This is a genomic window from Corynebacterium sp. HMSC11D10 (assembly GCF_001806995.1).
Lineage (GTDB): Bacteria > Actinomycetota > Actinomycetes > Mycobacteriales > Mycobacteriaceae > Corynebacterium > Corynebacterium coyleae.
Genome location: NZ_KV787039.1, coordinates 212,289 through 267,828, shown reverse-complemented (window position 1 = coordinate 267,828; position 55,540 = coordinate 212,289). Strand labels below are relative to the sequence as shown.

Genomic DNA, 55,540 nt, shown 5'->3' with positions numbered 1-55,540 from the left:
CGTGGTCGAGCGTTGCCGCCACGATCAGACAGCCGCCTGCGGTGTAGGTGCCGTCGATGAAGATTTGGTCGTAGACCCTGCCTGTGTGCTCGATGGTCGGGTCAGGCACGTCAACTAGCCAAAAGGTATCGAATTTGCGTTGCAGCGTACGTGTCGAGCAGCTCATGTTGCCGGCGATCGCAGCAAGACTGGTCCCGGTGGTCAGGTGCTGGATGAACGCACGAAATAGGGCTGCGTTGGTGATATCGCTGCGTTGCTTGGTCAGTGAAGCACCGCAGGTTTTGCACCGCCACCGGGTCGTCCCGTTGCTGGTGGTGCCGTTGCGTTTCATATCGCCGCCGCAGTGGCAGCGTGGTCGGTTCTTTGGCATTGGGCAACCGAACCACTGCTTCATAGCACACCATGGCAGCCACACCGTGGATTTTCGCAGGGGAGGGCCGATATATGCTTTTGGAGCATATATTTTCCGCAAACGCGGAGTTCAGAGCATGAAAATCAACGATTCCGGACACACATTTTGTCGCTTAACCCACGAAACGCCGCTAGCCCCGAACAGAAAGGTTCGGGGCCAGCGGCGTTTAATCGTCGATACGCGCTAGTGGCTTAGCGTGCGTCTTCGATAGTGATCGTCTGGGCAACAGCCTGGACAACACCGGCAATCTTGATGGATTCCCAGACTTGTTCCTTGGTCAGGCCCTCCTCGCGGACGGTGTTGGCGTGGGCGACAGCGCAGTGCTCGCAACCATTGATGGTGGAGACCGCGAGCGACCACAGCTCGAAATCAGCCTTTTCCACGCCCGGCTTGGAGATGATGTTCATGCGAAGACCAAACTTCACATTGGCGTAGTCATCGCCCAACCAGCCCTTCGCGCGGTATGCGACGTTGTTCATCGCCATGACGGTGGCGGCACCGAAGGCTGCGTCGATGGCCTCCTCGGAGAGGTGTTCCTTGGCCTCGTCGGTGATCTCGGAGATGACGGTTGCGTTGCGGGTCGCGGCCGCGGAGGCGACGAGCGTGCCCCACAGTTGCTGCTCATTCAGCTCGGTCGAGCGGGTCAGCGAGCCGAGGTTGAGCTTCTGGTCCTTGGCGTACTCGGGAAGTGCGTTGCGCAGGTTATCGATAGACATACGTTGATCCTTTCGGTTGGTATGGGAACGCCCCGCCACTCCAGCGTTAAGGAGCGCGGGGCGGCACGGAAACTAAAGTTCGGGTGCTACTTCAGGGACTCCTGGACCACAGCCATCTTGTCGATGTTCTTGGTCGGGTCGTTCTTCTGCCAATCGCAGGCGCAGACCTCTTCAGACTGCAGAGCGTCGAGGACACGCAGGACCTCGTCGACGTTACGGCCAACAGCGTCCGGGGTGACGGACACGAACTGGATGATGCCGTCCGGGTCGATGATGAAGGTTGCACGGTCTGCGACACCGTCAGCGTTCTCAACACCGAGGGCGCGGATCAGGTCGTGGCGGATGTCCGAGAACATCGGGAACGGGATGTCCAGCAGTTCCTCGTGGGTTGCACGCCAGTTGAAGTGCGAGAACTCGTTATCGATGGAGCCGCCGAGCACCTGGGTGTCGCGGTCCTCGAACTCCTCGTTGAGCTTGCCGAATGCGGCGATCTCAGTCGGGCAAACGAAGGTGAAGTCCTTCGGGTAGAAGAAGATGACCTTCCACTTGCCCTCGTACTTATCCAGGGAGACGCGCTCGAAGTAGTCGTCCGGGGAAGCAGCGTTAGCTTCCTTCAGGTTGCCACCCTTCAGTGCGAGAAGGTCGAACTCCGGAAAACGCTCTCCAACGGTCATGATCGGCATGATGATCCTCCAAAAGAATCTGGTCAAACGAATGTGTTTCGGACGTAAAACAGTATGACACAGTTCGCAGAAGGTTGCAACCAAAAACCTATTAGCCGGTGTAGGATTCATAAGTATGAGCAATCGAGAATATAAACCGACACTCGCACAGATCCGTACCTTTGTCACGGTTGCAGAACAGAAACACTTTGTGAGCGCAGCAGCGAAACTTGGCATCTCCCAGCCTTCCCTGTCACAGGCTTTGGCGTCGCTTGAAAATGGTCTTGGCCTGCAACTTATCGAGCGTTCCACCCGGCGCGTGATCGTCACCCCCACCGGTGAAGCGCTGTTGCCATATGCGAAGGCAACCCTCGACGCTGCCGATGCTTTTCTTGCCCAGTCGCGCGGAGCGCTCGGCGAGCTCGCCGGCCCACTGAATATTGGCATCATCCCTACAATTGCGCCGTATCTCCTTCCGGGAGTGCTTATTGGGATCGAGGAAAACTACCCGGATTTGGAACCGCGCATCGTAGAAAACCAAACGGATCAACTGTTAAAAATGTTGCGCGACGGGCAACTCGATCTGGCAGTGCTTGCCACTCCGACGCACGCACCAGGTTTGGAGCAATTGCCGCTTTACGACGAGCCGTTTGTGGCAGTGACCAATCCGGACGATCCACTTGCCGGCCGCACCGATCTGGGGCTGGACAGCCTGAAGGACCTCAACCTTTTACTACTGGATGACGGCCACTGTCTCCGGGATCAGATTGTGGAGCTGTGCAAGATCGCTGAGGCAACTCCCGGCGCGCGCAAGCATGCTGTGACACGCGCATCGTCACTGACCACGATCGTCCAGTTGGTCGTGGCAGGGCTGGGGTCAACGTTGATTCCGGCCTCCGCGGTAGGCACTGAGTGCTCTCGCCCCGGAGTCGCTTCCGCAGCGTTTGCAAACGGCGTACAGGCGCAACGCACGGTGAGCTTGGTCTACCGCGCGTCCTCGCAGCGTGTTGCGGAGTTCGAGCAGTTAGGGCAACTCGTGAAGGCTTCGTATGAGCGGGCCCTGGAATCAGGTAAATCCCTGCTTCCGCGCTAAGCTCTGCCTCTGGCTATGACTGATCATTCTTCCTCCTCCCCCGCCCCGCCGAAGCCGCAGCTCTACGATGCGCTCGATGCTATACCGATTGCGGATGTTCGACGGTTCCGTAGGCGACTCAAAAATGCGAGCGCGCCGGATGCGCTGCGGGCGATTGGGAAGGATATTGAGAGGGCACGGGGTGTCGTCGAGAAGCGCGATGCTCTGATCCCTGAAATTACTTACCCGGAAAACCTGCCGGTGTCTGCGCGCCGCGACGACATCATGGAACTGGTGCGCGACAACCAGGTCGTTGTTATCGCCGGCGAGACGGGATCGGGCAAGACCACCCAGATTCCAAAGATGCTGCTGGAGATGGGGCGTGGCCGGCGTGGACTGATTGGACACACGCAGCCGCGCAGACTCGCCGCTCGCACCGTTGCGGAGCGCATCGCCGACGAGCTCGGCCAGGACATCGGTGAATCTGTCGGCTACGCCATTCGTTTCGACGACAAAGTATCCCCGTCTACTGCGGTCAAGCTGATGACGGACGGCATCTTGCTCACAGAGATGCAGCGCGATCGCTTCCTCAACGCGTACGACACGATCATTATCGACGAGGCCCACGAGCGCTCACTCAACATCGACTTCCTGCTGGGCTACCTCAAGCGACTGCTGCCCAAGCGGCCGGACCTCAAAGTGATTGTCACATCTGCGACCATTGACCCGGAGGCATTTGCCAGCCACTTCGCCGACGCCGAGGGCAACCCAGCTCCGATTATCGAGGTCTCCGGGCGTACTTACCCAGTCGAAATCCGCTACCGACCACTGGTTGAGCAGATTCAGAAAAAAGACGGCTCCATCAAGGAGATTGACACCGACTTGATCGACGGTGTCGTCGCCGCCTGCAAAGAACTTATGGGTGAGGGCAACGGCGACATTCTGTGTTTCTTCTCTTCAGAGCGCGACATCCGTGACTGCATGGAGGCGATTGAGAAGCAGCACTGGCGTGGCGTTGAGGTTGTTCCGCTGTTCGGTCGCCTCTCCAACGCGGAGCAGCACCGTGTGTTCTCCCCACACTCGGGTCGTCGCATTGTGTTGTCGACAAACATCGCCGAAACGTCTCTGACCGTGCCGGGCATCCACTATGTGGTGGACACTGGCCTGGCGCGTATCTCGAGGTATTCGACACGCACCAAGGTCCAACGTCTGCCTATCGAGGAAATCTCCCAGGCTTCCGCGAACCAGCGTTCGGGCCGATCGGGCCGTACCGCCGACGGCATTGCCATCCGCCTGTATTCGGAGGAGAACTTCGAAGCGCGCCCAGAGTTCACTGACCCGGAGATTCTGCGCACAAACTTGGCGTCAGTCATCTTGCAGATGATCTCGTTGCGGCTTGGGGATATCAATGAGTTCCCCTTCATCCAGGCGCCTGACCATAAGGCGGTCCGCGACGGACTTATGCTGCTGCACGAATTGGGGGCGATCTCGCAAAAAGAACGTGGTGGCGCACCGACCCTCACCAACGTTGGCCGCGATATTTCCCGCATTCCTGTGGACCCCAAGATGGCCCGCATGCTGGTGGAGGCCAATCGCCTCGGCGTGCTCGATGACGTCACTGTCATCGTCGCAGCCATGACCATCCAGGATGTTCGAGAACGCCCCTTGGAGTACCAGGCCCAGGCCGACCAAGCACACGCCCGCTTCAAGGACAAAGAGTCCGACTTCCTGTCATCGCTGAAACTGTGGGATTACATCGGTGATTCCCGCGACGAGCTGTCCGGCAACGCATTCCGTAAGCGTATGAAGCGCGAGTTCCTCCACTACATGCGCATCCGTGAGTGGCGCGATCTTGTCCGCCAATTGCGCGACGTGGAGCGACAGCTCGGCTGGTCTCCCGCCGATAGTGTCGCGGGTGAGCGCGATGCAGCTGCAGTCCACCAGTCGCTCTTGACTGGTTTGCTCTCCAATATCGGCGCGCGTGACGGCAATTCCAAAGAGTTTAAGGGAGCGCGCGGGACACGGTTTATGGTCTTTCCCGGCTCGTCGCTGGCTAAGCGGCCTCCGGAGTTTCTCATGGCCGCTGAACTCGTCGAAACGTCACGGCTCTGGGCTCGTGACGTAGCCAAGATCGAACCTGCTTGGGTTGAGCGTGCCGCCGGCGACCTGCTCAAACACTCCTATTCGGAACCTGTGTGGTCGCGTAAGCGTTCCGCAGCGATGGTCCACGAAAAATCCATGCTTTACGGCGTGACCATCGTACGTGATCGGCTTGTTCCCTACCACCGGGTGGATCCTGCCGCTGCGCGCACAATGTTCATCCGCCACGCGCTGCTGGAGGGCGATTGGAACCGTCACCATAAGTTCATCGACCACAATGAAGCGTTGCTTGCGGAAGCAGCCGAGGTCGAGGAAAAGGTTCGCCGCCGCGGCCTTGTCGTCGACGAAGATACGTTGTTCGACTTTTACGACGCTCGCCTGCCCGACAATGTCACCACCGCTCGCCACTTTGATTCGTGGTGGAAGAAACAGCGTGCGAAAGACAAGCATTATTTGGACTTCGATCCGAACGCATTGCTTGACGACGACAACGTTGACGCCTCTGCGACCGCCTTTCCCGAGGCCAAGCGCCAGGGCTCCGTGGAATACGCACTGCGCTACAAGTTCGAACCGGGCGACCCGTTTGATGGAGTCACTGTCGAGGTACCCGTGCCACTCCTAGCAAACCTTGACCCTGACGGCTTCGATTGGCTCGTCCCAGGCTTGCGCTCTGAACTCGCTGCCGAGATGATCCGCACCCTACCGAAGGCGTTACGTAAAACCGTCGTCCCCGCCCCCGACTTTGCGCAGCGTGCACTCGAGGTAATGCCCGAGGACGTCAACACGGACATCCCGTTTACTGAAGCGCTCGCCGATGCGCTTCGAAGCGTTGGTGGCCGCGGTATTAACGCCACGGATTTCAACCCCCAGGCGTTGCCACCGCACTTGCAGGTTACCTATGCGGCAATCGACCGCCGCGGCAAGATCGTCGACCACGACAAGGATCTCGCAGCGTTAAAACGCCGTCAGGCGGGCAAGATTAAGTCGTCTGTATCTAAAGCTGGACGCCAATCGGAGTCTGAGTCTGTAAAAAAGTGGACGTCGGACTCGCTCGGCGCTGTACCGGAGACTGTGACCACAACAATCGACGGTAACGAGGTTGATGCTTACCCAGCACTCGAAGCTACAAAAGACGGTGTCAAGGTCACGGTGCACCCGACGAAGGCTGCTGCCGACGCGTCGATGGTCACTGCGACACTGACGCTGCTGTTGCGCGAAATCAGCGTTAATGCGCAGCAGATGACCAAGGGCCTACCGCTGCGCCACAAGGTCGCTGTTGACCGCTATCCCCACGGCGGAGCAAATGGCCTGGTCGAGGATGCTCGTGTAGCAGTGATTCGTGATCTGATGATGTCGCACGGGGGCCCGGTGCGCACTCCGGAGGAGTTCGACGCCCTTCTCGCCGAGATTAAGCCACAGGTCTCGGGTGGTGTAAGGCGTGCTGTGGTCAACACTGCTCCAGCGCTTGCCGCGTACGCCGACATTTCGGTGGAGCTCGATCAGTGGGAGGGGCCTGCGATTGATGACATGCGTTCGCAGCTCGTCTTCTACCTCCCCCGTCACGCAATAACGGTTCATGGGGTGCAGCACTTGCAGCATTTGCCGCGCTATATCGATGCGATGCGGATCCGGCTGGAGGATATGCGTCTGGACCCGGACCGAGATGCTGACCGCCAGGAAGTTGTCGATGGGGTGAAACGCTACCTTGCTGATCATATGAAGCGACTTCCCGCACAACGGTCGAAGACGCGGGCCTACAAGGATATTCTTTGGCTCATTGAGGAGTTGCGGGTCAGTTTGTTCGCGCAGCGACTTGGCACTCCCCGACCGGTCAGCCAGCGCCGGATTGAGAAGAAAATTGATGCGCTGCGCTAGCGATATTCTTCGCGGTCGCGCCGACGCATAAGCCTGATTTCCGACTCGAAATCGTCGGCACTTTCAAACGACTTATACACAGATGCGAAGCGCAGGTATGCAACCTCGTCAAGCGCACGAAGTGGCTCGAGTACTGCCAAACCAATCTCGTGAGCAGGAACCTGCGAGCTGCCCTGCGCACGCACGATTTCTTCGACTTCTTGTGCGAGGCGCTTCAGTGCATCGTCGGAAACGTCCCGACCTTGACATGCACGCCGCACACCAACGATGAGCTTGTCGCGGTCGAACGGCTCGCTTACTCCATTACGTTTGACGACGGTGAGTACCGCGTTTTCAACAGTGGTGAATCGACCACCGCATTCTATACATTCACGGCGACGGCGAATTGCAGAGCCTGCTTCGACAAGTCTGGAGTCAGCGACTCTGGTCTGTTCGTTATGACAGAAGGGGCAATACATAGGGCTCAGAATACCCCTCTAGCGGACCGCCTCAGAGTCTGCGATGAAAACCGGCTGGGACGATCCCGGCACCTGGTCTGCATCACTAAACACTCCACCAAACGCAGAGCCGGCTAAAAGCGCTCCAGTCAGCAACGCTGCTAAGACGAAACCTTCCTTGCCCTCGCGGTGAGATTCGAATGCCTCAGATACATATTCCCGACGTCCATAACCTAGGTTCTCTGTACGCTCACCTTTTCGATCAATAACGTCAAGCGTTCGAACACCGCTATAAACACCGCTACGATCTCGTCCTGGATTAAGGTCCCACACCTCGACCGGCTGCGCTAACCGAGGCGTCCGAGATACACCGCAATCGCTCCCATACCCACTGTTCACTGCTGGATTAATCGTTACCGACATTTCACTCTCCTTCAATCTCGTGCACCACTGTACGAATGCACTCGACATGTTCGAATATGTAATCGTTTGTATGTTCGATTCCGCTTACATGTTCGATTTATAGCAAAGCGAGCAAACACTGTCTAGCCCAAAGTGGAAAATATCGAACAAACTTGCCCTCTCTGGTAGGTTCTATGCCTACAGACCTAGAAACAGAGACACGCGGAAAGAGGAAGAGCGGTGGCAAAGAAAAAATCTGACGCAGGCAATCTCGACATGAGCACACTTTCAGACAGGCAACGTCGAATCCTTCAGGTCATCCAAGACGCCGTTGTGCTCCGCGGCTACCCGCCAAGCATCCGTGAGATCGGCGACGCTACCGGGCTGCAATCAACCTCATCCGTGGCATACCAGCTCAAGGAACTGGAGAAGAAGGGCTTCCTGCGCCGCGACCCCAATAAGCCGCGTGCCGTGGATCTGCGCCACCTGCAACAGACAACCAAACCGAAGCGCAAAACCCCCCAGCAGGACACGCCCGAGGACGCGACTCCCGCGCGTTTCGTTCCAGTTTTGGGACAAATAGCAGCTGGTGCACCTATCCTGGCCGAAGAAAACGTCGACACCTATTACCCACTTCCTAGCGACCTACTCGGTGATGGCGACGTTTTTATGCTTCAGGTTGTTGGAGAGTCCATGCGCGATGCCGGCATCCTCAACGGCGACTGGGTTGTTGTACGTTCGCAGCCTGTTGCCGAGGAAGGCGAGTTCGTCGCTGCATTGCTTGACGGCGAGGCGACAGTCAAAGAGTTCCACCGCGATTCCACCGGTGTGTGGCTCCTTCCCCACAATGATGCGTTTGCCCCAATCAAGGGCGATAACGCAGAGATCATGGGGCGTGTTATTTCCGTTTTCCGCACCCTTTAGCGGGAATTTGCCCTCCTTTAGGGGCAAAACAAACACAATCGCAGACATCCGGGCATGAATGTCTGAAATACTGAGTACTCCGACCAAAACGTTTGAGGAGTGCGATGTACGCCGAGGAGCGCAAACGCCAGATTGCGTCACTTACTGCTGTGGAAGGCAGGGTGAGCGTCGCTGAACTCGCGGAGAAGTTCGATGTCACTGCCGAAACGATCCGCCGCGACCTCACCGCACTTCACGCCGATGGGATTGTGCACCGCGTACATGGTGGTGCTGTTGCAAACCAAGCGTTTCTCACCTCTGAACTCCCGCTCGATGCCCGGTCTCGTGCGGCATCTGATGCGAAAACCGCGATCGCGAAAGCTGCACTGGATTTTCTCCCCCGCCACGACAACGCCGCGATTTTTCTGGATTCCGGCTCTACAACCAGTTACTTTGCACAGTTGCTTTGCGAGGGCACCCGCGCTCAAGACTGCTCTATCGTGACAAATTCGCTGCCAATCGCCCTGGATCTTTCCTCCGCAGGCCTTGATGGCGTACAGCTTCTTGGAGGGTCAGTTCGTGCAATTACGCAAGCGGTAGTTGGTGCGACTGCACTTCGAACGTTGGCATTGCTCCGCGCCGATGTCGCATTCATTGGTACCAATGCTCTGACGATTGACCACGGCCTATCTACCGCCGATTCTCAGGAAGCAGCCGTGAAATCGGCCATGGTCACAAATGCCCAGAAGGTCGTGGTCTTGTGTGATTCATCGAAGATCGGCAACGATTACCTTGTCAGTTTCGCACCCCTCGATGCCATCGACATCGTCATTACCGATAGTGGTGCACCTGAGACATTCCTCGAAGATCTCGAGCGCAATGATATCGAGGTCGTTCTTGCGCCGGTGACATCCAGCACACACTAATTCCGATTGTGTGGGATTCGTTGCAAAAACGGATACAGTCGGACACACTGGTTGTGTGAGCAGCACAAAGAACACGGTGCGGGTAGTCACCCTCACCCCAAACCCCAGCATGGATGTGACCGTAAACGTCCCCGTGCTTAAACGCGGTGAGGTTGCGCGGATTTCCCAGACCCGAAAAGAGGCGGGTGGAAAAGGGGGCAATGTCGCGCACGCGTGTGCCAAAGCGGGCATTCGAACCATCGCGATTGCCCCCTGTGCCCCCTCCGATCCGTTTGCGGACGTCATCCGTGAACTGCCGGTGCAGTTTCACCCCGTTGCTATCGCGGCATCGGTGCGAACCAATACTGCGATTGTTGAAGATGACGCAACAACGACAAAGATCAACGAACCAGGAGCGAGGCTTTGCGACGACGAAAAGGCGGCCGTTGAATCAGCTATAGATTCAGTCGTCGCAGACGCTGAAGCCGTCGTTCTTGCAGGATCGCTTCCCCCTGGTGTCCCAACTGACTGGTACGCAGATCTTGTGGAGCGCATCCGTCGGGTTAATGCTGGCGCGCTGGTCGCAGTGGATACTTCCGATGCACCGCTGCAGGCAATTGGTGAGCGACTCGATACGAGCGCGCCGGACGTGTTGAAGCCAAACGCGTTTGAGCTCGCGCAGCTCACCGGTGGCGACGGCAGCGCATTGGAGCGCAGCGCTTCCGAGGGCGACTACGCCGCCATCGTTTCGGCAGCACAGACACTGATTCACCACGGGGTCAACGAAGTACTGGTCACCTTAGGCGGCGCCGGTGCATGCTTAGTTACTCGCGCTGGCGCGTGGGCGGCGACACCACCTCCAGTCACGGTGCTCTCAACCGTCGGCGCTGGTGATAGTTCGTTGGCTGGCTACCTGATGGCACGGATCGCCGGGGATGAACCAGCCGAGTGCCTCCGCCGTGCAGTGGCGTACGGCTCGGCTGCGGCGTCGCTGCCGGGCACTGGCATCCCCTCTCCTTCCGGTATCGACCTTGAACACACTCACGTGTTCCCCGTATAACTGCATGAAAGAAGACAACGTGAATCAACCTCTCATCACGCCAAAACTTGTCACGCTTGATGCTGACCTTGGCATTTCTCCCTCCGATGTCATTGGCCAGCTCGCTGCACGTATCGCAGATTCTGGCCGTGCGACTGATGCCGCAGCGGTGGCTGAGGCAGCCGTCGCGCGCGAGGCTAAGGCCGGTACCGGCGTGAACGGACGGGTCGCTATCCCGCACTGCCGTAGTGCCGCTGTCACCGAACCCACGCTTGCGTTTGCCCGGCTGTCCAACCCTGTTGACTTCAACGGCCCCGACGGTGACGCCGAGCTGGTGTTTCTCATTGCAGCACCTGAAGGCGGCGGCAAGGCACACTTAAAGATTCTCTCGAAGCTCGCCCGCGCACTGGTCCGCGGCGATTTCGTTGATAACCTCCGCTCCGCCGCGTCCGAGCAGGAGATTGTGGATCTTGTGCACGGCGTGGTCAATGCTGAACCGAAGAAGGCTGAGCCGAAGAAGAAGGCCGATGCGGTGGTGTCGTCGCAAAGCAATGCGCCAATTCGTATTGCAGCGGTCACATCGTGTGCGACCGGCATTGCACACACCTACATGGCAGCGGATGCACTGACGCAAGCAGCTAGCAAGCGCGACAATGTTGATCTTCGTGTCGAGCCGCAAGGCTCCTCCGGTGGGGATCCGCTCGACCAGGCGTTTATCGATTCCGCTGATGTGGTGATTTTCGCCCATGATGTCGCTGTTCGCGGAAAGAGTCGCTTCGCGGGTAAGCCCGTGGTCGACAGTCCAGTCAAGCGTGGTGTCAACGAACCGGACGCGATGATCGATGAGGCGATCGCCGCATCGAAGGACCCAAACGCACCTCGAGTAGCTGCAGCGTCGAAGGCAGATAGTGACGACACCGCGTCTGCCGCGACACAGAGCTGGCCCAAGCGCATCCAACAAGCGATCATGACCGGCGTTTCCTACATGGTGCCGTTCGTCGCCGCCGGTGGCCTGCTGTTGGCCCTCGGATTCCTCTTCGGCGGCGCGGACATGGCGAATGGCTGGCAGGCACTGGTCACCGAGCACTCCCCGACCAACCTGCCGAGCAATCAGATCACTGTGGACGGCGAACTCATTGCGTTCAGCCGCTCCGGCTGGTTGCTCTACCTCGGCGCAGTGCTCTTCGCCACTGGGCAGATGGCTATGCAATTCGTCGTGCCGGCACTGTCCGGCTACATCGGCTACGGACTCGCTGGGCGCCCGGGTATCGCACCTGGCTTCGTCGGCGGCGCAATCTCCGCGATGGTCGGCGCTGGCTTCATCGGTGGCCTGATCACCGGTTTGCTCGCAGGTGTGATCGCCCACTGGATTCAGACCTGGAAGGTTCCGCGCTGGCTGGGTTCGCTCATGCCGGTGGTGATCATCCCGCTGCTGACATCGCTGATCATCGGCGTACTGATGTACCTGCTGCTGGGCCGTCCGCTCGGCGCTGTCATGGAAGGACTCACCGCGTGGCTGGAGTCCATGTCCGGTTCGTCTGCCGTGCTGCTTGGCGTGATTATCGGCTTGATGATGTGCTTCGACCTGGGTGGCCCGGTGAACAAGGCTGCCTACCTGTTCGGCACCGCTGGCTTGTCTGCGGGTACACAAGGTGCGTACGAAATCATGGCCGCGGTAATGATCTCGGGAATGGTGCCGCCGATCGCACTGTCTATCGCCACCTTCCTGCGTTCCTCGCTGTTTACCCCGGCTGAGCAGGAGAACGGCAAATCCGCCTGGCTGTTGGGATTGTCGTTCGTGTCAGAAGGCGCAATTCCGTTCGCAGCTGCAGATCCGTTCCGTGTGATCCCTTCGATGATGCTTGGCGGCGCAACCGCAGGTGCGGTCTCGATGGCCCTTGGCGTGGGTGCGCAGGCACCGCACGGTGGCGTGTTTGTGATCTTCGCCTACCACCCGTGGTGGGGCATGCTCGTGGCGTTGGCTGCCGGTGTCGCGGTGGCAACGCTCGCTGTTGTGGCGCTCAAACAGTGGTGGCCTAACGAAGAGATCCGAAAGGCTGCGAAACGCGAGGAAGAACTCGTGTCGGCTTAAGCCCAAGGGCGTACACTCGACTGCAAAACGCATTCTTGAAAAACCGCATGAAAGGAAAGTTGCATTATGGCTTCGAAGACGGTCAAGGTCGGTTCCACGGTTGGTCTGCACGCTCGTCCGGCGACGGTGATTGCGGACGCTGCTGGTGAGTACGATGACGAGATCCTGCTTACCCTGGTCGGCGGCGACGAGGACGATGAGACTGATGCTGCGTCCTCGCTCATGATCATGGCGATGGGTGCAGAGCACGGCGATGAGGTCATCGTCACCTCTGATAATGCCGAGGCGGTTGAGAAGATCGCCGCACTGATCGCAAAGAATCTCGACGACGAGTAAAAGCTTCTTGCTTAGCGACGACTACGCCCGGGCAACCACAGTGGTTGCCCGGGCGTAGTCTTTTTGATGGGTGAGGTTAGCGGAACTGGCCTTCACCAATATGGTCGTAAGCCCACCGCATCATCGGATAGATAACGATGATGCCAACGGAGCCGAGGGCGATGCCTTCCAGGGTGACCTGCCCGACCTCGAAGGTGAGGTTGCCGATGCCGACAATCAGCGCGACGGCAGCTGCGGTGAGGTTCGCCGGGTCAGTGAAGTCGACCTTGTTGTCCTGCCAGATACGCACGCCAAGCATGCCGATCAGGCCGTAAAGCACCAAGCACGCGCCACCGAGCACGCCGGCGGGAATGGTGAAGATGACGGCGCCGAACTTCGGGATGAACGCGAGGATGATCGCGAAGGTGGCAGCCACCCAGTACGCAGCGGTGGAATACACCTTGGTCGCGGCCATGACTCCAATGTTTTCGGCGTAAGTAGTGGTGCCGGAGCCGCCGAAGCCACCCGCCAGGGTCGTGGCGATGCCATCGCCGATCAGTGCCCGGCCCTGCATGTGGTCCAGGTTGCGGTGGGTCATCTCGGCGACCGCCTTGACGTGTCCGACGTTTTCAGCAATGAGCACAACAAGCACCGGAAGTGTCACTAGCACGGCAGAAAGGTGGAACTCCGGAGTGTGGAACTGCGGCAGGCCAACCCAGGCGGCGTCACCGATTGTGGCCAACGCGTCCTCGCTCAAACCGCCAGTGAGCGCAGCGAAGAGCCAACCCACCAACACACCAATCAGGATGGACAGTCGGGAAAGCATCCCGCGCGTTGCAACCGTGACCACCACGATGGTCAGCAAAGTCACGCCTGCAACAGCAGGCTGGGTTTGTACGTTACTGACCGCAGTCGGTGCGAGGTTAAAGCCGATCAACGCCACAATCGCACCTGTGACTACAGGGGGCATTACGGCGTCAATGACGCGTTTGCCGGCTTTTTGCACGATCACGCCGACAAGGATGAGCGCCACACCCGTCAGCAGCACGCCACCGAGTTGCGATCCAATGCCATACTGCTGAGACGCGGTCAGCGGGGCGATGAAGGCAAAAGAAGAGCCGAGGTAGCTCGGCAACTGGTTCCGGGTGATCAGCAGGAAGATAATCGTGCCAAGTCCGGAAAACAGCAACGTGGTGTTTACTGGGAAGCCAGTGAGCGTGGGCACCAGCAGTGTTGCGCCAAACATAGCCACCACATGCTGCATGCCGATGCCGATGGTGCGCGACCACGACAGTCGTTCGTCGGGAGCGACAACCGCCCCGGGTTTCACATGGCGTCCGTCGCCATGCAGGGTCCAACCAATTGAGTTCGTCACGAGTCTTCATTATGGCCCTCGCGCGCTTTGCATAGCTAATCGCAGCCGCAGCAGTTCGAGCGGGTAAGTTGCTCCTCATGGACATCATCATTCGACGCACCCCCGAGGAAGTCGGCACATACGCCGCCGATTGCATCGAGCCGTTCGCACGCCAAGGCGCCACCATCGGTCTTGCGACCGGATCCTCACCCAACCCAACCTATAAAGAGCTCATCCGCCGACACCGCGAAGAAGGCTTGAGCTTCGCCAACTGCAAGGCCTTCTTGCTGGACGAGTACTACGGCATCCCTCGTGACCACGAGCAGTCTTACTACTCGACGATCCGCCGCGAGTTCACCGGCTCTATCGATATTCCGGATTCGTCCGTTGCGTCTCCCGACGGCGAGGCCGCCAACCCCCAGGCAGCAGCTACCTCCTACGACCACGCCATCCGCCACGCGGGCGGTGTAGATATCCAAATTCTCGGCATTGGCGCAAACGGACACATTGCGTTCAACGAGCCGACGAGTTCGCTGCGCTCCCGTACCCGTCTCATCGACCTGCATCCACGCACGATCGAGGACAATGCACGCTTCTTCGATTCTGCCGACGAGGTCCCGCGCCAAGCCCTGACACAGGGCATCGGCACCATCCTTGAGGCACGCCACCTGGTGCTTATCGCCACTGGCCCGGCGAAGGCTAACGCGGTACAAGCACTCGTCGAGGGGCCTCTGTCCGCATCGTGCCCGGCATCGGCACTGCAGCTGCACAACGCCGCGAAGGTTGTCGTAGACGAAAGCGCCGCCGAGATGCTCACCGGGGCCGAAACCTACAAGGCGTTCGACCCTTACTGGCGCTAACACCGGGGTCAACGCCAACCCGAACCGCCAGGCTTAGGAGACGACGAACTCCGCATACTGGTCGGCGAGGACACGTGGCAGGCGGACGTCGATACGCGTGCCCTCTGCCTCGTACTCCTCGGAGCGCACTGTGCCCTCCTCGTGCACGCGGCTGACCACATCTCCGCGGGTGTAGGGCACGACCATGGTCACGTGCGCATCGATGGAGTTGAGGTGCTGTTCGATGCGCGCCTCCAACTCGTCAATGCCCTCGCCTGTCAGCGCAGAGACGAACACCGCCGTACGGCCCGTCTTTTCAAAGGCGTGGCGAAGTTCGGCAAGAACGATCGGGTCAGCGTCGTCGATCTTGTTCACCACAACGATCTCCGGCGGCATCTCCTCGCCCGAGTCGCGTGTGGCCTCTGCAAGGACCGCATTGACTGCTTCGATCTGCTTCAGTGGGAACGGATCCGAACCGTCCACGACGTGCAGGACAAGGTCGGAGCCGCTGACCTCTTCGAGCGTGGACTTAAACGCCTCAACCAGCTGGGTAGGCAGGTGGCGCACAAACCCGACAGTGTCGGTCAGCACTACGTTGCGCCCGTCTGCCAACTTGGCCTTGCGCGTCGATGGGTCGAGAGTGGCAAACAGCGCGTCCTCCACCAGCACGCCCGCACCCGTCATCGCGTTGATCAACGAGGATTTACCCGCGTTGGTGTAGCCCGCGATCGCGATCTTCGGGATAGTGGAGCGCTGGCGCTGCGCGCGCTTGATCTCTCGGGCAGTCTCCATATCGCGCAGCTGGTGGCGCAGTTTGGCCATCTCGGTGCGCAGGCGGCGACGGTCGGCCTCGATACGCGTCTCACCAGGACCACGCAGGCCCACACCGCCGTTGGAGCCAGCACGACCGCCCGCCTGACGCGACAGGTTGCCACCCCAACCGCGGGTACGGCTGTAGAGGTACTCCATCTGCGCAAGGCTGACCTGTGCTTTGCCCTCTTTACTCTTCGCGTGCTGGGCGAAGATATCGAGAATTAACATCGTGCGGTCGATCACCTTGATCTTGAGGGCTTCCTCCAGCGCGATCATCTGCGACGGCGAAAGCTCACCATCAAAAATCACCGTGTCAACGCCGGTAGACAGCACAATCTCACGCAACTCCGCAACCTTGCCGGAGCCGATGTAAGTACCCGGATCAGGTTTGTCGCGCTTTTGATACAGCATGTCGACGACTTCAGCGCCGGCTGTTTCCGCCAGTGCTGAAAGCTCCCACATGCGAGCCTCAATCTCCGCAAGGGTGCCTTCGGTCCACGCGCCAACGAGCAAGACCTGTTCGATGCGGAGTTTGCGGTACTCCACCTCGGTGATGTCTTTTTGGTCCTGCGAGCGGATCTCGGTCGACCCGGTCACGGAACGAAACGCGTTGCGCTCCTCCAGGTCAAGCGCGCCTACCGTCGGCTCGGATTCGTCAGGGACGGTGTTGTGCCGAAAAGCCTCACGGAGAAGTTCGTCGTGGGCGCGCTGCTCGGGCGTGGTGTCGTCGTCACGCAAAAAGCGCTCACGGTTACCGCCGAAACGGTCAAGGTGGGGTTCAGTCATTACATCCTTTAATGGAGCTTGAAATGTCCTCTTCATATCTACCCCATTAAACGCAGATACGGCCGAGATTCTTCCCCGTGTGCGACTGCGACTATTATCGGGCGCCATGAGCACAGCAATCAGCAACGACCTCGCCGCAATCGGCTTGAACTTTGAGAAGTGGCAGGACGCTGTGGAAGCCGCCATTGCCACCGACCGTCTCGCAGTCACCGGTGAAGTGCGCGGCGGCCAACTGATCCAATACGCCGACCCCTCAGGTGCGCAGCTCAACATTTTGGCAGTTGAGCCGTTTGCCACCTTCGCAGGTTTCGATTCCGTAACCCGCGCATACGCCCACGTCACCCCAATCAACGACGTAGTTGCGCTCGCCGACGTCGTCGACCCGCGCGGCAACGCCATGGCATCGCTGACGGTGAATCTTGCACAGGGGCCATTGCTTGTCGACGAGCCCACCCTCCAATGGCAAGAACTCTCCGTCACCGCCCTCGCACTGTCGGTGGAGAACTACACCTCCACCGACGCATACCTCGCCCTGCACCCGGGAGCCGTGGTGGGCACGGTAACTTCCCCGGGCGCCGAAGCACTGGCATCCGGTGCCGCCTCTACCCCAGACGCACAGGCCGAATTTTCCGGCCGCGTACTCGATGCGGAATACCGTACCTCCGAACTGACCGGCCAGCGCTTCATCCACGTCGCTGTCGATGCTGCGTTCCCGTTCGACGTGTGCCTGCCCGACGGCGATCTGCCGTCCCGCGACTCCGTGATCGCTGGCACCGCAGTGATGGCCGGCTCCATCCCAACTCCGACCGGCGGCGGCTGCGGCGGCTGCGGCGGATCCTGCGGTTGCGGCGGCCACTAATCCTGTAGGGCAGAACCATGAGTTCACCAGACAAGGACCTCTCGCGAGCACTACTCGGCGCGCTCGTACTCGCTGCCGCAGTAGTGCTTGTCTTGACGTTGAAACTACCCGGTCTGCTCGTGTCTGCCCTACTGATTGTCTGTGCATTCTTCATCAGCCGACATCTGCAGCCCGACCCCGAAGTGGCAGCAATGCGCTCGTCACTGCAGTACGCGCGCGACGACATCCTCGAAATTCTCGACGCATACGAGAAGCTCCAAAACGGCGCATCAGCCGCCGACATCGCAGACCGGACGCTGCACTACCCGGCGCTTGCAAACCCAGATAACTCAGTCCCCCAGATCAACGAGTTTCTGCTCCGGGCCTCCTCCGCGCGTCGCTTCATCGAGCGCGTTGACGGTTATCTCGAATCCCCCGGCACCGACAAAACCCAGTTGGAACGCATCCTGATGGTCGCTGACGAGCGCGCCTTCGAACTTCAGGAGGCCTGGGACGACGCACGCCGGGCCGCAAAAGAGATCGGCCCGGCGTAACGGTTTAAAGTTGCGGTTTTAGAACGGCAACTGCGGCAGGTTAAACGGCAGCGCGATGCCAAACTGCGGAGCAAGCGCAACTACGCCCGCAAACAGCAGGCCAACGGCAGCGAGAGTGCCGAGAACGATGCCGACGATTGCCCCAACGTTTTCCTCAGGAGTATTGAAGGGGTTCGAAGCCCAACCCTTCGTTGGGAACGCAACGGTAGCGTTGCCACCCTGAGCGCAGGCAGCCATTGCCTTCTCAACCGCAGGATTGTATTCTTTCTGAACTGCATTGCCGGTCTTAACGTGCGCCGTCTTGTTGGCGGCCTTCTTGAAGGCCTCAATGCGACCCGTCGGAATACCCAGCTGCTCTGCGGCAAACGATGCAACATCGGCAGTCGGCAAAGCCTCATTGCTTGCTACCACTTCAGTGAATGAAAGCGGTGACGTCGCGGGGATATCGCCGTTGTACACGAGTTCCTTTGCAACGCGTGGGTAGCTCTCCATCAGCCGTGCGTAGCCATAAAAGTAGCCGACGTAGTTGTCCTGGTTATAGGACATCAACTTGTCGTAGGCTGCTTCAAAGGCTTCCTCCTCAGCAGCAGTGAGATCGTCCGTGCGCTGGGCCTCAATCTTCTTTAGCGCTGACTGCACTGTTGCGGACTTCAGCGTAGAGTCTGCCCACCCCTTGATTTCCGGGTAGGCGCCTTCAATACCCTTTTCAAAAACTTCGAAAACCTTCTTTTCGGTATAGTTTTTGTTCAGTTTTGCCAGGTAGTCCTTTTCCGCCTGGTCCAACTTGACCGAACACGTGTTGTTGGTGGTGCGAGGTCCGATCTCAGCTGCGTATGCAGCAGGGACGGTGAGCAGGGATGCCGAGAGGCCGAGCGCGACGGCCGAGGCGATTACTTTGCGTTGCATGGGAAACTCCTGTCGGGTGGCTGGGGATACAACGACAGGTGCATTGTAAGGCAGGAAAATCCCCCACACACGTGGTTTACAAAAACTTTCCGCTAAAGTGTGCTGACCAGCTCTCCTCGGAACACGATGGTGGCCGGGCCGGTCATGGTGGCTACACCGTCGTTGAGCTCGACCTTGACGGCGCCACCGGGCACGTTGATGGTGACGGCACCGTTTTCAATTCCGGCGTCTGCAAGCACTGCCTGCGCTGCAGCAACCGTGCCGGTGCCACAGGAGCGGGTCTCACCGACGCCGCGCTCCCAGACACGCATGTGGGCCTCGCCGTCGCGAAGTTCGGTGAGCACCTCGACGTTGACGCCTTCAGGGAAGAACTCCGGGTCGAAGGTCGGGGCAACAAAGTTCATCTCCGCAAGCCCTTCAGGTGTCAGCCCCGGGATCACACAGGCGAGGTGCGGATTGCCCACGTCCACGCCGATACCAGCAAACTGGTTGTCCCCCATCGATGCGGTGGATACACCGGTGACCTGAACTGCCCCCATGCCGACGGAGACGACAGCGTTGGCCTCGTCAGCTTCAAGCACGCGGATGTGCTTCACCCCGGCGCGGGTGTCCACGTCGAACTCGCGGGCATCTTCGAGCCCCTCGGCGACGAGTACGTGGGAGAACGCACGGATGCCGTTGCCGCACATCTCGGCGATGGAACCGTCGGCGTTGCGGTAGTCCATAAACCACATCCCATCGCGACGCACCACGCGCAGCAGGCCGTCTCCGCCGACGCCGGCGCGGCGGTCGCAGAGGAAGGCGACGTGCTCTGGGGTGACGCCAAGTTGGTCGTCGACATCGATCAGGACGACGAAATCGTTTTCGGTGGCATGTGCTTTCAGGAACTTCACGCCAGCGAGTCTAACGCGAGATCCACCACGGTTGAATCGGCGGCGTCGAGCCACTGCGTGCGCGGGTCACGGTTAAACCAGGAGCGCTGCCGGCGCACGTACCGGCGGGTACCAGTGATGGTCTGTTCGAGTGCTTGTTCTTCGGTGAGTTCCCCGTCGAACATGGCGAGGACCTGCGCGTAGCCGATAGCGCGACCGGCGGTGGAATCTCGGACGAGGCCATCTTCGACCAGGGCGCGGGTTTCGTCGATAAGTCCTTGCTCGAACATCATGCGGGTGCGCAGCTCGATGCGGGGGTTGAGCCACTCGGCGTTCGTGCGCAAGCCAAGGATGCGCGTGCCCCAACGCGGCGGTGCGTTCTTCGGTGGCTGGGACGCTTTGAACGGTTTGCCTGTCAATTCGATGACTTCGAGGGCGCGCACGGTGCGGCGCGGGTCTTTGTCCTCGATGATGCTGGCTGCCTCCGGGTCGACCGCCGCAAGTTCGGCGTGCAGCGCGTCAACACCGATCTCCCCCAGACGCGCTTCATAGCGGGCGCGCACGGTGGGGTCGGTGGGTGGAAAAGACCAGGCGTCGATGAGTGATTGCACGTACAGCATCGAGCCACCCACCAGCACCGGCATCTTGTCGCGCGCCATGATCTCCTCAACCGTGGCCACGGCGAGTGCCTGATACTCCGCGACGGAGGCGGTCTTGGTCACATCCCAAATATCCAGCAGGTGGTGCGGTATGCCTTCGCGCTCCTCCACCGGCAACTTCGCTGTGCCGATGTCCATGCCCCGGTAGAGCTGCATCGAATCCACGTTGACCACTTCCCCGCCGAACTCGTGCGCCAACGCAATGCCTAGCGCGGACTTGCCGCTGGCGGTGGGCCCTACAACTGCTATGGGGTTCATACGCTCCACTCCGCTACATACCGTCCGACACCCAGTGTGTCGTCGGCGTCGATCAACCGCGCATCCTTGCGCTCAAGTCCTGCGAGTTCACGCCACAGTTCCGGTTCGAGCACTTGCGTATCGACGAGCACTGCTTCACCACCGTCCAACCACCGCACAATGGCCTCGTGCGTCTCCGGCGCGCCGGGAACCAACGCGAGTGGTGCCCGCGGAGTTAACCCCGCGGGCCCATCGACGACGACAACGGTGACGGCGGCGGGGTCAGGGTCGTCAATGCGCGAACGTACCTCGCGAACCTCCGGATCGCCCAGCGCAAACCTGGCAACCAGCTCACCTAAGTGGTTACCACCACGCACAGTGATGTCAGGGCCTCCCCAGGCACGAAACGAGCCAGTGTGCGCCGTGTACCACCGTTCATCGAGGCAGCAGACGATATCGATCGGACGGCCACCTGCAGTTTCTGCCAACGCACGGGTGACGGCCAGGAGGCGCTGCGAGGCGTCGTCGTGAGGCGAGAGCGCCAACGCAGGCGATCCGGGGATGATCCAAAGGTTTGCTCGCACCCGCCCAACCCTACCTAGCACCCCAATTCGCCCCGCAGTGGTGTGTGTGGCTGTACGATCGCTTGCATTGCGCAAAGGCAGCCGCGACGCGCGGCACAGTGCGGCCCATGCCGCGGAAAGGACGACCATCATGACCGAGTCGAACCCCACCAACACACCAGGCAAGATCCCATCGCCTGCCGCCATGGCGAAAAAGGGCCCGAAGCCTGGGCCACGCCCGTCCACGGCAACGGGCGCCCCGTCGGTAACATCCACTCCTGTACCAGCGCGCACGCCATCGGACCCGTCGAAGTTCGGCCGTGTTGATGCAGACGGAAACGTCTTCCTCACCCGCGGCGGCACCGAGCGCCAGATCGCATCCTGGCAAGCCGGCACCCCTGAGGAGGGGCTCGCACACTACGGGCAGCGTTACGACGACCTGGTTACCGAAGTTGAACTCATCGAGACCCGTCTGCGCGCTCACCCGGAAGACGCAGACGCGATCCGCAAATCCGCCGAAGCGCTGAAAGCCTCGCTTGACGACGCCGCAGTAATCGGCGACCTCGACGCCGTCGAAACCCGCCTCGATGCTGCGATTGCCGCATCCGCCGATGCCCGCGAGCAGGCCAAGGAGCAAAAGGCAGAGCGGCGTAAGGCAGCAATCGCCCGCAAGGAAGCCCTCGCCGCCGAAGCCGAAGACCTGGCAGAAAACTCCACCGAATGGAAGCGCGCCGGCGACCGCATCCGCGACATCCTCGAGGAGTGGCGTGGCATCCGCGGCATCGACCGCGCAACCGACGACGAGCTGTGGAAGCGCTACTCCCGCGCCCGCGACAGCTTCAACCGTCGCCGTGGCGCCCACTTCGCCGAGTTGGACCGCAACCGCGCCCAGGCAAAGAAGATCAAGGAAGAACTCGTCGACCGCGCCGAAGCGCTCAAGGACTCCACGGATTGGGGCAACACCGCCCGCGCCTACCGCGACCTGATGACGGAATGGAAGGCCGCCGGTCGCGCCCCACGCGAGGTAGACGACAAGCTCTGGGAGCGCTTCCGCGCCGCCCAGGACCACTTCTTCGAAGCCCGCAACGCCGTCAACGCGGAACGCGACCGCGAATTCGAGGCCAATGCAGAAGCCAAGGATGCGCTGATCGCCGAATACGACGCGCAGATCGACCCCGCGAAGGGCCTCGGCGCCGCGAAGGCGAAACTGCGCGAACTGCAGGACAAGTGGGACGAGATCGGCTTCGTACCACGCGGTCGCGTCCGCGAGTACGAAAACAAGATCGCCCGCATCGAGCAGCGCGTCTCCGAGGCCGAAGACTCCCGCTGGCGCAAGACCAACCCTGCCCAGCAGGACAAGGTCAACCAGTTCCAAGTCAAGGCTGACGACTTTGAGCGCCAAGCCCAAGAAGCTGAGGCGAAGGGCAACGCCGCAAAGGCAGCGACGCTGCGTGAGCAGGCGAAGCAGTGGCAGGAATTTGCCGACGTTGCCGCGAAGGCTGTGAACGAGGGCTAGTGCTCACACCACAGCAGTACGTCCCCCGGCCCAACTCATCGGAGGCAGTGGTCGGGGGTTACGCATTTTCCGCAACGCTCGCCATCCAAGACATCACCGGTCTTGCCACCTCTGGCGTGTCCGCATCGCACATTGCGAAGCGCCTCGAGCCGTCCGCCGAATCCGAAGCAATCCTCTTCGCGCTCACCTCCCAACAGGCTCCCCGCCCGGTGACCGATCTGGGCTACCGCGAACTCTTCGACGACGACCTCGACCACACCGACGCCTGGCTCTTCATCTCACTTCCCCTGCTCGAAGACCGTCGCGTGATCGAAGCGAACTTCACCTTCGACGCCGAGATCGCGCCCCTGCCCGGCGAAGATGAGCCGTCCGAACCGTGGGCCGCAGCGCTGTCGCTTCTCGACGACCTCTCCCCCCGCCTCGAACGTCCCATCCGCCAACTCTGGGTCACGCATCTGCGCGACGCTCCGGCATCCCCCGCGTTGACCGAAGCCGGCTACACGGCGGCCTTCCGGGAAGACCAGGCCACCTTCAAGATCACCGCACTAGAAGCGCTGCCCGATTCTGGGGCCGCCGAGTTTGCAGTCATCGAAGGCCCGGGATTCTTCTCCAAACGCAAAGCAGGCGCCGACGAGGTAGAGCAGTTCTCCAGTCTGCTCACCGCGGCATCGCGCGACTACCCTCGCGGCGACCTGGTGATGGACACCATCAACTGGGACCTTGAGCGCATCCGCGACGCCGGCGCGAGGCTGCAAGACCGAGGCGGCTCGCAACTGACCGGGCTGGCCTACGTCGACGGCGTCATCGTCGGGCTCTGCGAAGTCGTGCGCTTCCACGCCGACGACCCGAAGGTCTGCGAATTGGGCCTCGTCTACGTCCTCCCCGAACACCGCGGCCGCGGCATCGGCAAAGCGCTGCTACGCGCCTCCCTCGAGCGAGCACACGCAACCTGGGAAGACTTGGAGACGGTCTACTGCTCCTACCCCGCCGACTCCGCGCCAGCAGCCGCCATCATGAAAACGGTCGCCGCGGAAGTAGTATCCGCGACGACCGGTTGGCAAAAGCTCTAAATATTGCGGTGGCGCTCGGCGGCACGGGCGCGGCGGTCGTCCACAAGCAACGGGTTCTCCTCGTGCGCGTTCGCCTGATGCGTCGCCGACTGCTGCAGCAACGCCACGTCGTCGCGCTGCTGCACCTTCGCGCGCTCGTCGGCCACCTTCACCTGTGCCTCAGAGCGAGACAGGATCAGCGGGAACAGCGTGAACACCGCAACGAACACAGCCAACATGGCCAGGTAGTAGCCGATGTCGCGTGAGGTTTCCGGAGCACTTTGGTTGCGCAACCAAATGCCGAGGATGGAAAACACGGCAGAGACCGTTGTGACCATCCAGGCAGGCAGGGTGACGGCGAATCGTCGTAAAGCAACTGCGAGCGATGTCAAAACCCCAACACCGATGAAGGAAAACCACACAAACAAGTACTCCGCCACCGAAGTGCGCGCATCGCGCGACGCCTGGGTCAGCCCCAAAACCTGCCAACCGGCCACCCCACCTGCAAACGGCAACACCAACGCCACGAGGTACACCACCGCACACGCGGCGAGCACCCACCGTTTCGCCCCCATCGTGATCTGCGAAGCGGCGGACTTCTCCGCGCGAGCCAACGTCTGCGAATCCTGCTGCGTCATAGCAGCCACTGTAGCCCCTAGCAGCCGCAGGACGAATCGCCGGTGGGCTGCTTGGGCGGTTGACCGATCGTCGGTAAGCCAAGCCCCACGCCGACAGGTGCAGTCGTCGGCACCTGGCCCGCCGCCGAATTGTCGCCGGCCTTCGTACGACGGTGATCACGCACCCCAGAATCTGCGATAAGGAAGTGCGGCTTGGACTCAGTGATGGTGACAGTGACGTAATCGCCCGGGCGGATCTCGCCATCAATGTCACCCTCAACCGCGAAGTGCACCAGGCGGCCATCGCGAGCGCGACCCGACATGCGGTGCGTGCGATCATTCTTGCGTCCACCACCCGCTTGCACGAGCAACTCCTGCTCCGTGCCAATCAGCTTCTCGTTCTCCTCAGCACTAATACGATCCTGCAAGGCAAGCAGGCGCTCGAAACGATTCTGCACCACAGCCTTCGGGATCTGCTGCTCCATCTCCGCAGCCGGCGTGCCCGGACGCGGCGAATACTGGAACGTAAACGCAGAGGTAAAACGAGCCTTCTCCACCACATCGAGCGTCGCCTGGAAATCCTCCTCAGTCTCACCCGGGAACCCGACAATGATGTCAGTGGTGATGGAAGCGTGCGGAAGCTTCTCACGCACCTCCTCCAAAATCCCAAGGAACTTCCTCGACCGGTAGGAACGGCGCATGTCCTTGAGCACCTTGTCGGAGCCCGACTGCAACGGCATATGCAGCTGCGGGCACACGTTCGGAGTCTCCACCATCGCGTCAATCACATCCGAGGTGAACTCCGCCGGGTGCGGCGACGTAAAACGCACACGCTCCAAGCCCTCGATGTCGCCACAGGCACGCAAGAGCTTGGAGAACGCAGAACGGTCGCGCTCCATGTCCTCGTCGACAAAGTTCACGCCATACGCATTCACATTCTGACCAAGCAGCGTCACCTCGGACACACCCTGATCGACGAGCGCCTGTACCTCGGCCAAAATATCGCCCGGGCGGCGATCCTGCTCCTTACCACGCAACGACGGCACGATGCAGAACGTGCACGTGTTATTGCAGCCCACCGACACAGACACCCAACCGGCGTAGGCAGACTCGCGCTTCGCCGGCAGGACAGACGGAAACACCTCGAGCGACTCAACAATCTCAACCTGGGCTTCGTCCTCCACCCGTGCGCGATCGAGCAACGCCGGCAATGCGGAGATGTTGTGCGTGCCAAAGACGGCGTCGACCCACGGTGCCTTCTCAATCACCGTGTCGCGATCCTTCTGCGCCAAACACCCGCCGACCGCAATCTGCATGCCCGGATGATTCGCCTTCGTGTTCTTCAACTGTCCGAGCGAGCCATACAGGCGCTGATCCGCGTTTTCACGCACCGCACAGGTATTGAAGACCACCAGGTCGGGCTCAGTCCCCTCGTCTGCCGCCACGTACCCAGCATCCTCGAGCAGACCCGAAAGACGCTCAGAATCGTGCACGTTCATCTGGCAGCCGAACGTCCGCACCTCATAGGTGCGCGAAGTGGTGTTTTCAGAGGTATTTGCCGTAGTCACGGCGAGACAGTCTAACCAGGCAAAGCGCCCAAACCTAACCGCAAATGACAAACACTTTCCCAGTTTTGGTCACCCGCATCACAGTTTTGGCCTACTGTGCCTTGTATGACACAGGAGATTGCCGAACCCATGATTCGCATGGTGGGTGTGGAGAAGTACTTCGACGACTTCCACGCACTACAAAACATCAACCTTGAAGTCCCCCGCGGACAAGTAGTCGTAGTGCTGGGACCGTCCGGATCGGGAAAGTCCACCCTGTGTCGGACGATCAACCGCCTCGAAACCATCGAGGAAGGCACGATCGAAATTGACGGCCGTACCCTCCCCGCCGAAGGGAAGGAACTGGCCCACCTCCGTTCAGACGTAGGCATGGTGTTCCAACAGTTCAACCTGTTTCCGCACCTGACCATTCTGGACAACGTCACCCTGGGCCCCATCAAGGTCCGCAAGGTGAAAAAGGCCGACGCCACCGCACGCGCTCGCGAACTGCTCGACCGCGTGGGCATCGGCAACCAGGCAGAAAAATATCCGGCACAGCTCTCCGGCGGCCAGCAGCAGCGCGTCGCAATCGCACGCGCCCTTGCGATGGAGCCGAAAGTCATGCTTTTCGACGAACCCACCTCCGCCCTCGACCCCGAAATGGTCGGCGAGGTCCTCGACGTCATGGCTGAACTCGCCGAAAGCGGCATGACCATGGTCGTGGTCACCCACGAAATGGGATTCGCCCGCAAAGTTGCCGACCGCATCTTGTTCATGGCCGATGGCGAAATCGTCGAAGACACCGACCCCGAATCGTTCTTCACCAACCCGCAGTCCAGCCGTGCACGAGACTTCCTCGGCAAAATCCTGCCTCATTAACCCACCCACGTTTCTTACAAGGAGAATCACCATGAAGCGCACCGCACGTTTCGCATCGACCACTGCCGCAGCCCTGCTCGCGGCCACCACACTCGTCGCCTGCGGCGGCGACTCCGCCGGCGACGCCGAAGGCCTTCTCGCACAGATCGAGGCCGGCAACGTCACCCTCGGCACTAAGTACGACCAGCCGGGCCTAGGCCTGCGCGAAGCCGACGGCTCCATGACCGGCCTCGACGTCGACGTCGCCACCTACGTGGTCAACCACATTGCCGACGAAAACGGCTGGGAGCATCCAGAAATCACCTGGCGCGAAACCCCCTCCGCACAGCGCGAAACCGTGCTGCAAAACGGTGAAGTCGCAGCAATCGCCGCGACCTACTCCATCAACAAATCCCGCTCCGAAGCAGTCGACTTCGGTGGCCCGTACCTCCTGACCCACCAGGCCCTGCTCGTGCGCTCCGACGACGCCGAGATCACCGGCCTCGAATCCCTCGATGGCCGCATCCTCTGCTCTGTAACCGGCTCCACCCCGGCACAGAAGGTCAAGGACACCCTGCCGGGCGTCCAGCTCCAGGAGTACGACACCTACTCCTCCTGCGTCGAAGCACTGCGCAACGGCAACGTCGACGCACTGACCACCGACGCAACCATCCTCGGTGGCTACTCCGCACAGTCCCCGGGCGACTTCAAGGTCGTCGAGCTGAAGAAGGACGGCGAGCAGTTCACCAACGAGCACTACGGCGTCGGCCTGAAGAAGGAAGACCCGGGCGCACTCGAGGCCGTCAACAAGGCACTCAACGCGCTTTACGAAGACGGTTCCTTTGACAAGTTCGTCAACGACAACCTCGACGGCGGCCAGGGTGTTGAAAAGGACAAGGTCGGCGACCTGTCCTTCGTCGAGTAGCACCCGCCGTGTGGCCGGGTGAACCCCACCCGGTCACCGAGCCCCAACCTTTCTTCATCTCCTTCACGTATTGGAAGTTCCCGCCATGGATGCAATGTGGGCTGATCTCGCGCCCAAACTGTGGCCAGCATTCTGGACCACAATCAAGCTGACGTTCTACTCCGCCATCGGATCAATGATCCTGGGCACCCTGCTCACCGCAATGCGGGTCTCCCCCGTTGCCATCCTGCGGAACCTGTCGGCGTTCTACATCAACACCGTCCGCAATACCCCGCTGACGCTGGTGATCCTGTTCTGCTCGTTTGGCCTCTACCAAAACCTTGGCCTTGAGCTCGCGAGCCGCGAATCCAGCACCTACCTTGCAGACCAAAACTTCCGCCTCGCAATCCTCGGCTTCATCCTGTACACCTCGTGCTTCGTCGCCGAATCGCTCCGAAGCGGCATCAACACCGTTCACTTCGGACAAGCCGAAGCCGCACGCTCCCTCGGACTGAGCTTCGGGCAGATCTTCTCGTTGATTATCTTCCCCCAAGCTCTGCGTGCAGCAATCGTTCCGCTGGGCAACACGCTGATCGCTTTGACGAAGAACACCACGATCGCATCGGTCATCGGCGTCGCGGAAGCATCGCTGCTGATGAAATCCACCATCGAATTCCACGCAAACCAGCTCTTCGCCATTTTCGGCATCTTCGCCCTCGGCTTCATCGTGCTCACACTGCCAACAGGGCTCGTCATCGGCTGGCTGTCTAACCGTCTGGCGGTGAAACGCTAATGCCATCCTCACTCCGCGCAACCGTGCTTTACGACGCCCCCGGGCCCAAAGCCGTACGCCGCAACTACATTTACACCGCAATCTCCATCGCTGCGCTTTTGCTCGTCGGCTGGTGGGTACTGAGCAAACTAGCCACACACGGCCAACTCGACGCTGAGCGCTGGACCCCATTCATCCAGGGAAACACCTGGACCACATACATCATCCCTGGCCTCGTCGGCACCATTAAGGCCGCCGTCGTATCGGTGCTGCTCGCAATTGTCTTCGGCGTGTTTTTCGGGCTTGGCCGGCTCGCCCCGAACAAACTCGTACGCGGGTTCTGCGCTGTGGTTGTCGAGTTCTTCCGCGCCATTCCAGTGCTGCTACTCATGATCTTCCTGTACCAGGTCTTCGCGGTATACAAGATCGTTCCACCAGCGTCGCTCGCGTTTTGGGCCGTCGTTGTGGCACTGACGCTCTACAACGGCTCCGTTATCGCCGAGATCCTCCGCGCCGGCATCAAATCGCTACCCCGCGGGCAAACCGAAGCCGCCCAGGCACTTGGCTTAAGCCACTGGCAAACCATGGGCAAGATCTTGCTGCCCCAGTCCGTCGCAGCCATGCTCCCGGCACTGATTTCCCAGATGGTCATTGCGCTGAAGGATTCCGCCCTGGGCTACCAAATTGGCTACGTCGAGGTTGTTCGCTCCGGCACGCAGGTCGCCTCTGCAAACCGGAACTACTTGGCGTCGCTCATCGTGGTGGCCATCATCATGATCCTGATCAACTACGCGCTGACAATGCTCGCTACCCGCGTCGAGCGCCAACTGCGCGCTGGCCGCGCACGCCGCAACCCGTTTGCCAAGGTGCCCACCGCCGGCAAGGAAGTCGGTTTGGACACAAAGGACACCGTGAACCTCGACTGGCAAGCCCCTGGTTACCAGCAGATCGACAATCCTGTGGAGAAACACTAACCCCCCGTGTGCGGGGTCACCACCCCGCGTCACGCGTGGGCTTCGCACTCGGCGATGCGTTCGTCGAGTGCTTCCCTCCCCAAGTGCATTGCCATCCCCTGGTGAAACCCACGGCGGGCAAGTGCCCCAACGATCCGGCGCAAAAACTTGTCGTACTCTGCCCGATCCTCGGGTGCGTGTTTCACCTTGCGTGCTGCCTTTTCGGCGACCCCGCGGGCGATGCGCTCTTCATCGTCGTCAGTAATCTGCTCGAGCGCAGCCGCACGGTCCGCACTCCCCACTCCTTTGTCACGCAGCTCCATATCGAGCGCACGAGCAGACTTTCCGCGACGCGCAGCGCGCTGGCGCACCCACTCGGAAGCAAATGCTGCGTCGTTGAGCAGGCCTGAGCCGGCGAGGTCGTCGAGAACTTCGCCGACAAGCATGGGCTCAAACTCGGCCTTGATCAGCCGACCACGCAGCTCCTCACGCGAGCGTGCCCGCTGATCCAGCAGCCCTAATGCGCGTTTGCGTACCGGCGCCTTCGCCTCCTCATGTGCGTGGTCGATGAAACCCGACCCCGGCTCGTACGCCTCGAGAGCAGCTTTGAGGCGCGCAATCTTTTCGGGGTCTGCCATATGCTACTTCTCGTCCGCCTTGGCGTCGTCTTCGTCGTCAAAATCGATGTTGGGCACCATGTCTACGGGATCATCCGACAAGGCATCGTCGTCAACATTGGCATACTTGCCCACACCAAGCGCGCGGAAGATTTTGTCTTCGATTTCGTCGGCCAGGTCCGGGTTGTCTTTGAGGAACAGGCGCGCCTTTTCCTTACCCTGCCCCAACTGGTCGCCCTCGTAGGTGAACCACGAGCCGGACTTCTTCACAATGCCGTTTTCCACGCCCATGTCGATGATGGAGGACTCCCGCGAGATGCCCTCGCCGTACATGATGTCGAACTCGGCGATCTTGAACGGCGGGGAAACCTTGTTCTTCACAACCTTCATCCTGGTGCGGTTACCGATGGAATCCTGGCCGTCCTTCAGGGTTTGAATACGGCGGACATCGCAACGCACAGACGCGTAGAACTTCAAGGCCTTACCGCCAGTGGTCGTCTCCGGGGAGCCGAACATCACGCCAATCTTTTCACGCAGCTGGTTAATGAAGATCGCGGTAGTCCCGGAGTTGTACAGCGCACCGGTCATCTTGCGCAGTGCCTGCGACATCAAACGTGCCTGGAGGCCGACGTGGGAGTCACCCATCTCGCCCTCGATTTCAGCCTTCGGGGTCAGCGCTGCAACAGAGTCGATCACGATCATGTCGATAGCACCAGAGCGCACCAGCATGTCCGCGATCTCAAGCGCCTGCTCACCCGTATCTGGCTGGGAGACCAGCAGATTGTCGGTATCCACGCCAAGCTTGCGGGCGTAGTCAGGGTCGAGGGCGTGCTCGGCATCGATGAACGCCGCGATGCCGCCTGCGCGCTGCGCCTCCGCAATCGCATGCAGGGCAACGGTCGTCTTACCGGACGACTCCGGGCCGTAGATCTCCACGACCCTGCCGCGTGGCCAGCCACCGATACCAAGGGCAACGTCGATAGCAGTGTTGCCGGAAGAGATGGACTGAATCGGCGGGCGATTCTCGTCGCCCAAGCGCATGACGGCGCCCTTGCCAAAGTCCTTCTCAATCATCGCAAGCGCAGCGTCGAGCGCGTTCTGGCGCGAGTTCGCGGCGGAAGCGGCAGTCTTCTTCTTCGTTGCCATGTGGTGTTTTCCTCCAAATTGTCGGTGGTGCGACGGTTGCCGCATCCACACTGTGTGTTAGTCCGTGCCTATTAGACGCACGCGCCTACCCTTCGGTTCCCTCCAAAACAAGGAAAGTTCCTCGGGGGCGAATACAGGAGCCACTTTAGAATGCGGCTACGACATCGAACACTGTACACGCAAGCGTGTTCGAACGGGAATTCAAAACCCGGGCCTGTCGACACCCAGTCGACGCTCTTCTGGAATGTCAAACGCCTCACACAAACCTCGCCATGCCTCGCGGGGATCGACACCACTTTCGATCAAGTCTGCAGCGGTGCGCTCGTGACCAGGAATGACCTGCGTATCGATAATCCACTTGGCTCGACCCGCGCCAAATTCGTCCTCGACCAGTTGATGAAACTCCGTCAAACGCATGACTCAACACGCTACCCGAACACGCGTTATTGAACGGCGTTCAGGTACACTGCCGCGCATGGGTAAATCCTCCACCGCGCAGGACATTGCGCTCATCGCCGTCTTCGCGGCCATCATCATCGCTCTCGGCTTCGTCTCCATCCCCGTCGGCGCCGCAGGCGTGCCTATCGTGCTACAAAACGCAGCCATCATCCTCGCCGGCCTCGTCCTCGGCTGGCGCCGCGGCCTGTTCACCGCAGGTATCTTCCTCCTGGTCGGCCTCGCACTACCCGTGCTTGCAGGCGGCCGCACCGTCATCTCCGCACTCGGCGGCACGACCGTGGGCTACCTTGTGGGCTACCTCGTCTCCGCTACCGTCGCGGGCCTGATCGCCTACCGTGCGCCATTCCGCCGCAACACCGCAGCTACGATCGGCGTCCTCATCGTCGCCGGCTACGTTGCCCTGTTCTTCCAGTACCTCTGCGGCGTATTCGGCCTCATGGCCCGCGCTGAGATGTCCTTCGGCGCAGCATGGGCCGCACAGGTGCCATTCCTGCTGCCTGACGCCGGCAAGGTCGCTCTCATGATCGCCATCGCAATCGCGGTGCACCAGGCGTTCCCTGACCTGCGCGGTAGTCGTCGATAAGCACGATGCCCGTCATCGAATTCAAAGGCGCAGCCGTCACCTACGACGGCAACACCGTCCTTCAGCCACTCACCACGCGCCTGAGTGAGCAACGCATCGGCATCATCGGCTCCAACGGTTCCGGCAAATCCACCACCGTGCGCCTCATCAACGGACTCATCGAACCCACTTCAGGGCAAGTGCTTTACGACGACCTCTCCCCCACCACCCAAGGCCGCGACGTCCGCAAACGCGTCGGATTCGTCTTCTCCGACGCCGAATCCCAAATCGTCATGCCACGCGTCTCCGACGACGTCGCCTTCTCTCTTCGCCGCTTCAAACTCCCCCGCGACGAAGTGCGATCGCGTGTCGACGACGCTCTCGCCCGCTTCGAACTCACCGACCTCGCCGAAAACTCACCGCACACCCTGTCGGGCGGCGAAAAACAGATGCTCGCACTTGCATCCGTGATGGTGATCGAACCAGACACCATCATCGCAGACGAACCCACGACACTGCTTGACCTGCGCAACCGCAAACGAATCGTGCGCGAACTTAACGCACTCGAGCAGCAACTCATCGTGGTCACACACGACCTGGACATGCTGCGCGACTTCGAACGCGTCCTCGTCATCGACGACGGCACACTCGTCTACGACAGCAACCCCGCCGACGCCATCGCGTTCTACACCGACCTCATGGATAACAAACCATGATCCGCGAACTCCCCCTCGGTGTCTACATCCCCGGCGACACACTGCTCCACCGCATCCAGCCAGCGCTGAAGTTCGTGCTGCTGGTGGTCTTCATCATCGGGGTCACTGTCCTGCCCACCCGGCCCTGGCACGCAGCCGCCGCACTCGGGTTTGTGCTGGTGCTCTACTTGTGGGCACGCATCCCAATGAAGATTGCGTGGCGCCAACTCGTGCCACTCCTGCCCTTCCTGATCTTTTTAGGCGCGTTCATGGTGTGGCAAAACGGCGTCGAATCGGCGGCCACACTTCTTATCGGGCTGCTTGCTACCATCGCTGCGGCGAACCTTCTCACACTGACCACCCCGGTCCAGGAACTCCTTGACGCCCTCGACCGCGCACTCGCACCGTTGGGACGCACAGGCGAACTCATCTCGCTCACCATCGCGTTAACCATTCGACTGATTCCGCTGACACTCGCGACCGCAAACGAAGTCCTCGACGCCCGCAAAGCCCGCGGGGCTGGCTTCTCCCTCCTAGCGTTCGGCACTCCCCTGGTCATCCGCTCCGTACGACGGGCGAAGATGATCGGTGAAGCGCTCATGGCGCGCGGCGCCGTCGACTAACCCCACGCAGCGAAAAGGCCCGAAGCGATGTGCTTCGGGCCTTCGACGTTGTGATTTACTCGCCGCGCAGTTCGCGCATGCGCTGCGCAACCGCATCATCGCTGACGTTAGCGTCGGTAGCGGACTGCCCCGGCTCAATCGCCTGCTTCTTGCCAGCGGTGAGCTCGCCTGCCATCTCCGCACGCAGCTGCTCCAAGCGGCCGTGACCAGCCATCTGGATACCGGCCTGCTCAACCTCAGCCATACGACCCTGAATGGAGTTCTGCGCCAACTCGGCGGCACCAAGCGCGTTAGCGTAACGACGCTCAATCTTCTCACGAACCTGATCCAAGTTCGGACCGGACGCAGTAATCGAGTTCATCGACTGCATCGTCTCCGAAACCTTCTCCTGCATCTTCGCCTGCTCAAGCTGCGACAGGAGCTTCGAGCGCTCAGCAACCTGCTGCTGCAAGTGAGCCGCGTTGCGCTCCACAGCCTGCTTCGCCTGGGCTGCCTGCTGCAGCGCCTGGTCGTGGAGCTGCTTAGTATCCTCCACACCCTGCTCAGCGGTGACCAGCTGTGCCGCAAACGCCTCCGCGGCGTTTTCGTACTCCTGTGCCTTCTGCGCGTTGCCCTCGCCGCGAGCCTTATCAGCAAGCTTGAGCGCCTGGCGGGCATTCGCCTGCAGCTTCTCAACATCCTCGAGGCGACGGTTGAGCTGCATCTCCAACTGACGCTGGTTACCAATCACCGCGGCAGCCTGCTGCGACAGTGCCTGGTGCTGGCGCTGCGCCTCGTTGATGGCCTGCTCAATCTGGATCTTCGGGTCAGCGTTCTCTTCGATCTTGTTGTCGAAGAGAGCCATCAGGTAGTTCCAGAACTTGGAAAAGGGGTTCGCCATGGCTAATCACCGCGACCTTTCATCTTCATTAGTTAGTGCGTCAAACTCCACCCACAATAGTCGGGTGAGCTCCGTTACGCTTCCGCAGCCGCCGGAGAGGTAACCGCGAGTTCCTCGTTGAAGGAATGCAGCGACATATTCGCCACCGCTTCCAGCAACACCTCAGACACCGTGGTGTCCAGTGCCTCGCACAGCGCTGCAAGCAGTTCAGAGGACACTTCCTTGCGACCGCGCTCCAGCTCCGAGATGTAGCCGGAAGACACGCGAGCCTCCTTCGCCAACGTGCGAAGGGTTACGCCCTTATCAGCGCGAAAAGCGCGCAGCGACATACCGAGGGCTTCGCGGAACAGCGGCTCACGCGCTGGGGCGGATGCAATCGGCAGTTCTACCGGGGCTTCGTAAAGCAGAGTCGTAGTTGTCATCAGCTGCTCCAACGATCGGTGGTCTAGTTTTGTTCCCGAACGCCAGTCAGCGCACCAACCAGGGCCGCTTCGACCGCGCGTCGGCGAATCTCGTTCCGCGACCCTGCGAGGACTCGGACAGGGGTCGCATGTCCATCGACAAGCGCATACCGGCCCGCTTCCGAATCGAGCAGTTCCGCAGCTTGCGACGACGCCGTCCACTTCGGCCCCGCCAGCCCAATCCACACCGTGCCAGCCGGCATACCGTCTTGCGCACCGGGCCCTGCGACGCCAGTAAGCGCAACCGCCCAATCCGTCCCGCACACCTTACGAGCACCGCGCGCCATCTCGCGGGCCACCGCCGCGGAGACCACGCCTTCTTCCTCAATCAGGTCGGCCGGAACGTGGGCCAACTCGGTTTTGAGCTCCGCCGAGTACGTCACCAAACCGCCGACGAGTACGTCGGAAGCACCCGGCACGTCCGCAAGGGTCGCAGCAGCAAGCCCGGCAGTCAGCGACTCGCAAAAAGCGATGGTTTGGTTCCGGGAACGTAGTTCGTCGATAAGCAATTGCGCCGTCGTCATTTGTTCGCCTTTCCTGCATCAACCAAATACTGCACACCCGTAACCACGGTGACCGCCACCGCGAGCAACATCACCACAAACACCGGCGTATCCGCCCATGCGGGCAACGGACACAAGTACAGGCCAACCGCCAGCGACTGCAGGACAGTCTTCACCTTGCCACCCTTCGACGCCGGCACCACCAGACCGCGACGCAACATCCACATGCGCCACACCGTGATCCCCAACTCACGAGCCACGATCACCACAGTGACCCACACCGGCAACGGCCCCGCAATATTCAACGTAACCAGCGCAGTAATCATCAACGCCTTGTCCGCGATCGGATCAGCAATCTTGCCGAAATCCGTAATCAGCCCCCGCGCACGAGCGATATCCCCGTCAAGCTTGTCTGTGATCATCAACGCCACAAACAGGCCAAACGCCCACCACCAGCGCTCCGAAAGCACCAGCCACGCGAACACAGGAATGAACAGAATCCGCAGAGACGTCAACACATTCGGCAGATTCCAATTCGACGGCTTATCCGTTTGCATCACGCGATCCACCATACCCATCTCACGCGTTCCACCTAGACTGCCCTCCATGAAGTATTTCGCAGCAACCTACACCTACGGCGAGCAAACGCTTGTCGACGACACCCGCCCCGCCCACCGCGAATTCATCTCCTCGCAACTCGCACTCGGACGCATCGTGGGATCCGGCCCTTTTATCGGCGCCAATCAAGCCCTGATCATCCTGCAACTGCCCGACACTGCCACTGAAGCTGATGCGGCGGCCGTGCTGGATCAAGACCCATACACGACCGCCGGCGCACTCGCAGCGCGCGAGATCCGGGAGTGGAACCCGGTGATGAATATCTTCGGCTAAGCCTTCCTACCGCCACGCGCGACATCGAGGTGGGCGGTCTCGCGCGATCCCGTCGCGGTGTGATCGCCCTTGCCAGATGTCGCCGGATCGTCGATCCACTCAACATGGTGTCCGTGACGGTCGACCTTGCGGCGGTTGCCGTGGTCGTCGAAATCAATGTGGTACTGGTTTTCGTTCGGATCACGAACACCAGCCTTCACGTCAGCGCGGTCCTTGATCACCGAGGCAATCGCGGTAATGATGAGCACGCCGACAATCACCAGCAGCGACGTCACGGTGCCGATCTCCGGAACAGCCACATTCTCGCCACCGTTAATGAACGACAGGTTATTCTCGTGCAACGCGTGCAGCAGCAGCTTCACACCAATGAAGCCCAGCACCACCGCAAGGCCATACGGCAAGTACACCAGACGATCCAACAGACCGTTGAGCAAGAAGTAGAGCTGACGCAGGCCAAGCAGTGCGAACGCGTTGGCGGTGAACACGAGGAAGGATTCCTGGGTGATGCCGTAGATCGCCGGGATGGAGTCGAAGGCGAACATCACGTCGATGAAACCGATGGACAGCAGGGCGACGAACAGCGGCGTGACAGCCTTCTTTCCGGCCTGAGTCCTCGAAACGAGACGGTCGGAGTGGTACGACTTGGTTACCGGGATGACCTTGCGTAGCGTCTTGACCACCATCATGTCGTTCGGATCCGGATCCTCCTGATCCGTCACCTCGTCGTACACCATCTTGATCGCGGTGTAGATCAGGAAGGCGGCGAAGATGTAGAACACGTCCGACCAGGCCTCGATGATCACGGCACCCAACAGAATGAATACGAGACGGCAGATCAGCGCGATCACGATGCCGATCAGCAACACCTTTTGCTGATACGCGCGTGGGATCTTGAACGCACCCATGATCAGCGCGAACACGAAAAGGTTATCGACCGACAGCGACAGCTCAGTGATGTAGCCGGTGAAGAACTGCATGCCGTGTTCGCCGTCCCACAGCCACCACACGATCCCGCCGAAAATGCAGGCCATGGTCATGTAGAACAGGGCCCAGCCGCCCGATTCCTTCATCGTCGGCTCGTGCGGGGTACGCACGTGCGAGACGAAGTCAAAGATGAAAAATCCCAGGATCACCGCAGAGGTGATCAGCCAAATACTTAACGGCACATGCATGCGTTTAATCCTCCGGTAGCAGAAACAACCGGAGGTCTCCCCCACCCAAGTGGGCTGTTCGGACCGGGGCCATCACTTTTCGACGACACCGTGTTGACGATCCAGAACACTTCCGGGGTACTCCCCTCCAAGTGGGTAACACAATACACACACTTTTTTGGTGTCGCGAATGTGGATAACCACCCCAGTTTGTTGATGTGTCAACGCGGTTATCCACAAGGGCCCTGCCGGGCATTGCGCAACTGGTTTAACGTGCGAGGCATGAGCCCATTTGAAACCTTCCTCGCGGACCTACCCACGGTGGATAGCCTGCAAGGCTTCAACCGTGCAGCCGCACTTGCCAGCCGCTGCCGGCCAGCAACCGTGACCGCCTGGGGCCGCATCCACGACGTCTACTTCGGCGCCACAAAGTGGACCAAGCAGCAGCGCCGAGCCCTGGAGGCGGCCCGCGCTGGCGCGTTCGACTTGGACCGGCTGTCGTACATCGAGAACCGGCTGACTGCAATCGACGATGAGAGCGAGCGTTGGCGCGCGCGCCACAAGCTCCTCGCCGTCCACGGCAGCTTCGCCGCACTGCGCCAGGCCGCAAAAGACCTCATCCCACCCACGGCGCCGAGGATGCCGAAGGCACAGGTCACGTTCTCCTGCTCCACCCTTGGGATGCGGACGATGAGGGTCACCGCCTCCGAGCGAGACATCGCGGATCTCGAGCACGCCCTGCGCCAGCACGTGGACAGCTCACGGCCCGCGGCACCACAGATGCTTGATGCGTTCTTGACATTGCTTCGCGACGGCACCTCCATCCCACACGTCGCTCCCCGCCCGATAGTGCTCGCACCGCTACCTGAGCACATCCGGATCCTCTCCGGCGACGGCGAGGATGTGACCCTCGTACTTACCGACGGCACCACCATGACCGGAGCCGAGTACCTCAATCTCACCTTCGGTGAAATCGCCCTGTTCCACCCGCAAGCCGGGGCGGTGAACCTCTACCGGACACAGCGCTTCGCCAACAAAAAACAGCGCGACCTCGCACGCCTGCTCATGCCTCGTTGTCCCTTCCCCTCTTGCCGTCATGGAGCTGACTCGTGCGAGATTCACCACATCACGGCCTGGAAGCACGGCGGAGAAACCAACATAGATAACCTCGCACCCCTGTGCAGCTACCACAACCGGGTCAACGACGACGACCCTTGGCACACCAGTCGAGGGCGCATCGAAATCATCAACGGCACCCCGACATGGGTCTCGCCAAGTGGTGTGCCGGTTCCCGTGACCGAAGCGGGGGCAATGCAGCAACTCTTCGGCTAGCGGCTACTTAACGACGAAAACCCGCACACGGCGGGTTATTCGACATGCCCTCAGACAGGCTAGAAGGCTCCCCCAGTGGGGTTGTACGTGGCGGTAACGGTGCGGGTGTCGCCGTCGGTGCCGCCAGTGTCACTGCCAGAGTCAGGGCCGTCGGTGGTGGTGTCGTCGTCAAGCATGATGTCCTTGGGTGCCTCAGCCGGATCGGCGCCCTTGATCATCCAGATGATCGTCTCCAACTCCTCCGGTTTGACCAACACCTCGCGAGCCTTCGACCCCTCAGACGGGCCGACCACACCGCGAGATTCCATCAGGTCCATCAGGCGGCCAGCCTTGGCGAAACCGATACGCAACTTGCGCTGCAGCATCGACGTCGAACCCAGCTGGGAGGTCACCACCAGCTCGACGGCCTCGAGGAGGTCGTCCATGTCCTTACCGATGTCGTCGTCAATGACCTTGGCTTCCGCCTGCTTATCCTCCGTGACGCCCTCAACGTAGTCGGGTTCGTCCTGTTGGGACTTCGCAGCGTCGACAACCGCCTGGATCTCCTCGTCCGAAACGAACGCGCCCTGCATACGCTGCGGCTTGCCGGCACCCTGCGGGATGAACAAACCATCACCCATACCGATGAGCCTCTCGGCACCGCCCTGGTCGAGGATCACGCGAGAGTCCGTCAACGACGAGGTCGCAAACGCAAGACGCGACGGCACGTTCGTCTTAATCAGACCAGTCACCACATCCACGGACGGACGCTGGGTCGCAAGCACCAAGTGGATACCGGCCGCACGCGCCTTCTGCGTGATACGAACGATCGAGTCCTCGATTTCCTTCGGCGCAGTCATCATCAGGTCTGCCAACTCGTCGACAACACACACGATGAACGGGTACGGACGCATCTCACGCTCCGACCCCGGAGGGGCCGTCAGCTCACCAGAGCGCACCTTGCGGTTGAAGTCCTTGATATGGCGCACGCGCGCGGACTTCATGTCCATATAGCGCTGCTCCATCTCCTCCACCAACCACTGCAAGGCTGCGGCCGCCTTCTTCGGCTGAGTGATAATCGGCGTGATCAGGTGCGGGATGCCCTCGTACGGGGTCAGTTCCACCATCTTCGGGTCCACCAGGATGAGGCGGACCTCCTCAGGGGTGGCGCGCGTGAGCAACGAGATGAGCATGGAGTTCACGAACGCTGACTTACCGGAACCCGTCGAACCCGCAACCAGCAGGTGCGGCATCTTCTGTACCGACGACGCGATGAAGTCGCCTTCGATGTCCTTGCCCAGACCGATGAGCATCGGATCGTCCTGCGACGCCACGTTCGGTGCGTCGAGCACGTCGCGCAGGCGCACCATTTCGCGGTCAGCGTTGGGTACCTCGATGCCGACGGCGGATTTGCCGGGGATCGGGGTGAGCAGGCGGACGTTGTCGGTGGCCACCGCATAGGCGAGGTTGGACTGCAGGTTGGTGATCTTGGAGACCTTCACACCTGGGCCAAGTTCGCCCTCGTAACGGGTCACTGTCGGGCCGCGGGAGAAGCCGGTGACTTGTGCGTTGACGTTGAATTCTTCGAAGACATCGGTGATGGCTTCGATCATGCGGTCGTTGGCTTCGGTGCGCGTCTTCGGCGGGTTGCCGGGGATGAGCAGGTCGGTTGAGGGCAGGGTGTAGTCGCCCTGCGGGATCTTGCGTACCTGCTTCGGTGCCGGTGGTTGGGTTTCGGACTTTGGGGTGGTTGCAGGGATTTTGGAGGCGTCGATGCCGGAGCGTGCGGCGATGGCTTTCGCCATCTGCTCGCGCGAGGTCTCGACGGCATCGGGGGCCACTGCTTGTCGACGATCCGACGTCTCTTCCGGGCGCTCCAACACCTTCGTCTCGTTGGGGTTGTTGTCGGCGCGGGTCGTCTGCGCTGGTGCCGGCGCTGGCGTCGGTGCAGGGCGACGCTTCGGACGAGGAACGGCCGTGGTCGCCTCCGGTTCTGCTTCTGGTTCGGAGGTGTCGTCGGTGTCGTCGGTGTCGTTAAGGTCGTCGGCGAAGTCGAACAGGTCGTCGTCTTCGTCCTCGTTGGTGGGGTAACTCTCCATCGGCGTGCGCGGGCGGCGCGGACGGGGCATCAGACGTGGCGCTGGACGCGACGCGCGTGGGCGTGGGCGGTCGCGGCCTTCTGTAATGTCATCGAGGTCTGCGTCGACGTGCGAGTACGGGTCGTCGTCCTCATCGTCTTCTGCGTTGAGCATGCCGGTAACGAGGCCCTTGACGTAGTCGTAGGCCTCGCGCACCGTAATACCTGTCGCTTTGAGCGCACCGTACAGCACGATCAAGCCCAGCAGCGGCACGGCAACGAACGAGGAAAAACCAGCAGCGAGCAAACCACCGGTGAAGGCACCGATCGCGCCGCCAGCGATCCTGCGGTCTTCCCATGCCGAAGGGTTGCCGGCAAACACGTGGATGAGGCCAAGCATCGCCACTGCGATGATGCTGAAGCCCAGAGCGGCGCGTGCGCGAACCTCGTCGCTCGCGCGCACGTTAAGCATGAGCGCAATAGCGACGCCGACGAGCACGACCGGCAGGATCAGCGCACCCGCACCGATCAACCAATGGGTGCCGGTGGAGATCAAATCCCCGACCGGGCCCGCAACATCGAACCACACTGAGCCGCCGATGACGGCCGCGAGGCCGATAAGTACAAGACCCCATGCGTCGGCGTGGTGCTCGAAGGTGCTGGAACGCGGCGTGGGGTCGTCGTCACGCTGTTCGAGCTCGTCGTGGTCGTCGTACTGGTCGCGTCGCGGGCGACGGCGTGAGGTACTCAGATTCTCTTCTTCCTGCTCATGGTGGCGCGGCTCGCGCCGGAGAAACGAACCGACGCCGCGGGCTGCGGCGCCGAGGGAACTACCGACCACTTTGTACGCAGAGCCGACGCGCTCATCGGCAGTGTCGGCGGCCACGGTGGAAGAGGTCGGCGGGTGTGTCATCGACACCGGCCCGCCGTAGCGGGTGCCGTCCGCCGAGCGGCGTGAAGAAGACCGCGAGTTACGCGGTGCGGTGTTTTTGACAGACATGGGTGTAACTCTAACGCCTTAAGTCACATTTTCCCCATACGCCACACCAGAGGCACGGTGTCAAGCGTTAAATCTTGACATCCAGGCCATCGAGCGCTTCCAATGCGCCGGTCAGTTCAATCTCCGCAGCGTTGCGACCCGATACCCACAACAGCAATTCGCCGGGTGCTCCGCTGACGCGCACGACGTCGTCGCCACGCTGTGCCACCCCTGCCTTATCCCCGAGAGTCACCGGCGGCAGGTCCGGCGGTGTCAGAATCACGGGCGCTTGAGCCTTGCGCAACGTCATCGCGCCGAAGCGCTTCGCCAGCGCCAAAAGCTGCGCGTTCACCGTGCGAGAAAAGTCGCGCGGGCGCACCTCTCCCCCACTCCGGCGCACATCCTCGTGGTGAATAAAGTGCTCGGCAGTGTTCATTGCAGCATCGAACGGCTTGATCCACACCGGCGGGCCGGCCGCCCACTCGTTCACCACCTCGGTGTATGGGCGGGCCTTCACCTTTGAGGTTTCCTTCTCCGTCATACCCGACAGTGCGTCCACGAACATGCCCGGCAACGCCAAGGGCTTCGACTCGCGGATCAGCAGGTGTGCGGCCAAGTCGAAGGTGTTCCACCCTTCGTTCAAGGTGGGCGCATCAGGGCCTACCTCAAGGAACAACTCGGCCAGACGTGAGCGTTCTCGTTGTGCAAAAGACATGCCAACGAGCATAGCCACGAGCCTTTAGAGCAGCTGCGCGCTCCGGAACACGCTAAAGAGATTCTGCTCGATATTGATGAAAACTCGGAGTACAGGTGCGAACATCGCCCACGTCTTGTCAGTGGTCACGACCCGACCCGACGCGCCGTAACCCAAATCGGTGACCGTCTGACCTTCGACGTAGCACCCCTGCATGCCACCTTTGTAGTGAGCGCACAGGATCTGGTCGCCGTCGAAACGACCCAGCACGCGAATCGCATCGTTATTAGCCGAGTAGTAGTCCTGATCACCAGGGCGCACAACGTCGTGGCTCATCCAGTATCCGGTGTAGCCCGGATCGTACGGAACCGGTGTCCCCTCCGGCAGCGGATGTGCTCGCTCGTCGGCAAGTGCAGGCGTGGCTGTGAGAAGGGTCGCGGTGGCGGTGAGTGCTACGAGTGACTTTTTCATACCTCTGAAATAGCAAAATCGGGGCCCGGCGTTACGGCCAGACCCCGATTTGGGGGTTAACGCAGCGAACTAGCGGGACTCGCGAGTAGCGGCGATTTCTTCCTCAGTCGCGATGTGGTTGTCGGACGACATCGGCACAACGGTCGGCAGGATCACAGGCTGACGCTTGTAGTTCTGCTCGATCGCGCGCGAGACCTTGCGGCGAATCTGCTGCACCATGCGGAACGGATCGTTCTCGCCTTCCGCAGCGAGGTCACCCATGACGGCTTCGACCCCCTCGACGACCTTCTTGTTGAAGTCGCGGTCATCGTCGGAGTAGCCGGTCGTCGATACGCGAGGTGCTTCGAGGAGACGACCGGTGGCGTCGTCGATAACGCAGGTAATCGACACGACACCGCCGGATGCCAGCGACGTACGATCGGCGAGCACGTCCGGGTCGACATCACCCATGGTCACGCCGTCGACGTAAAGCTGGCCCACCTGGTACTGGCCGGCAACCTTGATGTTGCCCTTGTGCATATCGACGACAACACCATTCTGGGCAAGCGCCGTGTTGTTCGGCTTCACACCAGTAGAGATCGCGAGCTCCTTGTTCGCGCGCATGTGACGCCATTCGCCGTGCACCGGCATGGCGTTGCGCGGGCGTGCTGCGTTGTACAGCGCAAGCAGCTCGCCAGCGTAGCCGTGGCCGGACGCGTGAACGTGCGCCTCAGCGTTGGTGATCACGTTCGCACCGATCTGGGCGAGGTTGTTAATCACCGCAAACACGGCCTCCTCGTTGCCCGGAATGAGCGAGGACGACAGGATGATCGTGTCGCCGTCATGGATGGTGATCTGACGGTGCTCGCGGCGAGACATGCGCGACAGTGCCGCCATCGGCTCACCCTGCGTACCCGTAGTGATCAGTACCGTCTTATGCGGGGCCATCTTCGCGGCTTCTTCGATCGGAATGATCGTGCCCTTCGGAGCCTTGAGCAGGTTCATCTTCTCCGCAATCTCCATGTTGCGGAGCATGGATCGGCCGTTGAAGGCAACCTTGCGGTTGTTGGCCACAGCGGCGTTGACCGCCATCTGCACACGTGCAACGTTGGAGGCGAACGAGGCAATGACAACGCGCTGGCGAGCATTACCGACGAGGCGGATCAGCGTCTCCTCAATACCCGCCTCAGAGGCGGAGATGCCCGGGATGGTGGCGTTGGTGGAGTCACACATGAACAGGTCGATGCCCTCGTCGCCAAGACGCGACAGGGCCGGCAGGTCGGTCGGCTTGCCGTCGTACGGGGTCTGGTCAACCTTGACGTCGCCGGTCATCACGACGTGTCCGGCACCGGTCTTGATGGATACGCCGAGGCACTCCGGAATGGAGTGGTTGACGTGCCAGAAGCGCAGGCGGAACGGGCCGACGGTGACCTCGGAGTCCTTGTTCACGTCGTTGAGCTTCGGACGCTGGCGGTGCTCCTGCGTCTTTGCCTTGATCAGGGCGTTGGTGAACTTGGACGAGTAGATCGGGATGTCGTGGCGCAGCTTCAGCAGCCACGGGATCGCACCGATGTGGTCTTCGTGGCCGTGGGTGACGATGAGCGCGTCGATCTTGTCCAGCTTGTTCTCAATCGGGCCGAAGTCCGGCAGGACCAGGTCCACGCCCGGCTCGTCGGAGTTCGGGAACAGCACGCCACAGTCCACGATGAGCAGACGGCCGTTGTATTCGAAGACCGTCATGTTGCGGCCGATTTCGGAAATACCACCGAGTGCGTAGATACGCAGGGTGTCCTTGGCCAGTTTCGGCGGGGCTGGCAAGCGCTTGGTCAGGTCGGCGCCTTGCATTCCCTTCACCGGGTTGCGACGACCGCCGCCCTGGTTGCCACCGCGACCACGGCCACGGCGACGGTTTCGGCTGCTGCCACCACCGTTGCCGCCACCACCGTTGTTGCCGCCGTTACCACCACGGTTGCCGCGCGGCCTTTCGCCGCCATTGCGACCACCGTCGCGACCGCCATCACGGCCCGCGTCGCCGCCATTATCGGCGGTGTTCTTCTGTGCGTTTGTGTCCGGGGTCTCCGGAGCTTGGAAGACCGGCTGTTGATCAGCCGGTTCCGGGGGTCCTGCCTTGCGCGTCACCTTGCGGGCGCGGTTGCGGGGTTCGTTCATATTTATAGGACTCCAGCCTCTTTCATATCTTCTTGGAGCCGCTTGACCTGCTCGGCTGTCGCTGGTGCGACAGGCAGGCGCGGGTCTCCCACTTCGATGCCCTGCAGTCGCAGAGCTGCTTTTGCAAATGTCACGCCACCCAGCTCGGCCTGCTGCCGTGCGAGGACGTTGAGTACGTTGGCGTTGATTTCCCGTGCGCGGGTGAGGTCGCCGGCCTCGAATGCGTCCACGAGTCCCCGCAGCGCTTGTGGTGCTGCGTGTCCGACGACGGAGATAACTCCGGTTGCGCCGAGTGTGAGCCAGGGCAGGTTGAGCGGGTCGTCGCCTGAGTACCACGCCAGGCCTGTCTCTTGGATGAGGCCTGCGGCTTCGAAGAGGTCGCCGCGGGCGTCTTTCATTGCCTGAATGTTGTCGACCTCGGCGAGTTCGCGGATCGATTCGGCAGTGATGGGGATCCCGGAGCGTCCCGGGATGTCGTAGAGGCAGACGGGTAGGTCGGTTGCGGCTGCGATTGCTTTGAAGTGCGCGACTACTCCGGCCTGTGAGGGTTTGGAGTAGTAGGGGGTGACTGCGAGCAGGGCGTCTGCGCCCGCGTCTGCAGCTTGTTGTGCCAGCGTGACTGCGTGGCGGGTGTTGTTGGAGCCGGCTCCAGCGACGATTTTTGCGTTGGTGCCAACTTCTTCGCGCACTGCTTTGAGCAGCTCAACCTTTTCTTCTGCGCTGGTTGTTGGGGATTCGCCGGTGGTTCCGGCGAGGACGAGTGTGTCGATTCCGTTTTCTACAAGGTGGGCAGCAAGCCGACGTCCTGCGGCGAGGTCGAGGTTGCCGTCGGAATCAAACGGCGTAACCATGGCGACGCAGACGGTGCCGAATGTGTTGGCACCTGTATCAACTTTGCATGATGAGCCCATGAGCAAGAAGAATACCTCCTATTGACACGTATGTGCTTATCGACGTTCCCCTGCCGCCAAATCTTCAAACACCAAGGGCGCTTCCGGCTGGAGCACATCGAGGCACGCGCGTGCGATCATTCTGATTTCTTTGTCTTCATATTTTCCGCTGTGCTTTTCGACGAAACCACGCCACGCCCCGTACGACCCTGTGATTACCAGTTGCGTTGCGGTGGCTAAGGGCTGAAGCAAGCGTGCTGCTTCGGTGGCTCGTTTGCGCCGAGAGAGCAGGTTGGGGTCGTCGACAAGCACGTGCTCGAGACCGTCGAGGAGTTCTTGGCGGATGAATGCAATGTGTTCGATGGCGGTGTCAAACAGGTTGACAAGGTCCTCGTCTTCCGCGATGAGGTGCGGGACGACCGCGCCGTCGTCGTCACGCAGGCTCACCGCGAAACCGGGGTGTGCACGGATGATTTCTGCCGCGGCGCGCGATACCCCGTACACGTGGAGGGTGGCGCTGGCGTGGGCGAGAAGGTCGGTGCGGTCGTCGTCGATAAGCCTGCGCAGCACTGTTTCGGCGTCGTGGGACGACATTGCGGCGTGCGCGATAACCGCCTCTGCGTCGGTGACATCGGTGCCGCCTGCGGGGCGGGTGTTGCGCAGGGCGGTTGCGGCGACGAGTTCGGCACGCATTTAGAGCCCGAGGTACTCGTCGAGGCCGATCGTCAGACCTGGACGGTTGGCCACTTCGCGCACACCAGTCAAAACACCTGGGACGAAGGATTCACGGCCGTAAGAGTCCTGACGGATGGTCAGTGACTGATCGGTGGTGCCGAAAATGACCTCTTCGTGCGCGACCATGCCCTGCATGCGTACCGCGTGGACAGGCACACCGTCGACATCGGCGCCGCGGGAGCCGTCGAGTGCTTGCTCGGTCGCGTCCGGCATCGCGTCCATACCGGCTTCCTTGCGGGCCTGTGCAATTCCCTGCGCTGTCTTGACTGCGGTGCCGCTCGGCGCGTCGAGTTTGTTCGGGTGGTGGAACTCGACGACCTCCGCCGACTCGAAGAATGGCGCCGCCTGGCGGGCAAACGCCATGGTGAGTACCGCAGAGATGGCGAAGTTCGGAGCGATGAGCACGCCGACGCCCTCGTTGGCGGCGCACCAGTCGCGGACCTGCTGGTAGCGGGCATCGTCGAAGCCAGTCGTGCCGACAACGCAGTGGATGCCGTTGTTAATGCAGAACTCCAGGTTGTCCATCACCGCGTTCGGGGTGGTGAAATCGACGATGACGTCGACGCCTTCGTCGACAAGCGATTGCAGCGAGGCCCCCTTGTTGATCTCCGCCGCCAGCTCGAGATCTTCCGCCTTCTTCACTCCGGCGACGACTGCCGAGCCGACCTTGCCCTGTGCGCCAAGCACTCCAACCTTGATCATGTGCATCCTTTCTTTCGCTCGCCCGCAATGGTAGCGCCACCTAAGCTGGGCGACTATGAAACGCCACACGACACTACTTATCCCGGGTGCCATTGCGGCGCTGCTGCTCGGCGCGTGCTCTGCGGACAACGACGCCGGCACCGACGCCAGTACCGACGCCACCGTTACAGCACCAACGTCGCAGAGCACGACCGCTACCTCGAGCGAAGCGGCGACGACCACTGATGTCTCCCCTGCCGCAGCAGCTGCCCCCGTAGAGCCACCCACCAAAGATGGGTTCTCGCTCGAAGACACACACATCCAGTCCGAGCAACTCGCCGAGATGATGGTCGAAGACGTGCGTGCTGGTTCGCACGAGGGATACGACCGCCTCGTAGTGGAACTGTCTGGCACCGGTTCGCCGAGCGTGATCGCCGGGTACGACACCGACCCGCGCCAGCAGGCTTCCGGCTTCCCACTGAAACCCGCCGGTAATGCGTACTTCACGCTGATCATCCAGGGTGTGCCGCTAAGTATGTCTGCAGATGAGGCAGTCTTGGCTAAGTCCAGCCCTGCCGGCGTGGCGGCCGGCAGCATCACGGAGATCGCGGACGGCGGCGTGTTCGAAGCGGACGCCCAGTACGTTGTCGGTTTGGACAAGCAGCGCCCGTACAAGCTCAGCGTGCTTGAAAACCCGACCCGCATCGTCGTGGACTTTCAGAAGTAATGAACGCCACATCGTGGCTTGGGCTCGCCTTCGTCATCGGGGTGAGTGTCCTTGGGTTGTTCGTCTTGTGGCGCAAGTTGCGCGAGATTCAGCGCAGCGATCTTGACGACGACGCCAAGCGCCGCTGGGGCCTGCTTTTCGGTATCTCGCCGCTTGCCGGATTGTTTACGTGGAATCGTCGCGAAGAATTGCTCGGCCATCGTGACGATTCGGAAGAAACTTCCAGTGAGACAGGTCAAGATACAGCGTGATTGTGTTACGCTTCACACCATGCCAAAGCCACAGCCATCAGATAACTTCGACGACCTGCTCGACGGCAGTGTCAAAACCGGTAAGCGCGACGTAAAACGCGCACCGCTCGGCCCTGACTCGCTGCTGTGGAAATGGGGCGCCGACAACCGCATTCAACTCCTGCGCGGCTACACCGGCGTGCTGCAGAATATGCACCCAGCCATCGGCCAGTCACTGCTGGACCACTCGAAGTTTTTCGAGGAGCCTTTCGCACGCCTTGAGCGCTCCACCCCTCAAATCATCGCGTCGATTTACGACGACCAGGACGTGATCGGTAAACAAATCCGCGATTACCACGTAGATATCAAGGGCAAGCTCCGCGACGGCAAGCGCTACCACTCGCTCAACCCAGAAACCTACTGGTGGGCACACGCAACATTCGTCTACCGTGTCATCCTCGCTCAGGAACTGTTCGGGACCCCGTTTACCCACGCGGAGAAAGACCAGATCGTGCGCGAAGGCGTGACCTGGTGGGACTTGTACGGCCTGTCCGAGCGCCCTGTCATTGACAACTACGACGACCTGATCGCCTACATCGAAGAGATGGAAGACACTGTGCTTGAGCGCAACGATACGGTCGATTTCGCGCTGCGTACCGCCCGCGTCGAACCGGTGAAGGCACCGGATGGTGTCCCCGAGGCTGTGTGGAAGGTCATCTGGAAGCCGATCATGCGCAGCGTGATTTGGCTGACTGTTGGCACGCTCAACGACAAGGAGCGCCAGATCCTCGACCTTGAGTGGACGCACCGCGACCAGCGCCGCTTCAACCGAATCGCAAGGTTTATCCGCAGTGTGTTCAAAATCCTGCCTGGGGACAAGCGCTACATGGAGCCAGGGCGCTCGCTGATGATCAAAAACGGCATGATCTCCGGCAAGTACAAGGAACCGAAACTGATCACCCCGTACTCTCCGAAGGGCCAAGACGCAACGTCCGGCGGTTGCCCCGTCTAGCATCGGCGTTATGCTGCCAAAACGTCTCCGCGAACAACCACTGCCCGCACACCTTCAGAGCGAGCTCGTCGCCCTGACGACGAACCACGGCGGCGAGGTGATCTCCGTCGCATCTCCGCTTATCGACGAGCCCCTCGGCACCGTCCCCGCAGGCACCACAGACGACGTGGATGAAGCGTTTCGCCGCGCCCGTGTGGCGCAGCGTGCGTGGGCGGAGCGCAGCCTGGCGGATCGCACCGCGGTGTTCGACGCGTTCCATTCGCTGGTCTACCGGCACCGCGACGTGCTGGCGGACATCGTGCAGCTCGAGACCGGCAAGGACCGAACGGCAGCGTTCGACGAAGTGCTCGACGTGCTCAATAATGCCCGGTACTACGCCCGCAACGCAGCAACGTTTCTGGCAGAGAAACGACGCCCGGGTGCTCTACCTCTGCTGACCCGTGCGCGGGAGCAACGCATCCCCGTCGGTGTTGTCGGCCAGATCAGTCCGTGGAACTACCCGCTTTCCCTGGCTATTTCTGATGCCATCCCGGCTCTTATCGCTGGCAACGCTGTAGTGGCGAAGCCGGATTCGAAGACGCCGTTTTCGTGTCTCGTCGTCAAGCAACTGCTCGTGGAGGCTGGCCTTCCAGCGGACGTGTTCCAAGTCGTGACAGGCTCCGGCCAAAAAGTCGGCGGTGCGATAGCCGAGCGGTGCGACTACCTGATGTTCACCGGCTCCACCGCCACCGGCAAGAAACTGGGCCGCACTGTCGGCGAACGGCTCATCGGCTATTCCGCGGAACTCGGCGGCAAAAACACGATGATCGTCGCGCCGGACGCCGACGTACAAAAGCACGCGCGCACAATGGCTATCGCGTGCTTCTCCAACGCGGGTCAGTTGTGTGTGTCCATCGAACGCATCTACGTCCACACAGACATTTACGACGACTTCCTGCACGCGTTCACCCACTCCACCGAATCACTCACCTTGGGCAAGGGACTGAACTGGGACTATGACATGGGCTCGCTTATCGACGATACCCAGCTCAAACGGGTGCAGACCTACGTCGACGACGCCGTAGCGAAGGGTGCACGGGTGGTCACCGGTGGCACACCTCGCCCAGATGTTGGTCCTCTCCACTTCGCGCCTACCGTTCTCGCAGACCTACCCGCTGACGCGAACCTGCGTGAGGAAGAGGTGTTCGGCCCCGTCGTGTATGTCCAGCGTGTGGGCAGCGTCGAGGAGGCGATCGATCTGGCCAACGCCCTCCCCTACGGACTTAACGCCTCCGTGTTTGCATCCCCGCACACCGCCTGGGAGATCGCGCGCCGCGTTGAAGCCGGCAGCGTGACGATCAACGACGGCTACGCCGCTACATGGGGCTCGATGGCAACCCCGCTGGGCGGGGTAAAGGAATCCGGGATGGGCCGGCGCCACGGACGCGACGGGATGACCAAGTACACCGAGGTGAAAAACATCGCACAGCAACGCATCGTGTCTATGCGCGGCCCACACGCGATGCCGAAGCGGCTCTACGGCCCGCTCATGACCTCGGCACTGGCGCTTGGCAAAAGGTTGCGTCTTCTGCCCTAGCAAGACAAAACGGGCGCTTCCCCAACTGGGAAGCGCCCATGATGTTTGCGAAAAACTACGCGTTATCCTCCACCGGGACAAGCGAGATCTTGCCACGGTTGTCGATGTCGCGGATCTCAACCTCGACCTTGTCGCCGACGTTGATGACGTCCTCGACCTTCTCCACACGGGTGTTACCACCCAGGTTGGAGATGTGGATCAGGCCATCGGTGCCCGGGGTGATGGACACGAACGCGCCGAACGCCACGGTCTTGACCACGGTGCCAAGGTAGCGCTCGCCCACCTTCGGCATCTGCGGGTTCGCGATCGCATTGACCTTCTCAATCGCGGCGTCGGCAGCCTCACCGGAGGTGGCGGAGACGAACACGGTGCCATCGTCCTCGATGGAGATGTTTGCGCCGGTGTCCTCGGTGATCTGGTTGATGGTCTTGCCCTTCGGGCCGATCAGCTCGCCGATCTTGGATACCGGGATCTTCACGGTGGTGATCTTCGGTGCGAGCGGGTTCATCTCGTCCGGGCCGTCGATGACCTCAGCCATGGTGTCCAGGATAGCCTCGCGGGCGTCGCGGGCCTGGTTCAGCGCATCTGCAAGAACGCTGGACGGAATGCCGTCGAGCTTGGTGTCTAGCTGCAGAGCGGTGATGAACTCGCGGGTACCGGCGACCTTAAAGTCCATGTCGCCGAACGCGTCTTCGGCACCGAGGATGTCGGTCAACGCAACGTATTCGGTTTCGCCGTTGACCTCGCCGGAGACCAGACCCATCGCGATACCCGCAACCGGTGCTGCCAGCGGCACACCAGCGTTGTACAGCGACAGCGTGGAAGCACACACGGAGCCCATCGAGGTCGAGCCGTTAGAACCGAGCGCCTCGGAAACCTGACGGATCGTGTACGGGAACGCCTCACGCGAAGGGATCACCGGCTCAAGGGCACGCTCGGCGAGCGCACCGTGGCCGATTTCGCGGCGCTTCGGAGAGCCGACGCGTCCGGTTTCACCAGTGGAGTACGGCGGGAAGTTGTAGTGGTGGATGTAGCGCTTGGACTCTTCCGGGTGCAGCGAGTCGAGGTGCTGCTCCATCTTCAGCATGTCCAGGGTGGTCACGCCGAGAATCTGGGTCTCGCCACGCTCGAACAACGCAGAGCCGTGGGCACGCGGGATGAGCTCCACCTCGACGCCGAGGTCGCGGATATCGGTCACGCCGCGGCCGTCGATACGGAAGCCCTCGGTGAGGATTTTCTCGCGCACGATCTGCTTCTGCAGTGCGTTGTACGCGGCGCGGATTTCCTTCGATGCTGCGTCGCGCTCCTCGCGCTCGTCATCGTCGATATCGAAGGAGTCGAACAGATCTTCCTCGATGTCTTCCATGTACTCGTTGGTGGCGTTCTCACGCTCAGCCTTCGATGCAATGGTCATCAGCTTGGCCAGCTTCTTCGCGGCCTTCTTCTCAACGGCCTTGAACACCTTCTCGGAGTACGCCGGGAAGAGCGGGAATTCCTTCTGCTCGGTGGAAACCTCGCTGGTAAGCGCACGCTGCGCACGGCACAGGGTCTCGATGTAAGGCTTGGCTGCCTCGAGGCCTTCTGCAACGGTCTTCTCAGTCGGGGCTGGGTAGCCCTTCTTGATCTGCTCGACCACGTTCACGCCGGCGCCTGCCTCCACCATCATGATGGCGACATCTTCCTCGGTCTTGCGGCCACGCTTACGCTCAACCATGCGGCCAGCAACGACCATTTCGAACAGGCAACGCTCGTGCTGCTCATAGTTCGGGAATGCGACCCACTGGCCCTCGGGGTGCTTATCGTCGGCAAGCAGTGCCATGCGCACGCCACCAACCGGGCCGGACACCGGCAGGCCGGAAAGCTGCGTCGCGGCGGACGCGCCGTTGATCGCGACAACGTCGTAGTACTCCTCCGGGTGCTGCGACAGCACCGTGATGACAACCTGAACCTCGTTGCGCAGGCCCTTAACAAAGGTCGGGCGCAGCGGGCGGTCGATCAGACGGCATGCCAGGATCGCCTGGGTGGACGGGCGGCCCTCGCGGCGGAAGAACGAGCCCGGGATCTTGCCCGCGGCGTACATGCGCTCTTCAACGTCGACGGTCAGCGGGAAGAAGTCGAATCCTTCGCGCGGCTGGTTGGATGCGGTGGTGGTGGCCAGCATCATGGTCTCTTCGTCGAGGTACGTGGTGACGGAACCGTCGGCCTGGCGCGCGAGCTGGCCGGTCTCGAAACGAATGGTGCGGGTGCCGAAGTCGCCGTTATCCAGCGTGGCAACCGCTTCGGTGACGCCGAAGTCTTCATCGACGTGGACATCAAACGAGTTGTTTGGCTTAAAGTTGCGCAAAAGATCCCTCTCCTTCGAAGGCGTGTTGGCGATCATCGGTGCCGCCATGTCATAGGTGTTCTTGCAACGGCCAGCAATAATAGCAAAAAACGCCCCACCGCGCAGGTGAGGCGTTATTTTTTGCGCTATTGCTTAGCGACGAAGACCCAGACGGGCAATGAGATCACGGTAGCGATCAACATTGTTCTCGCGCAGGTACTTCAGCAGGCCACGACGACGACCGACGAGCAGCAGCAGGCCACGACGGGAGTGGTGATCGTGCTGGTGGTCCTTCAGGTGCTCGGTCAGGTTGTTGATACGCGCGGTGAGCAGCGCAACCTGTGCCTCGGTGGAACCGGTGTCGGTCTCGTGGATGCCGTACTCCTTGAGGATTTCGGCCTTCTTCTCAGTGGACAGTGCCATGAGGTGCTCCTTGGTTGTTTCAGTTCGCGTTCTACGGAAAAAGTCTGTGCTGCTCCATGACTGCCGCGAACCACAGTCGGCTGGCGCAAGACCTCGAAAAGGTTACACGACAGGGGTGGACTGGGCCAAACCAGTCAATCGACGCATGAACTCTTCGAGGAAACCTGCAGTATCTACCCGTACAGCCACTGCTGCGCACTTGTCGGGGTCGTTCAGGCGGGTTTCGTCGCCAATCGTGCGCCCACGCGTCTCGCCCTCGGTGTCCACCTTCATGTTGATGCCAAGCGTGTCCACCAACTCAGGCTGGATGGCCACGGCTACGGCGAGCGGGTCGTGCAGGCCGCAGCCGCCGAGGTGCGGCGAGGTGGTCTTGTAGGCGTTGATGTAGTAGTTCGTGATGTCGGCCAGGAATGTGCCACCGGTGGTGCCCAATTCGGCCCACGTCGCGGTTTCTTTGGTGGTCAACAGTGTTTGTAGCGTGACGTCGAGACCGATCATGGTGACGTTGCGCAGCTGGCGGAACAGCAGGTCGGTTGCTTCGGGGTCCTGGTTGATGTTCGCTTCGGACCAGGCGGTGACGTTGCCTGGGACGGTGAGCGCGCCGCCCATCATCACGATGTTGGCATTTTCACGGAACACGTTGGATGCCTCGACCGCTGCCGCGATCGTGGTTGACGGCCCGGTGGGCACGATGATGAGGTCATCGCCGTACGCCGTAACCGACTCGACGAGGAAGTCCACCGCAGACGTCGATTCCACCTGACGCGTCGGATCAGGGATCTCCACCTCGCCAATGCCATTTTTGCCGTGGATGAACGCGGAGATCTCCTGGACCTCGAAGGAGTCCTTCGCGCGCGCGTGGTCTGGGCCTGCGAACACCGGAATGTCTGTGCGGCCAAACAGCTCCAAGATGGCAAGGGTGTTGCGCACTGAATCCTCGACAACCACGTTGCCGTAGGTGCAGGTCACGCCGATGAGTTCTACTTCGGGCGACGCGAGTGCGTACGCCAGTGCCAGGGCATCGTCGATGCCGGTGTCAAGGTCCAGGATCAGGATCAGCTTCGTGGTCATGCACCGAGAATATCGCGAGTGGTGTCCACATCGCGCGCCATGTGCTCAAGTAATTCCTCAACGGAGTCAAACTTGACCATGTCGCGAACCTTGCCCACGAACTCCACTCGGGCCATCCGCCCGTACAGGTCGGCGTCGCGGTCGAGCACAAACGACTCAACGCTGCGCCGGTTGTCGCCAAACGTGGGGTTCGTCCCCACGGAGATCGCCGCTGGGTAGCGCACGCCGGGTTCCATGTCGCCGTCGATGGGGGCGTCGTCGATGATGGTGAGCCAGCCCGCGTAGACACCGTCAGCCGGGATCGCAGCCGCATCGGATGCGTACTGGTTGGCCGTCGGGTATCCCAGTTCCTTGCCGCCACGGCCGGCACCACGTTCAATCGGTGCGATCACAGAGAACGGCCGTCCCATGTAGTCGGTCGCCGTTTGTACGTTTCCGCCGGAGAGTTCGTCGCGGATGGCGGTGGAGCAGACCTTGACACCGCCGTCGGAAAGCAATCGCACAATCGTCACGTCGATGCCTGCGCGCTCCCCTAGCTGCGCCATGGTTGTAGCGGTGCCTGCGGCATCTTTTCCAAAGGTGAAATTCTCCCCCACCAGCACGTGGCGGGCGCGCAGTTGGCCCACGAGTACGTCCT

The 55,540-nt window shown here is 61.0% G+C and carries 55 protein-coding genes and 1 pseudogene (1 of these 56 running past the window's edge); 25 read left to right on the top strand and 31 right to left on the bottom strand.

The window, feature by feature from the left end; all coding sequences use genetic code 11:
• The 3 genes and pseudogenes from HMPREF3120_RS12355 to HMPREF3120_RS04560 form a co-directional block, all read right to left on the bottom strand.
• Positions 1-370, bottom strand: a pseudogene (locus HMPREF3120_RS12355) (IS256 family transposase); the annotation flags it as partial.
• A gap of 233 nt (positions 371-603) precedes the next feature.
• The gene (locus HMPREF3120_RS04565) at positions 604-1,128 is read right to left on the bottom strand and encodes an alkylhydroperoxidase, AhpD family (RefSeq protein WP_070451048.1); all 525 of its coding nucleotides are present in this window, start codon (positions 1,126-1,128) and stop codon (positions 604-606) included.
• An 86-nt stretch (positions 1,129-1,214) separates the two neighbouring features.
• Positions 1,215-1,811, bottom strand: a complete 597-nt coding sequence (locus HMPREF3120_RS04560) for a peroxiredoxin (RefSeq protein WP_070422344.1) — start codon at positions 1,809-1,811, stop codon at positions 1,215-1,217.
• Positions 1,812-1,926: 115 nt separating this feature from the next.
• Here HMPREF3120_RS04560 and HMPREF3120_RS04555 point away from each other — a divergent pair, with 115 nt between their 5' ends.
• On the top strand, positions 1,927-2,883 hold the full coding sequence (locus tag HMPREF3120_RS04555) for a hydrogen peroxide-inducible genes activator (protein ID WP_070451047.1): 957 nt from the start codon (positions 1,927-1,929) through the stop codon (positions 2,881-2,883).
• Between the two features lie 15 nt (positions 2,884-2,898).
• The gene (gene hrpA, locus HMPREF3120_RS04550) at positions 2,899-6,837 is read left to right on the top strand and encodes an ATP-dependent RNA helicase HrpA (protein ID WP_070451046.1); all 3,939 of its coding nucleotides are present in this window, start codon (positions 2,899-2,901) and stop codon (positions 6,835-6,837) included.
• On the opposite strand, the gene nrdR is transcribed toward hrpA, so the two are convergent.
• Entirely contained in the window at positions 6,834-7,295 is a 462-nt protein-coding gene (gene nrdR, locus HMPREF3120_RS04545; RefSeq protein ID WP_070451045.1) for a transcriptional regulator NrdR, read from the bottom strand. The two genes, hrpA and nrdR, sit on opposite strands and share 4 nt — an antisense overlap.
• A 657-nt stretch (positions 7,296-7,952) precedes the next feature.
• Here nrdR and lexA point away from each other — a divergent pair.
• The 5 genes from lexA (at position 7,953) to HMPREF3120_RS04520 (ending at position 12,951) form a co-directional block, all read left to right on the top strand.
• Positions 7,953-8,600, top strand: a complete 648-nt coding sequence (lexA, locus tag HMPREF3120_RS04540; RefSeq protein ID WP_083284773.1) for a transcriptional repressor LexA — start codon at positions 7,953-7,955, stop codon at positions 8,598-8,600.
• A gap of 104 nt (positions 8,601-8,704) precedes the next feature.
• Entirely contained in the window at positions 8,705-9,505 is an 801-nt protein-coding gene (locus HMPREF3120_RS04535) for a DeoR/GlpR family DNA-binding transcription regulator (RefSeq protein WP_070451043.1), read from the top strand.
• Positions 9,506-9,560: 55 nt separating this feature from the next.
• Positions 9,561-10,544: a 1-phosphofructokinase family hexose kinase gene (locus tag HMPREF3120_RS04530; RefSeq protein WP_256365996.1), complete on the top strand. Its 984-nt coding sequence runs from the start codon at positions 9,561-9,563 to the stop codon at positions 10,542-10,544.
• Positions 10,545-10,548: 4 nt separating this feature from the next.
• The gene (locus HMPREF3120_RS04525; RefSeq protein WP_070451041.1) at positions 10,549-12,615 is read left to right on the top strand and encodes a PTS fructose transporter subunit IIABC; all 2,067 of its coding nucleotides are present in this window, start codon (positions 10,549-10,551) and stop codon (positions 12,613-12,615) included.
• A 66-nt stretch (positions 12,616-12,681) separates the two neighbouring features.
• Positions 12,682-12,951, top strand: a complete 270-nt coding sequence (locus tag HMPREF3120_RS04520; RefSeq protein ID WP_070422337.1) for an HPr family phosphocarrier protein — start codon at positions 12,682-12,684, stop codon at positions 12,949-12,951.
• A gap of 76 nt (positions 12,952-13,027) precedes the next feature.
• Here the strand turns inward: HMPREF3120_RS04520 and HMPREF3120_RS04515 are convergent, their stop codons facing one another.
• Positions 13,028-14,305 (bottom strand): uracil-xanthine permease family protein, encoded by a 1,278-nt coding sequence (locus HMPREF3120_RS04515; RefSeq protein ID WP_070451040.1) that lies wholly within the window; start codon positions 14,303-14,305, stop codon positions 13,028-13,030.
• A gap of 77 nt (positions 14,306-14,382) precedes the next feature.
• Here HMPREF3120_RS04515 and nagB point away from each other — a divergent pair, with 77 nt between their 5' ends.
• Entirely contained in the window at positions 14,383-15,144 is a 762-nt protein-coding gene (gene nagB / locus HMPREF3120_RS04510) for a glucosamine-6-phosphate deaminase (RefSeq protein WP_070422335.1), read from the top strand.
• A gap of 33 nt (positions 15,145-15,177) precedes the next feature.
• On the opposite strand, the gene hflX is transcribed toward nagB, so the two are convergent.
• Complete coding sequence (hflX, locus tag HMPREF3120_RS04505; RefSeq protein ID WP_083284770.1) at positions 15,178-16,722, bottom strand: GTPase HflX; 1,545 nt, start codon at positions 16,720-16,722, stop codon at positions 15,178-15,180.
• Between the two features lie 106 nt (positions 16,723-16,828).
• Here hflX and HMPREF3120_RS04500 point away from each other — a divergent pair, with 106 nt between their 5' ends.
• Entirely contained in the window at positions 16,829-17,581 is a 753-nt protein-coding gene (locus tag HMPREF3120_RS04500; protein WP_186806791.1) for a hypothetical protein, read from the top strand.
• Positions 17,582-17,598: 17 nt separating this feature from the next.
• Positions 17,599-18,114, top strand: coding sequence for a hypothetical protein (locus HMPREF3120_RS04495; protein ID WP_070451039.1), 516 nt, complete (start codon positions 17,599-17,601; stop codon positions 18,112-18,114).
• An 18-nt stretch (positions 18,115-18,132) separates the two neighbouring features.
• Here HMPREF3120_RS04495 and HMPREF3120_RS04490 read toward each other — a convergent pair whose 3' ends face one another.
• The 4 genes from HMPREF3120_RS04490 to HMPREF3120_RS04475 all read right to left on the bottom strand — a co-directional run bounded on the left by HMPREF3120_RS04490 (position 18,133) and on the right by HMPREF3120_RS04475 (position 21,372).
• Positions 18,133-19,020: a hypothetical protein gene (locus tag HMPREF3120_RS04490; protein ID WP_070451038.1), complete on the bottom strand. Its 888-nt coding sequence runs from the start codon at positions 19,018-19,020 to the stop codon at positions 18,133-18,135.
• A gap of 92 nt (positions 19,021-19,112) precedes the next feature.
• Complete coding sequence (gene dapF / locus HMPREF3120_RS04485) at positions 19,113-19,913, bottom strand: diaminopimelate epimerase (protein WP_070451037.1); 801 nt, start codon at positions 19,911-19,913, stop codon at positions 19,113-19,115.
• The gene (gene miaA / locus HMPREF3120_RS04480; protein WP_070451036.1) at positions 19,910-20,809 is read right to left on the bottom strand and encodes a tRNA (adenosine(37)-N6)-dimethylallyltransferase MiaA; all 900 of its coding nucleotides are present in this window, start codon (positions 20,807-20,809) and stop codon (positions 19,910-19,912) included. Before miaA ends, dapF begins: the two co-directional genes overlap by 4 nt.
• Positions 20,806-21,372, bottom strand: a complete 567-nt coding sequence (locus HMPREF3120_RS04475; protein WP_070451035.1) for a hypothetical protein — start codon at positions 21,370-21,372, stop codon at positions 20,806-20,808. The genes miaA and HMPREF3120_RS04475 overlap by 4 nt, the downstream gene beginning before the upstream one ends.
• A gap of 130 nt (positions 21,373-21,502) precedes the next feature.
• On the opposite strand from HMPREF3120_RS04475, the gene HMPREF3120_RS04470 reads away from it, so the two are divergent.
• Positions 21,503-22,867 carry a DUF349 domain-containing protein gene (locus HMPREF3120_RS04470; protein ID WP_070451034.1) on the top strand — a complete coding sequence of 455 codons (1,365 nt, stop codon included), beginning with the start codon at positions 21,503-21,505 and terminating at the stop codon, positions 22,865-22,867.
• The gene (locus tag HMPREF3120_RS04465) at positions 22,867-23,937 is read left to right on the top strand and encodes a GNAT family N-acetyltransferase (RefSeq protein WP_070451033.1); all 1,071 of its coding nucleotides are present in this window, start codon (positions 22,867-22,869) and stop codon (positions 23,935-23,937) included. Before HMPREF3120_RS04470 ends, HMPREF3120_RS04465 begins: the two co-directional genes overlap by 1 nt.
• On the opposite strand, the gene HMPREF3120_RS04460 is transcribed toward HMPREF3120_RS04465, so the two are convergent.
• A complete protein-coding gene (locus HMPREF3120_RS04460; RefSeq protein ID WP_070451032.1) occupies positions 23,934-24,554 on the bottom strand; it encodes an Rv2732c family membrane protein in 621 nt (206 codons plus the stop codon). The two genes, HMPREF3120_RS04465 and HMPREF3120_RS04460, sit on opposite strands and share 4 nt — an antisense overlap.
• Before the next feature lie 17 nt (positions 24,555-24,571).
• Positions 24,572-26,101, bottom strand: a complete 1,530-nt coding sequence (gene miaB, locus HMPREF3120_RS04455; protein ID WP_070422326.1) for a tRNA (N6-isopentenyl adenosine(37)-C2)-methylthiotransferase MiaB — start codon at positions 26,099-26,101, stop codon at positions 24,572-24,574.
• Positions 26,102-26,230: 129 nt separating this feature from the next.
• Between miaB and gluA the strand changes: the two genes are divergently transcribed.
• From gluA to HMPREF3120_RS04435, 4 genes are all read left to right on the top strand, one after another.
• Positions 26,231-26,959 carry a glutamate ABC transporter ATP-binding protein GluA gene (gene gluA / locus HMPREF3120_RS04450; RefSeq protein ID WP_070451031.1) on the top strand — a complete coding sequence of 243 codons (729 nt, stop codon included), beginning with the start codon at positions 26,231-26,233 and terminating at the stop codon, positions 26,957-26,959.
• 31 nt (positions 26,960-26,990) lie between these two features.
• Complete coding sequence (locus HMPREF3120_RS04445; protein ID WP_070451030.1) at positions 26,991-27,863, top strand: glutamate ABC transporter substrate-binding protein; 873 nt, start codon at positions 26,991-26,993, stop codon at positions 27,861-27,863.
• An 85-nt stretch (positions 27,864-27,948) separates the two neighbouring features.
• Positions 27,949-28,635 carry an amino acid ABC transporter permease gene (locus tag HMPREF3120_RS04440; protein WP_070451029.1) on the top strand — a complete coding sequence of 229 codons (687 nt, stop codon included), beginning with the start codon at positions 27,949-27,951 and terminating at the stop codon, positions 28,633-28,635.
• Entirely contained in the window at positions 28,635-29,588 is a 954-nt protein-coding gene (locus tag HMPREF3120_RS04435) for an amino acid ABC transporter permease (RefSeq protein ID WP_070451028.1), read from the top strand. Before HMPREF3120_RS04440 ends, HMPREF3120_RS04435 begins: the two co-directional genes overlap by 1 nt.
• A gap of 29 nt (positions 29,589-29,617) precedes the next feature.
• Here HMPREF3120_RS04435 and recX read toward each other — a convergent pair whose 3' ends face one another.
• The 3 genes from recX to HMPREF3120_RS04420 all read right to left on the bottom strand — a co-directional run bounded on the left by recX (position 29,618) and on the right by HMPREF3120_RS04420 (position 31,747).
• Positions 29,618-30,205, bottom strand: coding sequence for a recombination regulator RecX (gene recX, locus HMPREF3120_RS04430; protein WP_070451027.1), 588 nt, complete (start codon positions 30,203-30,205; stop codon positions 29,618-29,620).
• Positions 30,206-30,208: 3 nt separating this feature from the next.
• Positions 30,209-31,330: a recombinase RecA gene (recA, locus tag HMPREF3120_RS04425; RefSeq protein ID WP_070422320.1), complete on the bottom strand. Its 1,122-nt coding sequence runs from the start codon at positions 31,328-31,330 to the stop codon at positions 30,209-30,211.
• 201 nt (positions 31,331-31,531) lie between these two features.
• Positions 31,532-31,747 (bottom strand): DUF3046 domain-containing protein, encoded by a 216-nt coding sequence (locus tag HMPREF3120_RS04420; RefSeq protein ID WP_070451026.1) that lies wholly within the window; start codon positions 31,745-31,747, stop codon positions 31,532-31,534.
• Positions 31,748-31,805: 58 nt separating this feature from the next.
• Here HMPREF3120_RS04420 and HMPREF3120_RS04415 point away from each other — a divergent pair, with 58 nt between their 5' ends.
• From HMPREF3120_RS04415 to HMPREF3120_RS04405, 3 genes are read left to right on the top strand one after another with little or no spacing between them, the layout of a single operon-like run.
• On the top strand, positions 31,806-32,372 hold the full coding sequence (locus tag HMPREF3120_RS04415; protein WP_070451025.1) for a biotin transporter BioY: 567 nt from the start codon (positions 31,806-31,808) through the stop codon (positions 32,370-32,372).
• A gap of 5 nt (positions 32,373-32,377) precedes the next feature.
• Positions 32,378-33,067 (top strand): energy-coupling factor ABC transporter ATP-binding protein, encoded by a 690-nt coding sequence (locus tag HMPREF3120_RS04410; RefSeq protein WP_070422317.1) that lies wholly within the window; start codon positions 32,378-32,380, stop codon positions 33,065-33,067.
• Positions 33,064-33,669, top strand: a complete 606-nt coding sequence (locus tag HMPREF3120_RS04405) for an energy-coupling factor transporter transmembrane component T family protein (RefSeq protein ID WP_070451024.1) — start codon at positions 33,064-33,066, stop codon at positions 33,667-33,669. Before HMPREF3120_RS04410 ends, HMPREF3120_RS04405 begins: the two co-directional genes overlap by 4 nt.
• A gap of 55 nt (positions 33,670-33,724) precedes the next feature.
• On the opposite strand, the gene HMPREF3120_RS04400 is transcribed toward HMPREF3120_RS04405, so the two are convergent.
• The 4 genes from HMPREF3120_RS04400 to pgsA form a co-directional block, all read right to left on the bottom strand.
• Positions 33,725-34,549, bottom strand: coding sequence for a PspA/IM30 family protein (locus tag HMPREF3120_RS04400; protein WP_070451023.1), 825 nt, complete (start codon positions 34,547-34,549; stop codon positions 33,725-33,727).
• Between the two features lie 74 nt (positions 34,550-34,623).
• Positions 34,624-34,971 carry a helix-turn-helix domain-containing protein gene (locus HMPREF3120_RS04395; RefSeq protein WP_070422314.1) on the bottom strand — a complete coding sequence of 116 codons (348 nt, stop codon included), beginning with the start codon at positions 34,969-34,971 and terminating at the stop codon, positions 34,624-34,626.
• Positions 34,972-34,994: 23 nt separating this feature from the next.
• Positions 34,995-35,534: a CinA family protein gene (locus HMPREF3120_RS04390; protein WP_070451022.1), complete on the bottom strand. Its 540-nt coding sequence runs from the start codon at positions 35,532-35,534 to the stop codon at positions 34,995-34,997.
• Complete coding sequence (gene pgsA, locus HMPREF3120_RS04385; RefSeq protein ID WP_070422312.1) at positions 35,531-36,091, bottom strand: CDP-diacylglycerol--glycerol-3-phosphate 3-phosphatidyltransferase; 561 nt, start codon at positions 36,089-36,091, stop codon at positions 35,531-35,533. Before pgsA ends, HMPREF3120_RS04390 begins: the two co-directional genes overlap by 4 nt.
• Before the next feature lie 28 nt (positions 36,092-36,119).
• Between pgsA and HMPREF3120_RS04380 the strand changes: the two genes are divergently transcribed.
• Positions 36,120-36,404 carry a YciI family protein gene (locus HMPREF3120_RS04380; protein WP_070451021.1) on the top strand — a complete coding sequence of 95 codons (285 nt, stop codon included), beginning with the start codon at positions 36,120-36,122 and terminating at the stop codon, positions 36,402-36,404.
• Here the strand turns inward: HMPREF3120_RS04380 and HMPREF3120_RS04375 are convergent.
• Complete coding sequence (locus HMPREF3120_RS04375) at positions 36,401-37,576, bottom strand: TerC family protein (protein WP_070451020.1); 1,176 nt, start codon at positions 37,574-37,576, stop codon at positions 36,401-36,403. The genes HMPREF3120_RS04380 and HMPREF3120_RS04375 overlap by 4 nt on opposite strands.
• Positions 37,577-37,837: 261 nt before the next feature.
• On the opposite strand from HMPREF3120_RS04375, the gene HMPREF3120_RS04370 reads away from it, so the two are divergent.
• Positions 37,838-38,887: an HNH endonuclease signature motif containing protein gene (locus tag HMPREF3120_RS04370; protein WP_070451019.1), complete on the top strand. Its 1,050-nt coding sequence runs from the start codon at positions 37,838-37,840 to the stop codon at positions 38,885-38,887.
• A gap of 59 nt (positions 38,888-38,946) precedes the next feature.
• Here HMPREF3120_RS04370 and HMPREF3120_RS04365 read toward each other — a convergent pair whose 3' ends face one another.
• From HMPREF3120_RS04365 to dapB, 7 genes are all read right to left on the bottom strand, one after another.
• Positions 38,947-41,943, bottom strand: coding sequence for an FtsK/SpoIIIE family DNA translocase (locus HMPREF3120_RS04365; protein WP_070451018.1), 2,997 nt, complete (start codon positions 41,941-41,943; stop codon positions 38,947-38,949).
• A gap of 67 nt (positions 41,944-42,010) precedes the next feature.
• Complete coding sequence (locus HMPREF3120_RS04360; RefSeq protein ID WP_083284772.1) at positions 42,011-42,637, bottom strand: TIGR03085 family metal-binding protein; 627 nt, start codon at positions 42,635-42,637, stop codon at positions 42,011-42,013.
• Between the two features lie 24 nt (positions 42,638-42,661).
• Positions 42,662-43,087 carry a hypothetical protein gene (locus HMPREF3120_RS04355; RefSeq protein ID WP_070451016.1) on the bottom strand — a complete coding sequence of 142 codons (426 nt, stop codon included), beginning with the start codon at positions 43,085-43,087 and terminating at the stop codon, positions 42,662-42,664.
• A 69-nt stretch (positions 43,088-43,156) separates the two neighbouring features.
• Complete coding sequence (locus tag HMPREF3120_RS04350) at positions 43,157-45,235, bottom strand: ribonuclease J (protein ID WP_070422305.1); 2,079 nt, start codon at positions 45,233-45,235, stop codon at positions 43,157-43,159.
• Positions 45,236-45,237: 2 nt separating this feature from the next.
• Positions 45,238-46,146: a 4-hydroxy-tetrahydrodipicolinate synthase gene (gene dapA, locus HMPREF3120_RS04345; RefSeq protein ID WP_070422304.1), complete on the bottom strand. Its 909-nt coding sequence runs from the start codon at positions 46,144-46,146 to the stop codon at positions 45,238-45,240.
• 36 nt (positions 46,147-46,182) lie between these two features.
• Complete coding sequence (locus tag HMPREF3120_RS04340; protein ID WP_070451015.1) at positions 46,183-46,818, bottom strand: FAD-dependent thymidylate synthase; 636 nt, start codon at positions 46,816-46,818, stop codon at positions 46,183-46,185.
• Positions 46,819-47,562 (bottom strand): 4-hydroxy-tetrahydrodipicolinate reductase, encoded by a 744-nt coding sequence (gene dapB / locus HMPREF3120_RS04335; protein ID WP_070451014.1) that lies wholly within the window; start codon positions 47,560-47,562, stop codon positions 46,819-46,821.
• 55 nt (positions 47,563-47,617) lie between these two features.
• Between dapB and HMPREF3120_RS04330 the strand changes: the two genes are divergently transcribed.
• The 4 genes from HMPREF3120_RS04330 to HMPREF3120_RS04315 are packed head-to-tail and all read left to right on the top strand — an operon-like array spanning position 47,618 to position 51,086.
• Positions 47,618-48,268 (top strand): AMIN-like domain-containing (lipo)protein, encoded by a 651-nt coding sequence (locus HMPREF3120_RS04330; RefSeq protein ID WP_070451013.1) that lies wholly within the window; start codon positions 47,618-47,620, stop codon positions 48,266-48,268.
• Positions 48,268-48,519: a hypothetical protein gene (locus HMPREF3120_RS04325; protein ID WP_070451012.1), complete on the top strand. Its 252-nt coding sequence runs from the start codon at positions 48,268-48,270 to the stop codon at positions 48,517-48,519. Before HMPREF3120_RS04330 ends, HMPREF3120_RS04325 begins: the two co-directional genes overlap by 1 nt.
• Positions 48,520-48,538: 19 nt before the next feature.
• Positions 48,539-49,510, top strand: coding sequence for an oxygenase MpaB family protein (locus tag HMPREF3120_RS04320; protein WP_070451011.1), 972 nt, complete (start codon positions 48,539-48,541; stop codon positions 49,508-49,510).
• Positions 49,511-49,520: 10 nt separating this feature from the next.
• Positions 49,521-51,086, top strand: a complete 1,566-nt coding sequence (locus tag HMPREF3120_RS04315; RefSeq protein ID WP_141739366.1) for a succinic semialdehyde dehydrogenase — start codon at positions 49,521-49,523, stop codon at positions 51,084-51,086.
• 55 nt (positions 51,087-51,141) lie between these two features.
• Here the strand turns inward: HMPREF3120_RS04315 and HMPREF3120_RS04310 are convergent, their stop codons facing one another.
• The 4 genes from HMPREF3120_RS04310 to HMPREF3120_RS04295 form a co-directional block, all read right to left on the bottom strand.
• The gene (locus HMPREF3120_RS04310) at positions 51,142-53,466 is read right to left on the bottom strand and encodes a polyribonucleotide nucleotidyltransferase (protein ID WP_070451069.1); all 2,325 of its coding nucleotides are present in this window, start codon (positions 53,464-53,466) and stop codon (positions 51,142-51,144) included.
• 96 nt (positions 53,467-53,562) lie between these two features.
• Positions 53,563-53,832: a 30S ribosomal protein S15 gene (rpsO, locus tag HMPREF3120_RS04305; RefSeq protein WP_070422298.1), complete on the bottom strand. Its 270-nt coding sequence runs from the start codon at positions 53,830-53,832 to the stop codon at positions 53,563-53,565.
• 102 nt (positions 53,833-53,934) lie between these two features.
• On the bottom strand, positions 53,935-54,903 hold the full coding sequence (locus HMPREF3120_RS04300) for a nucleoside hydrolase (RefSeq protein ID WP_070451010.1): 969 nt from the start codon (positions 54,901-54,903) through the stop codon (positions 53,935-53,937).
• Positions 54,900-55,540, bottom strand: partial view of a bifunctional riboflavin kinase/FAD synthetase gene (locus HMPREF3120_RS04295; protein WP_070451068.1) — the 3' portion only. 331 nt of this gene lie beyond the right edge of the window; the window shows 641 of its 972 coding nt (coding positions 332-972); the start codon falls outside the window, past its right edge; the stop codon is at positions 54,900-54,902. The genes HMPREF3120_RS04300 and HMPREF3120_RS04295 overlap by 4 nt, the downstream gene beginning before the upstream one ends.

Coding starts and splice junctions, on each gene's coding strand:
- HMPREF3120_RS04565 (WP_070451048.1), bottom strand. CDS start 1,128: ATGTCTATCGATAACCTGCGCAACGCACTTCCCGAGTACGCCAAGGAC.
- HMPREF3120_RS04315 (WP_141739366.1), top strand. CDS start 49,521: ATGCTGCCAAAACGTCTCCGCGAACAACCACTGCCCGCACACCTTCAG.
- HMPREF3120_RS04460 (WP_070451032.1), bottom strand. CDS start 24,554: ATGACGCAGCAGGATTCGCAGACGTTGGCTCGCGCGGAGAAGTCCGCC.
- HMPREF3120_RS04300 (WP_070451010.1), bottom strand. CDS start 54,903: ATGACCACGAAGCTGATCCTGATCCTGGACCTTGACACCGGCATCGAC.
- HMPREF3120_RS04490 (WP_070451038.1), bottom strand. CDS start 19,020: ATGCAACGCAAAGTAATCGCCTCGGCCGTCGCGCTCGGCCTCTCGGCA.
- dapB (WP_070451014.1), bottom strand. CDS start 47,562: ATGATCAAGGTTGGAGTGCTTGGCGCACAGGGCAAGGTCGGCTCGGCA.
- HMPREF3120_RS04340 (WP_070451015.1), bottom strand. CDS start 46,818: ATGCGTGCCGAACTCGTCGCCGCAACCGCCCTGCGCAACACCCGCCCC.
- HMPREF3120_RS04350 (WP_070422305.1), bottom strand. CDS start 45,235: ATGAACGAACCCCGCAACCGCGCCCGCAAGGTGACGCGCAAGGCAGGA.
- miaA (WP_070451036.1), bottom strand. CDS start 20,809: ATGAACCCCATAGCAGTTGTAGGGCCCACCGCCAGCGGCAAGTCCGCG.
- HMPREF3120_RS04440 (WP_070451029.1), top strand. CDS start 27,949: ATGGATGCAATGTGGGCTGATCTCGCGCCCAAACTGTGGCCAGCATTC.
- pgsA (WP_070422312.1), bottom strand. CDS start 36,091: ATGGGTATGGTGGATCGCGTGATGCAAACGGATAAGCCGTCGAATTGG.
- hrpA (WP_070451046.1), top strand. CDS start 2,899: ATGACTGATCATTCTTCCTCCTCCCCCGCCCCGCCGAAGCCGCAGCTC.
- recA (WP_070422320.1), bottom strand. CDS start 31,330: ATGGCAACGAAGAAGAAGACTGCCGCTTCCGCCGCGAACTCGCGCCAG.
- hflX (WP_083284770.1), bottom strand. CDS start 16,722: ATGACTGAACCCCACCTTGACCGTTTCGGCGGTAACCGTGAGCGCTTT.
- nrdR (WP_070451045.1), bottom strand. CDS start 7,295: ATGTATTGCCCCTTCTGTCATAACGAACAGACCAGAGTCGCTGACTCC.
- lexA (WP_083284773.1), top strand. CDS start 7,953: ATGAGCACACTTTCAGACAGGCAACGTCGAATCCTTCAGGTCATCCAA.
- HMPREF3120_RS04500 (WP_186806791.1), top strand. CDS start 16,829: ATGAGCACAGCAATCAGCAACGACCTCGCCGCAATCGGCTTGAACTTT.
- HMPREF3120_RS04415 (WP_070451025.1), top strand. CDS start 31,806: ATGGGTAAATCCTCCACCGCGCAGGACATTGCGCTCATCGCCGTCTTC.
- HMPREF3120_RS04375 (WP_070451020.1), bottom strand. CDS start 37,576: ATGCATGTGCCGTTAAGTATTTGGCTGATCACCTCTGCGGTGATCCTG.
- gluA (WP_070451031.1), top strand. CDS start 26,231: ATGATTCGCATGGTGGGTGTGGAGAAGTACTTCGACGACTTCCACGCA.
- HMPREF3120_RS04320 (WP_070451011.1), top strand. CDS start 48,539: ATGCCAAAGCCACAGCCATCAGATAACTTCGACGACCTGCTCGACGGC.
- HMPREF3120_RS04445 (WP_070451030.1), top strand. CDS start 26,991: ATGAAGCGCACCGCACGTTTCGCATCGACCACTGCCGCAGCCCTGCTC.
- HMPREF3120_RS04360 (WP_083284772.1), bottom strand. CDS start 42,637: ATGTCTTTTGCACAACGAGAACGCTCACGTCTGGCCGAGTTGTTCCTT.
- HMPREF3120_RS04310 (WP_070451069.1), bottom strand. CDS start 53,466: ATGATCGCCAACACGCCTTCGAAGGAGAGGGATCTTTTGCGCAACTTT.
- HMPREF3120_RS04410 (WP_070422317.1), top strand. CDS start 32,378: ATGCCCGTCATCGAATTCAAAGGCGCAGCCGTCACCTACGACGGCAAC.
- dapA (WP_070422304.1), bottom strand. CDS start 46,146: ATGGGCTCATCATGCAAAGTTGATACAGGTGCCAACACATTCGGCACC.
- HMPREF3120_RS04400 (WP_070451023.1), bottom strand. CDS start 34,549: ATGGCGAACCCCTTTTCCAAGTTCTGGAACTACCTGATGGCTCTCTTC.
- HMPREF3120_RS04330 (WP_070451013.1), top strand. CDS start 47,618: ATGAAACGCCACACGACACTACTTATCCCGGGTGCCATTGCGGCGCTG.
- HMPREF3120_RS04380 (WP_070451021.1), top strand. CDS start 36,120: ATGAAGTATTTCGCAGCAACCTACACCTACGGCGAGCAAACGCTTGTC.
- HMPREF3120_RS04355 (WP_070451016.1), bottom strand. CDS start 43,087: ATGAAAAAGTCACTCGTAGCACTCACCGCCACCGCGACCCTTCTCACA.
- HMPREF3120_RS04390 (WP_070451022.1), bottom strand. CDS start 35,534: ATGACGACGGCGCAATTGCTTATCGACGAACTACGTTCCCGGAACCAA.
- HMPREF3120_RS04495 (WP_070451039.1), top strand. CDS start 17,599: ATGAGTTCACCAGACAAGGACCTCTCGCGAGCACTACTCGGCGCGCTC.
- HMPREF3120_RS04525 (WP_070451041.1), top strand. CDS start 10,549: ATGAAAGAAGACAACGTGAATCAACCTCTCATCACGCCAAAACTTGTC.
- HMPREF3120_RS04395 (WP_070422314.1), bottom strand. CDS start 34,971: ATGACAACTACGACTCTGCTTTACGAAGCCCCGGTAGAACTGCCGATT.
- HMPREF3120_RS04560 (WP_070422344.1), bottom strand. CDS start 1,811: ATGCCGATCATGACCGTTGGAGAGCGTTTTCCGGAGTTCGACCTTCTC.
- nagB (WP_070422335.1), top strand. CDS start 14,383: ATGGACATCATCATTCGACGCACCCCCGAGGAAGTCGGCACATACGCC.
- HMPREF3120_RS04365 (WP_070451018.1), bottom strand. CDS start 41,943: ATGTCTGTCAAAAACACCGCACCGCGTAACTCGCGGTCTTCTTCACGC.
- HMPREF3120_RS04420 (WP_070451026.1), bottom strand. CDS start 31,747: ATGCGTTTGACGGAGTTTCATCAACTGGTCGAGGACGAATTTGGCGCG.
- HMPREF3120_RS04370 (WP_070451019.1), top strand. CDS start 37,838: ATGAGCCCATTTGAAACCTTCCTCGCGGACCTACCCACGGTGGATAGC.
- HMPREF3120_RS04555 (WP_070451047.1), top strand. CDS start 1,927: ATGAGCAATCGAGAATATAAACCGACACTCGCACAGATCCGTACCTTT.
- rpsO (WP_070422298.1), bottom strand. CDS start 53,832: ATGGCACTGTCCACTGAGAAGAAGGCCGAAATCCTCAAGGAGTACGGC.
- recX (WP_070451027.1), bottom strand. CDS start 30,205: ATGGCAGACCCCGAAAAGATTGCGCGCCTCAAAGCTGCTCTCGAGGCG.
- HMPREF3120_RS04435 (WP_070451028.1), top strand. CDS start 28,635: ATGCCATCCTCACTCCGCGCAACCGTGCTTTACGACGCCCCCGGGCCC.
- HMPREF3120_RS04325 (WP_070451012.1), top strand. CDS start 48,268: ATGAACGCCACATCGTGGCTTGGGCTCGCCTTCGTCATCGGGGTGAGT.
- HMPREF3120_RS04405 (WP_070451024.1), top strand. CDS start 33,064: ATGATCCGCGAACTCCCCCTCGGTGTCTACATCCCCGGCGACACACTG.
- HMPREF3120_RS04520 (WP_070422337.1), top strand. CDS start 12,682: ATGGCTTCGAAGACGGTCAAGGTCGGTTCCACGGTTGGTCTGCACGCT.
- HMPREF3120_RS04535 (WP_070451043.1), top strand. CDS start 8,705: ATGTACGCCGAGGAGCGCAAACGCCAGATTGCGTCACTTACTGCTGTG.
- HMPREF3120_RS04470 (WP_070451034.1), top strand. CDS start 21,503: ATGACCGAGTCGAACCCCACCAACACACCAGGCAAGATCCCATCGCCT.